Source organism: Propionivibrio dicarboxylicus (assembly GCF_900099695.1).
Classification (GTDB): Bacteria; Pseudomonadota; Gammaproteobacteria; order Burkholderiales; family Rhodocyclaceae; genus Propionivibrio; species Propionivibrio dicarboxylicus.
In genome coordinates, this window is sequence record NZ_FNCY01000027.1 from 1 (window position 1) to 47,083 (window position 47,083).

Here is a 47,083-nt window from a genome sequence, read left to right on the forward strand (position 1 = left end):
CTGGTGGTGTCGGCGGCCGACGGTCCGATGCCGCAAACGCGTGAGCACATTCTGCTGGCGCGTCAGGTGGGTGTTCCGTACATCATCGTGTTCATGAACAAGTGCGACATGGTTGATGATGCTGAGCTGCTCGAGCTGGTTGAAATGGAAGTTCGCGAGCTGCTGTCGAAGTACGAATTCCCTGGCGACGACATTCCTATCGTCAAGGGCTCGGCGCTGAAGGCGCTGGAAGGCGACACGAGCGATCTGGGGGAAGGCGCGATCATGGCGCTGGCGGATGCGCTGGACAGCTACATTCCGACGCCGGAGCGTACGGTTGACAAGCCGTTCCTGCTGCCGATCGAAGACGTGTTCTCGATTTCGGGTCGTGGTACGGTGGTGACGGGTCGTGTTGAGCGCGGCATCGTGAAGGTTGGCGAGGAAATCGAAATCGTTGGTATCAAGCCGACGGTGAAGACGACCTGCACGGGCGTTGAAATGTTCCGCAAGCTGCTCGACCAAGGTCAGGCTGGCGATAACGTTGGCGTTCTGCTGCGCGGCACGAAGCGTGAAGAAGTCGAGCGTGGCCAAGTGTTGGCGAAGCCGGGTTCGATCACGCCGCATACGCACTTCACGGGTGAGGTGTATGTGCTGTCGAAGGACGAAGGTGGTCGTCACACGCCGTTCTTCAACAACTATCGTCCGCAGTTCTACTTCCGTACGACGGACGTGACGGGTGCGATCTCGCTGCCGGAAGGCACGGAGATGGTGATGCCTGGCGACAACATCCAGATGACGGTGAAGCTGATTTGCCCGATCGCGATGGAAGAAGGTCTGCGTTTCGCCATCCGCGAAGGTGGTCGTACCGTCGGTGCCGGCGTCGTCGCCAAAATCATCGAGTAATTCTTGAAACAGGACGAGGCTCGGCCTCGTCCTCTGCTCTTTGGAATAACTATGCAAAACCAAAAAATTCGTATCCGTCTGAAGGCTTTCGACTATCGTCTGATCGATCAGTCGGCGCTGGAAATTGTCGAAACCGCCAAGCGTACCGGCGCTGTCGTTCGTGGCCCGGTTCCTCTGCCCACCCGTATCCAGCGGTTTGACGTTTTGCGTTCGCCGCACGTCAACAAGACGTCGCGCGATCAGTTCGAAATTCGTACGCACCTTCGCCTGATGGATATCATCGATCCGACCGACAAGACGGTTGACGCGTTGATGAAGTTGGACCTGCCGGCGGGTGTTGACGTCGAAATCAAGTTGCAGTAATCGCAGTTTTGCGGCTATAATCGCCGCCTTTCGCCGGATGGTGTCATTGACACCATCCATTTTGTGTTGAAGCGCTCGCCGGCCAATCGTAGCCGGCAAGAGGAGAATAACCATGAGTCTAGGCCTTGTTGGGCGCAAGGTCGGCATGACGCGCATTTTCACCGACGACGGCGTGTCCGTTCCGGTGACCGTGCTCGATGTGTCGAACAACCGCGTCGCCCAGATCAAAACGCCTGAGAACGACGGCTATGCAGCCATTCAAGTGGCATTTGGCAAGCGTCGTCCTTCTCGCGTCAATAAGTCCCTGGCGGGGCACCTGGCTAAAGCCGGTGTTGAAGCGGGTAATCTGCTCAAGGAGTTCACGGTTTCGACCGACGAGCTCTCTTCCCTGAAGCCGGGTGATCAGATCAGCGTCAGTATTTTTGCCGTCGGACAGAAAGTCGATGTGACCGGTCAGTCGATCGGTAAGGGCTTTCAGGGCGGTATCAAGCGGCATAATTTCAAGTCGCAACGTGCCACGCACGGTAACTCGGTGTCGCACAACGCGCCGGGTTCGATCGGTATGAACCAGGATCCGGGCCGTGTTTTCCCCGGCAAGCGGATGGCCGGTCATATGGGTGACGTGCAGCGTACCCAGCAAAACCTTGAGGTCATTCGGGTTGATGTCGAACGTCAGCTGTTGTTGGTCAAGGGCGCCGTGCCCGGCTCGAAAGGGTCGGATCTGGTCGTGCGTCCTGCAGTCAAGGCGGGGGCATAATGGAACTCAAGCTCATTAATGAACAAGGGCAGGAAGCCAGCCGCTTGCAAGCGTCTGATGTCCTGTTCGGCCGCGACTACAACGAGTCGCTGGTTCACCAGGTCGTCGTTGCTTACCAGGCGAATGCGCGTAGCGGTAACCGCGCACAGAAGGACCGGGGTCAAGTGTCGCACACGACGAAGAAGCCCTTCCGTCAAAAGGGAACGGGTAACGCGCGTGCCGGTATGTCGTCTTCGCCGCTGTGGCGCGGGGGCGGTCGGATCTTCCCGAATTCGCCGGAAGAAAACTTCAGCCAGAAGCTGAACAAGAAGATGTATCGCGCCGGTATGGCCTCGATCCTGTCGCAGCTCGTGCGTGAGGACCGCCTTGCGGTTGTCGATACGCTCGAAGTCGACGCGCCGAAGACCAAGCTGTTCGCGCAAAAGATCAAGGGCATGGGTTACGACTCGGTTCTGGTCATCACGGACGCGCTCGATGAGAACGTGTATCTCGCTTCGCGCAACCTGCCGAACGTGCTGGTGCTGGAAGTGAATGAAGCCGATCCCGTGTCGCTGATTCGCTTCCCGAAGGTGCTGATGACCAAGAGCGCCGTCGCCAAGTTTGAGGAGATCCTGGGATGAATCAACAACGTCTGATGCAAGTTCTCCTTGCACCGCAGATCTCCGAGAAGGCGACGTTCGTTGCCGACAAGAACGAGCAGGTGATTTTCCGTGTCGCCTCGGATGCGACTAAGCCGGAAATCAAGGCTGCCGTCGAACTGCTGTTCAAGGTCGAAGTGGAATCGGTCCAGGTCGCCAACGTTAAGGGCAAGCAGAAGCGCTTCGGTCGCGCCATGGGTGCTCGCAAAAATTGGAAGAAAGCGTACGTCAGCTTGAAGCCGGGCCAGGAAATCAATTTTGTTGATGGAGGTGCTGCGTAATGGCTCTCGTCAAAGTCAAACCAACCTCCCCGGGTCGTCGTGCCGTCGTCAAGGTTGTCAACGCGAACCTGCACAAGGGTGCGCCGTTCGCCGGTCTGCTCGAGCCGCAATCGAAAAACGCGGGGCGCAACAACAACGGTCGTATCACCACCCGTCATCAAGGCGGCGGACACAAGCAGCACTATCGTGTGATCGACTTCAAGCGCACCAAGGATGGCATTCCGGCCAAGGTTGAGCGTCTGGAATACGATCCGAACCGTACCGCCAACATCGCCCTCCTGCTCTACGCAGATGGTGAGCGTCGGTATGTGATCGCGCCGAAGGGTATGGTCGTCGGTCAGCAGGTCATCAGCGGTTCCGAAGCGCCGATCAAGGCCGGTAACGCTCTGCCGATCCGTAACATTCCGGTCGGTACGACGATTCACTGCATCGAGATGATCCCCGGAAAGGGCGCACAATTGGCCCGCTCGGCGGGAACGTCGGCCCAGCTTCTCGCGCGCGAAGGCGTGTATGCGCAGCTTCGCTTGCGCTCCGGCGAAGTCCGTCGCGTGCATGTCGAGTGCCGTGCGACGATCGGTGAAGTCGGCAACGAAGAGCACAGCCTCCGCTCGATCGGTAAGGCTGGTGCCAATCGTTGGCGTGGTATCCGTCCGACGGTTCGCGGCGTTGTCATGAACCCGGTCGATCACCCGCACGGTGGTGGCGAAGGTCGTACGTCGGCAGGTATGGATCCGGTCAGCCCGTGGGGTACCAAGACCAAGGGTTATCGCACTCGGTCGAACAAGCGCACGAACTCGATGATCGTGCAGCGCCGTCACAAACGCTAAGGGGTAGAACACTATGGGACGTTCCATTAAAAAGGGCCCGTTTGTCGATGCCCATCTGATCAAGAAGGTCGACGCTGTTCGCGCGACCAGTGACAAGCGCCCGATCAAGACCTGGTCGCGTCGTTCGACGATTCTCCCGGATTTCGTCGGCCTGACCATCGCGGTGCATAACGGCAAGCAGCACATCCCGGTGTATGTCACCGAAAACATGGTTGGCCACAAGCTCGGCGAATTCTCGCTGACCCGGACGTTCAAGGGTCACACCGCCGGCAAGAAGGCGAAGAAGTAAAGGAATGGATATGGAAACTCGTGCTATTTTGCGCGGCGTTCGGCTGTCGGACCAAAAGGGTCGACTGGTGGCCGACCAGATCCGCGGACTGCCGGTTGATAAGGCTCTGAACATCCTGACTTTCAGCCCGAAGAAGGGGGCCGGTATCATCAAGAAAGTGCTTGAATCGGCGATCGCCAATGCCGAGCACAATGATGGTGCCGACGTTGATGAACTGAAGGTGAAGTCGATCTATGTCGAAAAAGGCATGGTGCTCAAGCGTTTCACCGCGCGCGCCAAGGGACGTGGTAACCGGATCATTAAGCCGACCTGCCACATTTTCCTGACCGTCGGGAACTGAGGACAAAAATGGGACAGAAAATTCATCCGACTGGTTTTCGTCTGGCCGTCACCCGTGACTGGTCGTCGCGCTGGTATGCGAACAGCAAGGACTTCGCGGGCATGCTCAATGAGGATGTTCAGGTCCGTGACTATCTCAAGGCGAAGCTCAAGCACGCTTCCGTGGGTCGTGTGCTGATCGAGCGTCCGGCCAAGAATGCTCGCGTGACGGTCTTCTCGGCGCGTCCGGGCGTTGTCATCGGCAAGAAGGGCGAAGAGATTGATCATCTGCGCTCGGCGCTGCAGAAGATCATGGGCGTGCCGGTGCACGTCAGCATCGAAGAGATTCGCAAGCCCGAACTGGATGCGCAGTTGATCGCTGACTCGATTACGCAGCAGCTCGAAAAGCGGATCATGTTCCGTCGCGCGATGAAGCGTGCGATGCAGAATGCGATGCGTCTTGGCGCCCAGGGCATCAAGATCATGAGCTCTGGCCGACTCAACGGTGCGGAAATCGCTCGCCGCGAATGGTATCGCGAAGGCCGTGTGCCCTTGCATACCCTGCGCGCTGACATCGATTACGCGACCTCCGAAGCGCTCACGACCTATGGCATCATCGGTGTCAAGGTGTGGGTGTTCAAGGGCGAAATTCTCGATCGCAACGAGCAACCGGCGGTTGCCAATGATGTGCCGGCAGGTGATGAGCCTTCCCGCAAGCCCCGTCGTCTCGGCAAGCCGGGCAGCGAAGGGGACAAGCCCCGGGCGCGTACCGTGAAGGCCGATGCTCCGGGGTCCGAAGGAAAGGCTCCGGCAAAACGAGTAAGAAAGGCAGGAACGACAGATGCTGCAGCCAACTAGAAGAAAGTACCGCAAGGAACACAAGGGCCGTAACACTGGCCTGGCGACTCGGGGTGCCAAGGTCAGCTTCGGCGATTTCGGCTTGAAGGCCACCGGACGCGGACGGCTGACGGCGCGTCAGATCGAAGCGGCTCGTCGTGCGATGACGCGTCATATCAAGCGCGGCGGTCGGATCTGGATCCGGATTTTCCCGGACAAGCCCATCTCGAAGAAGCCTGCCGAAGTTCGGATGGGTAACGGTAAGGGTAACCCCGAGTACTACGTTGCCGAGATCCAGCCCGGTAAGGTGCTGTATGAAATGGACGGCGTTAACGAAAGCCTTGCCCGTGAAGCGTTCGCGCTTGCGGCTGCCAAGCTTCCGATCCCGACGACGTTCGTCACGCGAATGGTAGGTTGATCATGAAAGCAAGTGAACTCAGAGTAAAGAGCGTCGACGAGCTGAACAAGGAGCTGCTGGATCTCCTGAAGGCCCAATTCGGTTTGCGCATGCAGGCAGCGACCCAGCAGTTGAGCAACTTTAGCCAGATCGGCAAGGTGCGGCGCGATATCGCGCGCGTCCGTACCGTTCTCCGTGAAAAGGCGGTGCAACAATGAGCGAAACGACGAACAAGCGGACGCTGATCGGACGCGTGGTGAGTGACAAGATGGACAAGACCGTCACCGTGCTGGTCGAACGTCGCGTCAAGCATCCGATGTATGACAAAATCATTGTGCGTTCGCAGAAGTACCATGCGCACAACGAGGGTAACGAAGCCAAGGCGGGGGATCTGGTCGAGATCCAGGAAGGCCGCCCGATTTCGAAAACCAAGGCTTGGTCAGTGACCAAGTTGCTGGAAAAAGCTGTCGCGATTTAAAAGCTTGTAATTTTTGCAATTGGGGGTATAATGCCCCCCTTTCGCGCCCGGCTATCACAGCCGGGTGTTTCTCCCGTACGGGTTCCAAGACTGACCGCGAGTTTTGCAAACGGCGCGGGATAAGTTGGAGAGTGTGATGATTCAAATGCAAACGGTTCTGGACGTCGCCGACAATACCGGCGCTCGTTCAGTGATGTGTATCAAGGTGCTGGGCGGCTCCAAGCGTCGCTATGCCAGTGTCGGCGATATCATCAAGGTTAGTATCAAGGATGCCGCGCCGCGCGGTCGTGTCAAAAAAGGTGACGTTTACAACGCCGTTGTCGTGCGTACGGCAAAGGGTGTGCGTCGCCCCGATGGCTCGCTCGTCAGATTTGACGGTAATGCGGCTGTGCTCCTCAACAACAAGCTGGAGCCGCTCGGCACCCGCATCTTTGGGCCGGTCACGCGCGAACTGCGCGGCGAGCGCTTCATGAAGATCGTGTCCCTGGCTCCTGAAGTCCTGTAAGGAGCTGCCATGGAAAAAATTCGCAAGGGCGACGAAGTCGTCGTCATTACCGGAAAAGACAAGGGCAAGCGCGGTACTGTGGCGCGCCGTGTCGACGCGGAGCATGTCGTGGTTGAGGGCGTTAATCGCGTCAAAAAACACGTCAAGCCGAATCCGGTCAAGGGGGTTGTTGGTGGTGTGATCGAGAAAGACATGCCGCTGCACGTATCGAATGTCTCGCTCTATAACCCGGCGACCAAGAAGGCGGATCGGGTTGGCTTCAAGTTGCTTGATGACGGCAAGAAAGTGCGCGTCTTCAAGTCGAACGGCGAAGTGGTGGGGGCGTAAGGAGCGATCATGGCGCGTTTGCTGGATTACTACAAGAACACCGTTGTGCAGGAGCTGACCCAGAAGTTTGGTTACAAGTCTCCGATGGAAGTGCCTCGCATCACGAAAATCACCCTGAATATGGGTGTTGGCGAGGCGGTTGCCGACAAGAAAGTCCTGGAATTTGCCGTTGGTGATATGACCAAGATTGCTGGTCAGAAGCCGGTGGTGACGAAGGCTCGCAAGTCGATCGCCGGCTTCAAGATTCGCGACGGTTACCCGATTGGCTGCATGGTGACGTTGCGCGGACCGCGCATGTTCGAATTCCTGGATCGTCTCGTGACGGTTGCGCTGCCGCGCGTCCGCGACTTCCGCGGAATTTCGGGCAAGGGCTTCGACGGTCGTGGCAACTACAACATGGGCGTTAAAGAGCAGATCATTTTCCCGGAAATCGAGTACGACAAGATTGACGTGCTGCGCGGGATGAATATCAGCGTGACGACCACGGCCAAGACCGACGACGAAGCGCGTGCTCTTCTTGGCGCGTTCAAATTCCCGTTCAAGAACTGAGGCGAAAATGGCGAAACTTGCATTGATTAACCGCGAAGCCAAGCGTCGCAAGATGGTCGAGAAGTTCAAGGCCAAGCGTGAAGCCTTGGAAGCGATCGTGAATGATGAAAGCCGTAGCGAAGAGGATCGTTACGAGGCGCGCCTCAAGATTCAGGCGTTGCCGCGTAATTCGAGTTCCGTTCGTCTGCGCAACCGTTGCCAGCTGACCGGTCGTCCGCGTGGCGTTTTCCGCAAGTTTGGTCTGGGCCGCAGCAAGCTGCGCGACTTCGTCATGCGTGGCGAAGTGCCCGGTATGACCAAGGCCAGCTGGTAAGCAGGAGAAGATACTATGAGTATGAGCGATCCGATCAGCGATATGCTGACCCGTATCCGCAATGCCCAGATGGCAAACAAGGCGTCCGTCGCCATGCCGTCGTCGAAGGTCAAGGTAGCGATCGTCAAGGTGTTGAAGGATGAAGGCTACGTTGAGGATTTTGCCGTTCGCGACGTCGAAGGCAAGGCAACCCTTGAGATTGGCCTGAAGTACTACGCCGGTCGTCCGGTTATCGAGCGCATTGACCGCGTTTCGAAACCTGGCCTGCGGATTTACCGTGGTGCAGGCGATATTCCGCGAGTGATGAATGGCCTTGGCGTGGCGATCGTGTCGACGCCCAAGGGTGTGATGACTGACCGCAAGGCACGCGCCAGCAATGTTGGTGGCGAAGTGCTGTGCATCGTCGCATAAGGGGAAGAAGCGATGTCCCGCGTTGCAAAAAATCCGATTGTTCTGCCGCAGGGCGTTGAAGTCGCCCTGAGCGCAGAAAAGATCTCCGTGAAAGGGCCGTTGGGCTCGATCAGCTTGGCGGCCAATCCCGCCGTTGCGGTCGTGCAAGAGGGGTCGGCCCTGTTGTGCAAGCCGGTCGAGGGCGCGGCAAACGCCAATGCGCTTTCGGGAACCATTCGTGCCATCGTCGCCAACATGGTGACCGGCGTGAGCAAAGGTTTCGAGCGCAAGCTGAATCTGGTGGGCGTTGGTTATCGTGCTCAGGCTCAGGGTGATACGCTGAACCTGACGCTGGGCTTCTCGCATCCGGTCGCGCACAAGATGCCGGCCGGCGTCAAGTGCGAAACCCCGACGCAGACCGAGATCGTGATCAAGGGCGTGGATAAACAGCAAGTCGGCCAGGTGGCGGCAGAGATCCGCGCCTACCGCAAGCCTGAACCCTATAAGGGCAAGGGCGTGCGCTATGCCGGCGAGGTGATTGTCCTCAAGGAAACGAAGAAGAAGTAAGGGTGCATAGATGATTGACAAGAACCAAGCGCGGTTGCGCCGGGCCCGCAAAACCCGGATCAAAATTGCCGAACTGAATGCGTTGCGTCTGTCCGTGCACCGTACCAACCTTCACATTTATGCGCAGGTGTTTTCGCCCTGCGGATCGAAGGTGCTCGCGGCGGCGTCGACGCTCGAGCCCGAGGTTCGCAAAGAGCTTGCCAATGGCGGCAACGTCAAGGCAGCGACGGTGATCGGTAAGTTGATCGCTGAGCGCGCCAAGAAGGCGGGCATCGAACAGGTCGCTTTCGACCGGGGTGGTTTCCAGTATCACGGACGAGTCAAGGCATTGGCTGAAGCCGCGCGCGAAGCCGGCCTCAAGTTCTGATCGCCGCGCGAAACGGAGTAAGTAATGGCAAAACCGCAAAGCAAGAAGACGCAGCAAGCCGAGAAGCCTGATGACGGCATGCGCGAGAAGATGATTTCGATCAACCGCGTCACCAAGGTTGTGAAGGGGGGTCGGATTCTCGGCTTCGCCGCGCTGACCGTGGTGGGCGATGGCGATGGTCGTATCGGCATGGGCAAGGGTAAGTCCCGTGAAGTTCCGGTTGCCGTGCAAAAGGCGATGGAAGAAGCCCGTCGTAAGATGGTCAAGGTGAGCCTGAAGAACGGCACGCTGCACCACACGGTGGTGGGTCGCCACGGCGCATCCACGGTGATGATGCAGCCGGCGCCGGAAGGTACCGGGGTTATCGCCGGCGGCGCGATGCGTGCAGTGTTCGATGTGATGGGCATGACGAACGTGGTTGCGAAGGCCCACGGTTCGACGAACCCCTACAACATCGTGCGTGCGACGATCAACGGACTGATGGCGATGAACACGCCTTCCGAAATTGCTGCCAAGCGTGGCAAGTCGGTAGAGGAAATCCTGGGGTAAGCCATGGCAGAAAAGAAAATCAAAGTGACGCTCGTCAAGAGTGTGATCGGCACCAAGCAATCGCATCGCGCGACGGTGCGCGGTCTGGGGCTGCGTCGACTGAACAGTTCGGCCGAGTTGATCGACACGCCCGCAGTGCGCGGCATGATCAACAAGGTGGCCTACCTTGTGAAGTGTGAGGGGTAACATGAAGCTCAATACCATTCAGCCGGGCGAAGGCTCCAAGCATTCGAAGCGGCGTGTCGGACGCGGTATCGGCTCCGGCTTGGGGAAGACCGCCGGACGAGGCCACAAGGGTCAGAAGTCGCGTGCAGGTGGCTTCCACAAGGTTGGTTTCGAAGGCGGTCAAATGCCTCTGCAACGCCGTTTGCCGAAGCGTGGATTCAAGTCCTTGACAAATGCGCGCAACGTGGAAGTCTGCTTGTCCGAAATCAGCGCGTTGCCGATCGATGAGATCGATCTGCTCACGCTGAAACAGGCCAATCTCGTGTCGCAGCATGCGCTGTCGGCTAAGGTTGTGCTGTCGGGCGAGATTTCCCGCAAGGTCACGCTCAAGGGCGTTGGCGCGACCAAAGGTGCCAAGGCAGCGATCGAAGCTGCCGGTGGTTGTGTGACGGAATAACGACGATAACGGTGACGATCCTTGGCAACAAATCAGACACAGATCAGTAAAGGTGGTAAATACGGCGACCTTAAGCGCCGTCTGTTCTTCCTGATCGGCGCCTTGATCGTCTACCGAATCGGCGCGCACATTCCTGTTCCGGGCATCGACCCGCAAGTACTGGCGGATCTGTTCAGCAAGCAGCAGGGCGGCATTCTGGGTATGTTCAACATGTTCTCGGGTGGCGCCTTGTCGCGATTCACGATCTTCGCGCTCGGAATCATGCCGTACATTTCTTCGTCGATCATCATGCAATTGATGACGCACGCCAGTCCGCAACTCGAGGCCTTGAAGAAGGAAGGTGAAGCCGGTCGTCGGAAGATTACGCAATACACCCGCTATGGCACGGTGTTCCTGGCGCTTTTCCAGGGTATCGGTATCGCGATCGCGGTGGAATCTCAGCCTGGGCTGGTTCCCGATCCGGGGATGTTGTTCCGCTTCGTTACGGTTACTACGCTGTTGACGGGCACCATGTTCCTGATGTGGTTGGGTGAGCAAATCACTGAGCGTGGTCTTGGCAACGGTATCTCGATCATCATTTTCAGCGGTATCGCCGCGGGTTTGCCGAACGCTGTCGGCGGCCTGCTTGAACTGGTTCGTACCGGCGCGATGCATCCGCTGACGGCACTGTTCATTACGTTCCTGGTTGCCGTGGTTACCGCGTTTGTCGTGTTCGTCGAGCGCGGGCAGCGGAAGATTCTCGTGAATTATGCCAAGCGGCAGGTCGGAAACAAGATCTACGGTGGACAGAGTTCGCACTTGCCGCTGAAACTGAATATGTCGGGCGTTATTCCGCCGATCTTCGCGTCGTCGCTGATTCTGTTCCCGGCTACCGTTGCGGGGTGGTTCGGTTCGAGTGACTCGATGCGCTGGCTCAAGGACATTGCGGCTGGTCTGGCACCGGGACAGCCGGTTTATGTGATGCTGTATGCTGCAGCGATCATTTTTTTCTGCTTCTTCTACACCGCCTTGGTCTTCAACTCGAAGGAAACGGCGGACAATCTGAAGAAGAGCGGCGCGTTTGTTCCGGGTATTCGCCCGGGTGACCAGACGGCCCGTTATATCGACAAGATCCTGATGCGGCTTACGCTCGTCGGCGCCGCTTACATCACGATCGTGTGTTTGTTGCCTGAGTTTTTGATCCTTAAGTGGAACGTGCCGTTCTATTTTGGTGGAACGTCGTTGTTGATTATCGTGGTGGTGACCATGGACTTCATGACGCAGGTTCAAGCGTATGCCATGTCGCATCAGTATGAAGGGCTCCTCAAGAAAGCGAATTTCAAGGGCGCCGGATTTCCGACGAAATAGCGATGGCCAAGGAAGATTTGATTGAAATGCAAGGGGAGGTTCTTGAGAACCTTCCGAATGCAACGTTTCGGGTAAAGCTGGAAAACGGCCATATCGTTCTGGGGTTCATCTCGGGAAAGATGCGTATGCACTACATTCGCATTTTGCCGGGTGACAAGGTGACCGTTCAGTTGACGCCTTACGATTTGAGCCGGGCACGTATTGTGTTCCGGGCGAAATAAGAATCTCTACGCAAGTGATGTAATCAGGCTGAAGGCTGGCTGCGCCGAACGCCGAAATATTAGGAGTTAACCATGAAAGTGCTGGCATCTGTTAAACGCATCTGCCGCAAGTGCAAAGTTATTCGGCGCCACGGCATCGTGCGTGTGATCTGTTCGGATCCGCGCCACAAGCAGCGTCAGGGTTGATCGGCAGACCGTTTCTCTGAAACGTACCTGACGATTGAAGATATAATCAACAGTTTCGAATATTTGGGGTAAATCAATGGCCCGCATCGCAGGGGTAAATATTCCCAACCATCAGCACGCCGAAATCGCGTTGACCGCGATTTATGGTATCGGACGTAGCCGCGCGCAAAAGATCTGTGATGCTGTCGGCATCGCTCGGTCGGTCAAGGTCAAGGACCTTACGGAAGCCGAAATGGATCGCTTGCGTGAACAGGTTGGCAAGTTCACCGTTGAAGGTGACCTTCGTCGCGAAGTCACGATGAGCATCAAGCGTCTAATGGATCTGGGTTGTTATCGTGGTCTTCGGCATCGCAAAGGCTTGCCCGTCCGTGGCCAGCGCACGCGTACTAACGCTCGTACCCGCAAGGGTCCGCGCAAGGCGATTGCCGGCAAGAAATAAAAGGATCTGACATGGCCAAGACCGCAACGAAAGTTCGCAAGAAAGTCAAGAAGAACGTCGCCGAGGGCATCGCCCACATTCACGCGTCGTTCAATAACACCATCATTACCATTACCGACCGCCAGGGCAATGCGCTGGCATGGGCGACCTCGGGTGGCGCTGGTTTCAAGGGCTCGCGTAAGAGCACGCCGTTTGCCGCGCAGGTCGCTGCCGAAGCCGCTGGCAAAGTGGCTGTTGAGTGTGGCGTCAAGAATCTCGAAGTTCGCATCAAGGGGCCTGGCCCCGGTCGCGAATCGTCGGTTCGCGCGCTCAATGCGTTGGGAATGAAGATCACGGCGATTACCGACGTGACTCCGATTCCGCACAACGGTTGCCGTCCCCCCAAGAAGCGTCGGATTTAAGGAGAAAGACAAGTGGCTCGTAATCTCGATCCTAAGTGCCGTCAGTGCCGTCGCGAGGGCGAAAAACTGTTCCTCAAGGGTGATAAGTGCTTCACCGACAAGTGCGCCATCGAGCGTCGTTCGTATGCTCCGGGTCAGCATGGGCAAAAATCTGGCGCCCGTCTGTCGGACTACGGCGTGCATTTGCGTGAAAAGCAAAAGATTCGTCGTATCTACGGCGTTCTCGAAGGTCAATTCCGCAAGGTTTATAAGGAAGCCGATCGTCGTAAGGGCGTGACCGGCGAAAACCTGCTGCAGTTGCTCGAATCGCGTCTCGATACGGTTGTTCACCGCATGGGCTTTGCGGCTTCGCGTGCTGAATCCCGTCAGGTTGTTCGCCACAACGGCGTGCTGGTGAACGGTCGTCGCGTGAATGTTCCGTCGTATCAGGTTCGCCCGGGCGATGTGGTCGAAGTGACCGAGCGCGCGAAGAACCAACTGCGCGTGAAGGCAGCGCTGGCTGCGGCTGAGTCGCGTGGTTTCCCGGAATGGGTTGAAGTCAACGTCAAGGAAGCCAAGGGTACGTACAAGGCGCGTCCGGAGCGTAGCGAATTGCCGCAGTCGATCAACGAAGGCCTCGTGATCGAATTGTATTCGAAGTAATAGCGGCTTCGTGCGACTGAACCAGGCAAAGGACAAGACATGCAAAGCAGTGGACTTTTGAAACCGCGAATCATCGACGTACAGAGTTTGTCGCCGGTGCACGCTCGGGTGGTGATGGAACCGTTCGAGCGTGGTTACGGCCATACTCTGGGCAATGCCTTGCGCCGTATCCTTCTTTCTTCGATGCCCGGTTTCGCGGCAACCGAAGTCAGTATCGACGGTGTGTTGCATGAATACTCGACGATCGACGGCGTTCAAGAAGACGTGGTCGACATCCTTCTCAATTTGAAAGGCGTCGTCTTCAAGCTTCACAATCGCGAAGAAGCGATCGTTCAACTTTCGAAGGAAGGCGAGGGCGTGGTTCGCGCTGGCGATATCGTGGTTTCCCATGATGTCGAGATCATCAACCCAGATCATGTGATCGCGCATCTTTCAGCCGGTGGAAAACTTGCCATCGAACTGAAGGTGGAAAAGGGCCGTGGTTACGTCCCCGGAAATGCGCGTCGCCTGAGCGAAGTGAGCAAGAGCATCGGGAATCTGGTTCTCGACGCATCGTTCAGCCCGATTCGCCGGGTGAGCTATTTCGTCGAAAGCGCCCGGGTTGAGCAGCGTACCGATCTCGACAAGCTGATCATGGAGATCGAAACCAACGGCGTGATTGAGCCGGAGGAGGCGATTCGCACGGCCGCGCGTTTGTTGATGGAACAGCTTTCGGTCTTTGCCGACCTCGAGGGGACGGCGCTGCCGATCGAGCACCAAAAGGCTGTTCAGGTGGATCCGCTGCTGCTGCGTCCGGTCGACGATCTCGAACTGACCGTGCGTTCCGCGAACTGCTTGAAGGCCGAGAACATTTACTACATTGGCGATCTCATCCAGCGCACTGAAAACGAGTTGCTGAAGACGCCGAATCTCGGTCGCAAGTCGCTCAATGAAATCAAGGAAGTGTTGGCCGCGCGCGGCCTGACGCTGGGCATGAAGCTTGAGAACTGGCCGCCGGCCGGGCTTGAGAAGTAAGCTGCTCGGCCAAGAATAGGAAGGAATTGATATGCGTCACCGTTTGGGACTTCGTAAGCTGAACCGCACCAGCGCTCACCGCCTGGCCATGCTGCGTAACATGGCGGTTTCCCTGTTGCGGCATGAAACCATCAAGACGACCCTGCCGAAAGCCAAGGAGTTGCGTCGTGTTGTTGAGCCGATGATTACCCTGGGCAAGAAGCCGAGCCTGGCAAATCGTCGTCTGGCATTCGACCGTCTGCGCGATCGTGAAATCGTCGTCAAGCTCTTTGACGAACTGGGACCGCGGTATGCGACCCGCAACGGAGGATATCTCAGTATTCTCAAATGCGGATTCCGTGATGGCGATAACGCACCGATGGCATTGGTGATGTTGCTCGACCAGCCGGAAGTTGTCGAAGCTGATACCGCCGAAGCCGCGTAAGTAGCTGTCGGCCTAAGAAAAAGCCAGGCGTTGCCTGGCTTTTTTTCGTTCAAATGGCGCCCAGTGGCGCCGGTCTTATCGGAGGTGATCCATGTCCGAGAATGAATCAATTGCCATTTCGCTGCCTTCAGCGCAGCCAACGCTGCGGGTGGTGCCGATGCCCTATGACGCTAACCATAACGGCGATATTTTCGGTGGGTGGATCATGTCGCACGTCGATGTGGCCGGTGGCGTGGAAGCCTATCGCCGTGCTCAGGGGAGGGTGACGACGGTTGCCGTGAACTCGTTCGTTTTCAAGCAGGCAGTCCGTATTGGGGATGTTGTCAGCTTCTATGCATCGGTCGTCGAGACGGGGCGTACCTCGATCAAGGTCGATGTCGCTGTCTATGCTGAACGGAATACCCAGGAATCCCGTGTTGTTAAGGTCACCGAGGCAGTGCTGACGTATGTTGCAATTAACCAACAAGGCGAAAAGCGCGCATTGCCGACCGCTGTATAGTCAGTTGGAATTTACGCAAATAAACATAAAATACGACAGTTTGCGGCCGTGTGCGGTGGCCGCGTGTGCGGGTTTTTATCAGGAGGGTGTATGGCCAAGAGTATTTCCATGAAGGTAGCGATGGTGCTGCTCCCCGGAGTGATTTCCGGAACAGCGGTAGCATCCGGCTTCCAACTGCTGGAGCAAAGCGCGAGCGGCATTGGGAATGCTTTTGCCGGATCGGCGGCGGTCGCCGAAAATGCCAGCACCGTGTATTTCAATCCCGCCGGAATGACGCAGCTGCAAGGTGTTCAATTGTCCGGTGGCGTTGCCGCGGTAAACCCGAGCTTCACTTTTAGCGACAAGAACTCAAGCGTGGGTTCTTTAGCGGGAACCGGTAATGGAGGCAATGCCGGAGGTTGGGTTGGCATCCCGAATGGCTATGCATCGTGGGGGGTGAGCAAGGATTTATTTGTTGGCCTTGGCATAAGCGCGCCTTTCGGGCTCAAGACCGAATACACAAACAGATGGTTGGGGGCTGCACAATCGATTAAATTTGATATCAAGACGCTGAATATCAATCCTTCGGTCGCGTATAAGGTCTCCGACAACCTGTCGATTGGTGGCGGTTTGAATTGGCAGAAGATCGAGGCTGAATATGTTCGAGCAGCCGCAACAACCAGTGCCGGTGCCGCTGCAGTTAACTCGACGATGAACCTTTCTGACAGCGCATGGGGATGGAATGCGGGGGCGCTCTTCACTGTTTCCCCGTCAACAAAGGTCGGGTTGTCCTATCGTTCTCAAGTTAAATATCACACCACCGGCGATGTAAAGCTCGCAAGCGATGGCTCAGCAGCGGGAAACGCGACGCTTGCGGCTTTGGTGGCAGCGGGGCGCCAGAGCGATTTGAAGGCAGATTTAACCGTTCCTGATACTCTTATCATGAGCGTCACCCAGAAATTAAGCGACAAATGGGAGATGCTTGGGGATGTGTCAAGAACGGGGTGGTCGTCAATTCCCAAGGTTGACATCATGCGCACGTCGGGAACCTTGAATGGTCTGTTGGCCCAATCCCTTGGGACGGAATTCAGAAATACCTGGCGCGTGGCTTTAGGGGCGAATTATCAATATAGCCAAGAGTGGAAACTGAAATTTGGGATTGCCTATGATCAGTCGCCTGTTAAAGGCGCAACCACTCGTTTGACTTCGCTTCCCGACAATGACCGGATTTGGCTCTCGACGGGCGCGCAGTGGACATTGAGTAAAGCAGCGAAAGTCGATCTCGGCTTAACTTATATTCATGTCAAGAAGAGTGAAATTAATAACAATCAGACCGCGGATGGTCGAGGTCTTGTGAGCGGTGACTATACGGGAAGTATCTGGATCGTTGGCGCGCAGTACTCGCATGCCTTCTGACCCGTTTGTTTCTTGCCGCGAAATGCCCCGCCGGTCGGGGCATTTTTGTTCTTTGAGCGGCAATTTCCTCGTTTGTGGCCGATGCAGTCGAGTCTGGGATAATATTCGGCATTCATTCTGACGATTCGGCCAATGGAACTTGATTTTCTGACCAATTCTGGCTGGCGTGAGGCCTTGGTGGTCGCAATCGGCCTCCTGACGGTCTATATCGTCTTCATTTGCCTGCGCATGCATCGTCTCAAACAGGATGCACTGCGTGTTGAGACTGCGGCCGCCGCATTCGTGTCGTCCTCAGCAGTCGCGGCCTATCATGCTGAACAGCAGGGAAAGCCTGCCGAGCAGTATGAGGAAGGACCGAGCGAGTTGGGGGCGTCAGACTTTCAATTTCCCTGGAATGAGCCGCCAGCGCCGAATGTCGAAGCGCAGCGTGTCGCCACGCTCGAAATGGATGTCGATTTGCTGCGCAAGGAGGTGGGCGGTCTGCGCGCGGAGATTCTCGTCTTGCGCGAAGCTATTCAGCGCTTGAACGAGGTCGCTGCGGCGCCACCGCCACCGCCACCTCCGGCCGTCGTTCGAGAAGAGCGCCGCGTGGCAGTGACCGAGTTGATTGCGCCGCAATATAGCGAGGCTTTGCAGTTGGCACGGAAGGACGCCAGTCCGGCTGAAATCTCCGAGCAATGCGGCATCACGCGCGCTGAGGCGGAATTGGTGGCGGCCCTGGTCCGAAATCGCGATAATTGAAAACGGCATATTCCACTGCGGAAGCTCACATGGCGGCAAGCGCGAATCCTGACACTCCCTCCCAAAGCCTTTCCAATCTCAGGCGCAAGCTGATTCTGCGAATGGGGGTCGCCGGGTTGATGATTGTTGGCTTGCTAGGTGGCTTGGCTTTGTTCGACTATATGGGGGCGCGCGTCGAGTCCGAGCCGGAAGCGACCCGCTACACCGAACCCGTACCGGTCGCCAGGAAGTCGATCACGCAACCTGTGAAGCCGATCGAACCCTTGCCCGAGGTCAAAGAGGACAAGAAAGAAACTCCGGCGCCGGAAACCACCAGTCCGCCGGTCGATAAATCAGCGCCGAAACTAGATGTTCCGCCTCGGCCAGAGGTCGCTGCTCGACCGGCGTTGCCGAAGTCAGGGAGTGGTTCGACGATGCGTGCCGCGTCGGGGCCAGTGTCGGCACCGATGCATAGCAGCGGGGCCTCTGGCCCGTCATCTGCGCCTGTCAAAGTTTTTGAGCCGCTGCCGGCGCGAGCGGGGGCAGCCATGCCGACCGCGCGCAACGAAACAGGGGCGGCGATGCCGCTCCCGGCCTCGCCCTCGCGGCTGTTTTCAGGTTTTGCTCTTCAGGCAGGTGTGTTCACCGAGCCGCGGCGCGCCGAGGAACTGCATGCGCGCCTGACGCTGGAGGGGATCCCGTCGACGATCGAGGCGCGCGTCCAGGTGGGGCCCTTCAATTCCAAGGAAGAGGCGGAAGCGGCTCGGATCAAGATGAAGTCGATGGGAATCGACGCCGTCATGCTCATGCCGAGCCGACTGCGGCGTTAAGCCGACGGGGAGCCGCGATGCAAGCGGCGCAGGAATACGGTCATTTCCTTGACTGCCTGAATGTCGCCATGCGATGTGGCCGCAGTAATGCCCTGCGTAAATGCTTCGATCGCCGCCGGGATCTCGCCGTTGGCTGAGAGCGCCTTGCCCAGCAATTTCCAGGCTGCCGACGCGCTTGGGTCGAGCGCCAGGGACTGGCGCAGATACTCGGCCGCTTGGCTGGGGTGGCCTGCTTTCAGCCATTCGTTGCCGAGCGCATAACGGAGCAAGGCACCATCGTGCGCCCCGCCGAGAAGCTTTTCCAATCGCGTAATGCTGGGTGGGAGCGTCGGTTCGGTATCCATGGTCAGTGACTCGTCTTGACGGTTTCAAATTTCGGCTTTGCCCCGCTTCGTGGTTCAATACGCTTTTCACCATAGTAGACAACGCCATGGCCAAAACGATCATTTCCACCTCGAAGGCGCCTGCTGCCATCGGGACCTATTCGCAAGCCGTCAAGGTCGGAGACACTGTGTATCTCTCCGGCCAGATCGGCCTGGATCCTTCCAGCATGCAGTTGGTCGAGGGGATCGATGCCCAGATCGAGCGTGTCTTCGAAAATCTCAAGGCGGTTGCCGAGGCGGCGGGCGGATCCTTGTCCGACGTCGTCAAGCTCAACGTCTTTCTGATCGATCTTGGCAATTTTGCCAAGGTGAATGAGGCGATGGCGCGCTATTTCAGCGAGCCGTTCCCGGCCCGGGCAGCCATCGGCGTGGCTGCCCTGCCGCGCGGTGCGCTGGTCGAGGCCGACGGAGTAATGGCGCTTTAAATCCTGCATGGCATCCGACGTGCTGCCGGTGCCGCCGGCGCTGAAGACCAAGCTCGAGAAGCTGGGTCTGGTGCGTCATGACGATTTCATCCTGCATCTGCCGATTCGGTACGAGGACGAGACGTCGATCGTGACAGTGGCGGACGCGTTGGAGGGCGTCCCCGTGCAGGTTGAAGCGCGTGTCCTCGACGTGTCGGTGCAATTTCGCCCACGCCGTCAGTTGGTTGCGCGGGTCGCGGACAGCACGGGCGAACTCGTGCTGCGCTTCCTCAATTTTTACGGAAGCCAAGTCAAGCAGCTTGAACAGGCCCGCGACGGCGACAAATTGCTCCGCCTCTTCGGCGAGATTCGCCGCGGATTTCTTGGCGCCGAGATGGTGCACCCGCGCTATCGGGTAGTGACTGCAGAAACACCGCTACCGACGTCGCTGACACCGGTTTATCCGACCACGGCCGGCGTCTCCCAAGCCGCCCTGCGCAAGCTGATCGGCGTGGCGCTGGCGAGCAGCGCGCTCGATGATTCGCTTGACGAGGGATGGTGTCGCCGCCACGCCTTGATGCCATTCTCCGCTGCCGTTCGTTTGCTGCATGCCCCGCCGCCAGACGTCGAAGAGGCCGCTCTGCAGGGGCGTTCCCACCCGGCCTGGCGGCGCGTCAAGTTTGACGAAGTGTTGGCGCAGCAGTTGTCGCTGCGGCGTGCGTACCTTGCGCGGCGCCAGAAGGGCGCGCCGGTGCTGAAAGCCGACGGTTCCTTGCGCCGGCGTTTGCTGGCGAATTTGCCGTTTGCGCTGACAACGGCGCAGCAGCGCGTTCTTGCCGAAATTGCCGACGACCTGGCGCAGCCGTATCCGATGCAGCGCTTGCTGCAGGGGGATGTCGGTAGCGGGAAAACCATCGTTGCGGCCCTGGCGGCCTGCCAGGCCATCGAGGCGGGCTATCAGGCGGCGTTCATGGCGCCAACCGAAATTCTGGCGGAGCAGCATTACCTCAAACTGCGTACCTGGCTTGAGCCTTTCGGCGTCGAGGTCGCCTGGCTGACCGGCAGCCTGCGCAAAGCGGCCAAGACGGCATCGCAGAGCCAGGCCGCAGGGAGCGCGCATCTCGTTGTCGGGACGCACGCCTTGATTCAGGCGGGGGTCGATTTCGCCCGATTGGGTCTAGCGATTGTCGACGAGCAACATCGCTTTGGTGTCGCCCAGCGCTTGGAGTTGCGCAAGAAGGGCGGAAACCCGCACCAGTTGATGATGTCGGCGACGCCGATTCCGCGGACGCTGGCGATGAGTTATTACGCCGATCTCGACGTGTCGGTGCTCGATGAGTTGCCACCAGGACGCACGCCGATCCGCACCAAACTGATTTCCGACGCGCGCCGTGACCAGGTGATCGCCGGCGTGCGGGCTACGGTTGGGGAAGGGCGGCAGGTGTATTGGGTCTGCCCGCTGATCGAGGAGTCCGAAAAACTGCAGTTACAGACGGCGATCGATACGCATGCGGTGCTGTCCGCTGAGTTGGCGGAATTGCGCATCGGTCTGGTGCACGGACGCCTCAAACCGGCCGAGAAAGCGGCGTTGATGGCCGAGTTTGTCGCCGGAGAGATTGACGTGCTGGTGGCGACGACGGTCATCGAGGTCGGCGTCGATGTGCCCAATGCCAGTTTGATGGTGATCGAACACGCCGAGCGCTTCGGCCTTTCGCAGTTGCATCAACTGCGGGGACGGGTGGGGCGCGGCGCGCATGACTCGACATGCGTGCTGCTCTACCAGTCGCCTCTGTCGCAGACGGCACGGTCGCGCTTGAGGATTATCTTCGAGCACACCGACGGTTTCGAGATTGCGCGGCAGGATCTGCACTTGCGCGGCCCCGGTGAGTTCGTCGGCAGTCGTCAGTCGGGTGTGCCGCTGCTGCGCTATGCTGACCTGGAGATGGACATCGACTTGGTCGAACTGGCGCGCGACTTGGCCGAAAGGATGCTGCGTGACTCGCCAGCGCGAGCAGAAGCGCATCTCGCGCGTTGGTTGGGCAGTCGCGAGGAACTGCTGAAAGCCTGACAAGCTCGCGCCCGTGCATCGGGCGCGCCTTGCCAGGAGGGATAGGTGCCAGGCTCCGAGGCGCCTGCAGATGTCCTGCTACGGAAGGCGGGCTTTGTATCCCAGTGCTTCGATCTTGCAGAATACGCCCTCGCAGCTTGGGACGTGCAGCGGTGAAATCGTCGCCGAGCATCCGTCGATGCCGGTGCTGACGTTCAGCACGCCTTCAAGTTCACTCAGGCTGCCCACGCTTCTCTTTCCAAGAAAACCTTTGGGTGCGTAATATTTCACGGTACTCATGGGGGTCTCCTTTCAATGCCCATACGAACCGTTTCCGGGCATGCGTTAGGCCATTCGTAAATGAGAAAGTTTCGCAGAATTCAGTGCGACCCCTTATTGCCCGAGCTGTCCTTCGTGCCGAACGATCCGACGCGATAGAATGCAGTCCCGCGACGATTCGATGGAATGACCGAAATATGAATACCGGCGAGAAAAGCGAGCAAGGAGGTCTGCTTCATCTGTTGTCGGTGCGCCGTTTTGCGCCTTTTTTCGTAACCCAGTTTCTCGGAGCGTTCAACGATAACGTCTTCAAGAATGCGCTCGTCGTCTTGCTGACATTCCAGGCGGCGCAATGGACTTCTCTGCCCCCGGAAATCCTGACCAATCTGGCCGCAGGCGTTTTCATCCTGCCGTTTTTCCTTTTCTCCGCCACCGCCGGTCAGATTGCCGACAAGTTCGACAAGGCGGGCCTCGCGCGGCTCGTCAAACTGCTGGAGATGGCGATCATGGGATTCGCCGCCGCCGGCTTCCATTTTCATGATTTGAGCATTCTGCTCGTGGCGCTTTTCCTGCTCGGTCTGCATTCGACCTTGTTCGGGCCAGTGAAATACGCGATCTTGCCGCAACATTTGCACGCCCACGAACTGGTTGCCGGCAATGCCCTGGTCGAGTCCGGCACCTTTGTCGCGATCCTGCTGGGGACGCTGGTGGGTGGGCTGCTCGCCGGTGCCGGCGGGCATCCCGTCTGGGTGGCGCTGGCCGGCCTGGGGATCGCGGCGGCCGGCTATGGTGCGAGTCGTTTCATCCCTGCGGCGCCGCCACCGGTCCCCGATCTGAGGATCAATTTCAATCCTTTGTCCGAGACCTGGCGCAATATCGCATTCGCCCGTCGCGAACGCGCGGTGTTTCTCGCTATCCTCGCCATTTCCTGGTTCTGGCTGTATGGGGCCTTGTTCCTGGCGCAGTTCCCCGCCTATGCCAAGAATATTCTCGGTGGTGACGAATCTTCGGTGACTTTGTTGCTGGCGGTGTTTACGGTCGGCATCGGTGTCGGTTCGGCGCTCTGCGAGCGTTTATCCGGGAAACAGGTGGAGTTGGGCCTGGTGCCGCTTGGCGCGATCGGGCTGACCGCGTTTGGCATCGATGTGTGGCTGGCGTCGCCGCAGATCGTGCCGGGTGGGATTCCGCTCGATGTCGCTGCGTTGCTGTCCCGCGTGTCGACGCTGCGCGTGCTTTTCGATTTTCTGATGATCGGTATTGCCGGCGGATTTTTCATCGTGCCGCTGTATGTGCTGATCCAGGTACGCGGCGATCCCCGCCATCGCGCACGACTCATCGCCACCAACAACATTCTCAACGCCCTGTTCATGGTCGTCGGCGCCCTGGGTGCCGCGGCGCTGCTGGGCGGCGGCCTGTCGATCCCCGCCCTGTTCGGGCTTGCGGCCATCGTCAACGTCGTGATGGCGAGCTTTCTCTTTGTCTGTGATCGGGAGTACCTGCAACGCTGTCGTCATTGGCTCGGCCACGCTCGGGGCGGCTAAAATAACGCCATGACCGCCATTCATTTTTCCTTGAAAGAACGCCTTCCTCTGTATCTGCGCCTCATGCGGCTGGATAAGCCGATCGGCATTCTGCTGTTGTTGTGGCCGACCCTGTGGGCGCTCTGGTTTTCCTCGCAGGGCCGGCCGGATTGGGGCGTCGTCTTCGTCTTTGTCTGCGGCACCGTCCTTATGCGCTCGGCGGGATGTGTCATCAACGATTTGGCCGATCGCGATTTCGATCCGCACGTCGCCCGCACGAAGGCGCGTCCGCTGGCGGCCGGATTGGTGTCGTCCCGGGAGGCGCTGATTCTCTTCGTGGTGCTGTCGTTGGTCTCCTTCCTGCTGATCCTGCCCTTGCGCTCCCTGTATTTGCTGGCTTTGTCGGTTCCCGCGCTTTTTCTTGCAGCCAGCTATCCGCTCACCAAACGTTTCCTCGCTATTCCACAGGCGTATCTTGGTGTGGCCTTTGGTTTTGGTATTCCAATGGCATTCGCCGTCCAGCTCGATGCGATCCCTTCGACGGCCTGGCTCTTGCTACTTGCCAACGTGTTCTGGGCGATTGCCTACGATACCGAGTATGCGATGGTCGATCGTGCCGACGATCTGAAGATCGGCATCCGCACGTCGGCGATCACCTTCGGTCGCTACGATGTCGCTGCCGTGATGGTCTGCTATGCCGTGACGTTCGGCCTGATTGCGTGGGTCGGGGCGCAGTACCGTATGGGGCTCGGGTTTTATCTTGGATTGGGCGTTGCCGTAGCCTTGGCCGTATACCATTTCACCTTGATCCGGGAGCGCGATACGGTGCGATGTTTCCGCGCATTCCTGCATAACAACTGGGTGGGTGCCAGTATCTTTGCCGGTATCGCGCTGGACTATCTGCGCATGAACGCGGTACTGTTCTGAGCACTGCCCGATGACGACCGTCTTTTCATCGCTCACTTTCCTTTGGCGCGACGCGCTCACACGATCATGAAATATCACGATTTGCGCGATTTTGTCGCGCAGTTGGAACAACTCGGCGAACTCAAACGGATAGACGTTGAGGTCGATCCGCACCTCGAGATGACGGAAATCTGCGACCGCGTATTGCGCTCCGGCGGTCCGGCAATTTTGTTCGAGAAGCCCAAGGGCCACAGCGTGCCGGTGTTGGGCAATCTTTTCGGAACACCCCGGCGAGTGGCATTGGGGATGGGGGAGACCTCGGTCGAGGCGCTGCGCGAGGTGGGCAAGTTGCTTGCCTATCTGAAGGAGCCGGAGCCGCCCAAAGGGCTCAAGGATGCCTGGGAAAAACTGCCGGTTTTGCGGCAGGTGCTCAACATGGCGCCCAAGGTCGTTTCCTCGGCGGCGTGCCAGGAAATCGTCTGGGAAGGCGCCGATGTCGATTTGTCGCGCTTGCCGGTTCAGCATTGCTGGCCGGGCGATGTGGCGCCGCTGATTACCTGGGGCCTGACCGTCACGCGCGGCCCGAGCAAGGCGCGCCAGAATCTGGGGATTTACCGGCAGCAGGTGATCGGACCGAACAAGGTGATCATGCGCTGGCTTGCGCACCGCGGCGGTGCGCTCGATTTTCGCGATCATTGCTTGCAATACCCGGGCAAGCCTTTCCCCGTCGCGGTCGTCCTCGGCTGCGATCCCGCGACCATTCTCGCGGCGGTGACCCCCGTGCCGGATAACGTTTCCGAGTATCAATTCGCCGGTTTGCTGCGTGGGGCGAAGACCGAGTTGGTGAAATGTCTGGGCTCGGATCTGCAGGTGCCGGCCTTTGCCGAAATCGTTCTCGAGGGCTTTATCGACCCGACCGAAACCGCGCTCGAGGGGCCGTATGGCGATCACACCGGGTATTACAACGAGCAATCGACTTTCCCGGTGCTGACGATCGAACGCATCACGATGCGCAAGAATCCGATCTACCACAGCACCTATACCGGAAAGCCGCCGGATGAGCCGGCGATGCTGGCAGTGGCGCTCAACGAGGTGTTTGTGCCGCTCTTGCAAAAACAATATCCCGAAGTCGTCGATTTCTATCTGCCGCCCGAGGGATGTTCGTATCGCCTCGCGACGGTGAGCATCCGGAAACAATATCCGGGCCATGCTAAACGCGTAATGTTCGGCATCTGGAGTTTCCTGCGGCAGTTCATGTACACCAAGTTCATCATCGTTGTGGACGACGACGTGAATATCCGCGACTGGAAAGAGGTCATCTGGGCAATGACGACGCGGGTCGATGCGGCGCGCGATACCCTGATCGCCGAAAATACGCCGATCGATTATCTCGACTTTGCCAGTCCGGTGGCCGGTCTTGGCAGCAAGATGGGTATCGATGCGACGAACAAGTGGCCGGGCGAAACCACGCGCGAGTGGGGTCGCCCGATTGTCATGGACGAGGCAGTGAAAAAGCGTGTCGATGCCTTGTGGTGCAAATTAGGTTTGTAAATTTCGGCTTCTCCCCTATCATGCTGGCTGGCCTGAAGTGGACACTTCCTAAAACAACAGTCAGCCTTCATGGACAGTCGTCAGCCTTTATCGACAATTGATGTTGCAGAGCGCCCGGCTCCCCGTTCGGCCGGCGCTTTCGCGCGTCTGTCGATCATGCTGCTGCTGGTCTGTCTTGTGCCGCTTGCGGCCTATCTGGCGGTTCGTGTTCACGGTCCGCAGCTTGAGCAGAAAACCTTTGATCATCTCGCGTCGATCGCGACGCTGAAAGCGGCACACCTGGAAAGTCTGCTCCGCGAACGCCAGCGGCGAGGACGGGCGCTGGCGTCGTCGCCGGCCTTCGCCGATCTGTTGCAGTCGTTGCGGCAAGGTGACGGTGAGCGCGCCGCGCAGGCGTTCGATGCACTGTTCGCAGCGGCGCAGGAGGAGGGGCGGTACGATTCGCTGCAACTGGTCGGCGTGAAAGGCGATCTGCTGCTCAGTTCAGGGCGTCGTCGCAGCATTGCACCGGAGACCTTGTCGGCGCTTTCGGGCGGGCTGGCCGACAGCGGCGAGCGCGCTTTTTCCAGACTGATTGTCGATACCGGTGGCGTACGCTATGTCGATGTCGTCACTGCTCTTCCGCTTATGGATGAGGCGGGTCGTGATGCTCCGCGCTTCCTGATCCTGAGCGTGGCAGCAGACGATTTTCTGTTGCCGCTCTTGCGAGGATGGCCGACGGCCAGTCGTAGTGGCGAGACCTTCCTGATCCGTCGCGATGGCGCCAATGTCGACTATCTGAGCGAAACCGTTCGCGCTTCGGTTTCGCTCGTGCCGCGGCGTTCACTCTCGTCCGATGAAGCGGCTGTTGCGGCCCTTGCGCTCGAGGCGTCTCGTCCGGGGACGGCGAGAGCGATGGGGCATCGCGGCGAGTCGGTGTATGCGGCGTTTCGGCCAATTACCGGAACCGATTGGGTCCTCGTCGCCCAGCAAGCGTGCGACGAAGCGCGGGCGCCGCTGCGTAATCTGGGCTACAGCGTTGGGGCGGTGACCTTGCTTGCCGTGCTCGTCGTCGGCGCCGTCATTGGCCGGCTGCGGCGCTTGCGCGACCAGACCCGTCAGCTGGTTTCGGTCGCGCGTTCGGATGCGATGCTGCGTCGCTTCTACGATATGCCCTTTGTCGGCATTTCAATGCGACCGCTGTCTTCGGATAGTTGGAGCATGGTGAACGATTACCTGTGCCAGCTCTTCGGGTACACGCGCGATGAAATGCTGAATCTGCGCTGGCAGGATGTTTGTCACCCCGACGATATTGCCGTTACCGCCGACGCCTTCGGACAGCTTGAGCGGGGCGAGAGCGACAGCGAATTGATCGACAAGCGTTTTGTCCGCAAAGACGGGAGCGTGCTTTATGCCGAGGTCGCTATCCGTTCCGTGCGTGATGCCGATGGCAAACCCGAGTTTTTCTTCGCGGCCGTTCGCGATGTGAGCGCGCAAAAAGCGGCAGAGGCCCGCATCCGGCGACTGACCAGCATCTATTCGGCCCTGAGCGAAACGAATCAGGCGATTGTGCGCTGTACGAGCGAGGACGAACTGTTTCCGCAGATCTGCCGTTTCGCCGTCGATTACGGTGGAATGCAGATGGCATGGGTCGGAGTGCTCGATCCGGTCAGCAAGTGGGTTCGTCCCGTCGCGAGTTATGGTGCCGGCGCAGATTTCCTGGCGCTCTCGCAGGTTTCGGCCGATCCGCACACGCCGCATGGGCATGGGGTGACCGGCATCGCAATTCGCAACGAGGCGCCGTGCTGGATGCAGGATTACCTCAACGAGGCGTCGGCGATGCCATGGCGCGAGTTCGCCGAAGCGCATCACTGGCGATCTGCCGCCGCGTTACCGCTGTATCGTGGCGGTACGGTGGTGGGTGCGCTGGTGTTGTTTTCGATCGAGGTGGCTGCGTTTGACGAACAGATCCGCGCCTTGCTCACCGAAATGGCGCAGGACGTCAGCTTTGCCATGACGCAGTTCGTCAAGGAACAGGCACGGGCCAAGGCCGAGGCGGAGCTGCGTTTGGCCGCCCAAGTGTTCGAACAGAGCGCTGAAGCGGTGGTGATATCCGATCCGGATCATACGATCCTCAAGGTCAACCGGGCATTCACCGAAATCACCGGCTATGAGGATGACGAGGTGCGCGGGTTGTCGTCCCTCGTCCTGGCGGCGAGTCCGGAGGATGTCGAGCGCTATCCTGTCATGCTTGAAGAGATTCGTCGCATGGGGGCGTGGCAGGGCGAAATGTTCGCCCGGCGCAAGAACGGCGAGGTGTTTCCGCAGTTGCTGTCGATCAGCCGGGTGCTCGATGCCGACGGCCAGGTCAGTCACAACGTGGCCATGTTCCGCGACATCTCCGAGCAGCGGCAAAGCCAACAGCATATCCAGCGGCTGGCGCATTTCGATGCATTGACCGGGTTGCCGAATCGTCGTCTGCTCGAAGACCGCGTCAGCCAGGTACTCAATCGTGTCAGCCGTAACAGCGAGCGCATGTCGCTCGTTTTCATCGACCTCGATCGTTTCAAGAATGTGAACGATTCCCTCGGGCATCGGGTCGGCGACGAGTTGTTGATCCAGGTCGCCGGGCGTTTGCGCGAGACTTTGCGCGAGGATGACACCGTCGCACGCCTCGGAGGGGACGAGTTCATCCTCGTCTTGCCCGATACCGGCGTCAAAGGTTCTTCGCGCGTGGCGGAAAAGGTCATGGCGGCCTTGTCGCAGCCGTATCGGATCGATCAGCACGAATTGATCGTGACGCCGTCGATGGGGATCGCGATCTATCCCGATGACGGGGCCAACTACGAGGTCCTGTCACGCTGCGCCGACGCGGCGATGTATCGCGCCAAGGATGCCGGGCGTAACACCTTCCGCTTTTTTACGCGGGAAATGCAGGAGCATTCCGATCGCGTCCTGAGTCTCGAAAATGCCTTGCGGCGAGCGCTGGAGTTGGGGCAACTACAACTGCATTACCAGCCGCAGATTTCACTCGAAACGAATCGCGTGGTGGGGGTCGAAGCCCTGTTGCGCTGGACGCATCCGGAGTTCGGCGCGATCTCGCCGAGCGAATTCATCCCGATTGCCGAGGACAGTGGCCTGATTCTGGCAGTCGGCGAATGGGTGCTGCGCACCGCGATCCGGCAGTTGAAAGAATGGCAGTCCTCGGGCGCCGATTTCTTCAATCCGCTTGTCATGGCGGTGAATATTTCTGCCGTCCAGTTCCTGCGTGGCGGCTTGCCCGATCTGATCACGCAGATCCTTGCCGAATACGGGTTGCCGCACGATTGCCTGGAGCTTGAACTGACCGAAGGCGTGGCGCTGGGGAATCCCAACGAGGCAATCCAGTTGATGGAGGATCTGCACGCGCGAGGTGTGCGGCTGTCGATCGACGACTTCGGCACCGGCTATTCGTCGCTCAGTTATCTCAAGCGCTTCAAGGCGTACAAGCTCAAGATCGATCAATCCTTCGTGCGCGACATCTCCAGCGACCCTGATGACAAAGCCATCGTCGAGGCGATCATCAGCATGGCGCGCAGCCTCGGTATGCGCACCATCGCCGAGGGGGTCGAGACCGCCGAACAGATGGCCTATCTTTACGATCGCGATTGCGACGAGGCGCAGGGGTATTTCATCGCGCAACCGATGCCGGCCGATGCCTTCGAGGATTTTGTCCGCAATTTTCGTCTGCTCGGCTAGGACGCGATCATGATTCAGCGCGAGCCACGCTGGGTCGTGATTATCGCTCCGCGGTAAAGGCAAAAAAAACGGCGCCGAAGCGCCGTCGTGTTGTCTACCTCTGCGGTATTCTCAGTCGCCGATGACGACGCTGGTATAGACTTCCTGCACGTCGTCCAGGCTTTCGAGCGCATCGAGGAGGCGCTGCATTTTGGCAGCGTCTTCGCCGGTCAGTTCGGTTTCGTTCTCGGCCTTCATCGTCACCTGCCCGAATTCGGCGGTGAATCCGGCGGCTTCCAGCGCGTCCTTGACGGCCATGTAGTCGGCCGGTGGGGTGATGACTTCGATCGAACCGTCGTCGTTGGTGATGACGTCTTCGGCGCCGGCTTCGATCGCTGCGTCCATCAGGGTCGCTTCATCGGTGCCCGGTGCGAACAGCAGTTGGCCGCAGTGCTTGAACTGGAAGGCGACGCAGCCGTCGGTCCCCATGTTGCCGCCGTGCTTGTTGAACGCGTGACGCACGTCGGCGACGGTGCGGGTCCGGTTGTCCGTCAAACAATCGACCATGACAGCGGCGCCGCCGATGCCATAACCTTCGTAACGAATCTCGATGTAATCGACGCCTTCGAGTTCTCCCGTGCCCTTCTTGATCGCGTTTTCAATCTTGTCCTTGGGCATATTGACCGCCTTGCCCTTGTCGACCGCCATGCGCAGGCGTGGGTTGAAGCTCGGGTCGCCGCCGCCCATCTTGGCCGCTACCGTGATTTCCTTGGCGATCTTGGAAAAGGCAGCTCCCCGCTTTTCGTCCTGACGGCCTTTGCGGTGCTGGATGTTGGCCCATTTGGAATGTCCGGCCATGCTTACCTCGTCTGTTCGATACGTGCCGTGCGGTGCTGGTGAGCGTGACGGCAAATGGTTGATAATAAAACGTGCAATTTTACCACTGATCGTTACGTCGCTTGAATTTCCGGAGATGCGATGCGAGCTCGCGAGGTTATGAAAATGCTTCGGTCGTCGTTCGGGTGGCGGAGCCGGGCGTCTCACGCAAGGTTGCGCGGATGACTCGAATCTACCGTTGCCCGAAGTGCGGCGCGCGCTTCGATCCTCCGCGCGATCTGGCGTCGGAATGTCCGAGTTGCGGGGTCTGGTTCCACAAATTCGAGAGCCCCGCCGACGCTGTGCCCGCGCCCGAGCCGGCCATGCCCGAGGCGGTGGTTCGTGTTGAACCGAGCATTTTCTGGGGGCGTGCGTTTCTTCTCGTTTTCCTGGTGCTGTGGGGCTTGCAGTTGGCGGCGCTGGATTATCGCCAGGCCGAGATCAATGCGTCTTTCATGCACGCGATCCTGTTGCCGATCCACGAGGCCGGGCATGTGTTCGGCATGCCGTTTGGCGAGTTCATCTGCATCCTCGGCGGGAGCGCCTTCCAGATTCTTCTGCCCTTGGGTATCGGCGCCGCTTTCCTGTGGCGCCAACGCGATGTCTATGGGGCAGCCGTCTGCTTGTGGTGGGCGGGGGCGAGCGCCGTCGATCTCGCGCCTTACGTCTGGGATGCCTTGGCGCCGCAGTTGATCCTGCTCGGCGGTCATACCGGCGAGGACGGACCGCACGACTGGATCTACCTGCTCTCGCATCTGGGGGTGTTGCCGCATGCGCATCGCTTGGGCGTCGCCGTCCATCATCTCGGTGTCCTGGTGATGGCCGTAGCAATTGGCGTCGGCGCGTCGTGGTTGTGGCATCGGCGACCCGGCTGAAGTGCTTCACCGGATGAGACACGCCTTTGCCGTCCGATTGTGGTTAACCACATTGTCAGTGGGAATATTTCTCATTAAACTTTCTTTCAGTTTTAGGTGCCCCTGCTCCGCAGCCGCGGATCGGGGTGAAACGGGAAGCCGGTGCCGCTGTCGATTGCCTCGATAGCCATTCCGGCGCAGCCCCCCGCTGCTGTAGGCCTGACGAATCCGGCAGGAAGCCACTGTGCAGAAGATCGCATGGGAAGGCGTCGGACGAGGATGAAGGCGAGCCAGAAGACCGGCCTGGAACGAATGTGGTGCCAATCCTCGGGGTGAGGGGTGAGGTTCTGACGATTCGCTGCCGGTCATGTCTGCCTGTTTTCTGGCATTCCTGCGACTTCCGGTGGCTCATCTTCTGGCCGGATCCCCCTTTCGCGAGATTTTTAACGAAAGAGGTGAGTCATGCATATCATGGAGGGCTTTCTGCCCGTCGAACACGCTATCGGCTGGACTGCGGCTTCGTTGCCGTTCCTTGCCTGGGGCGTGGCTTCCATCAAGAAACAGATCGTCGAAGCGCCCGAGCGGCGCATGTTGCTGGGTGTCGGCGCGGCCTTTGCGTTCGTGCTGTCGGCGCTCAAGTTGCCGTCGGTGACCGGGAGTTGTTCGCACCCGACCGGGACCGGTCTCGGCGCCCTGTTGTTCGGTCCGGCGGCGATGGCGCCGCTTGGTTTAGTCGTTCTCTTGTTTCAGGCCGTGCTGCTCGCGCATGGCGGACTTACGACCCTGGGCGCCAATGTGTTTTCGATGGCCGTAGTCGGGCCGTTCGTCGCCTGGGCGGTGTATCGCGCAGTGTCGGCGCTGCGTGGGTCGTCGGGGCTCGCGGTTTTCCTTGCGGCGACGCTGGGCGACCTGGCGACCTATGTGGTGACGTCAGTCCAGTTGGCATGGGCATTCCCTGACCCTATCACCGGTTTCCTCGGCTCTTTTGCCAAGTTCGCCGGCATTTTCGCCTTGACGCAGGTTCCCCTGGCGATCAGCGAAGGCCTGCTGACGGTGCTGATCTTCAATGCGTTGGCCCGTTTCAATCCGCAGGAGTTGCGCGGTCTGGGTCTAAATATCGGGGCGGGAGTGCAGGCATGAGCTCAACGAAAAATCTTGCCATGTGGCTTGCCGTGGTGGCCTTGGCCGTGGTGCCCTTGTGGGTGGTCGAACGTCCCGAAGCGGCGCCGGGCGCCGAAGCGGTCAAACTGTTTGGCGGTGCCGACGACAAGGCGCGTGACATGATCGGCACGATCGCGCCGGAGTATGAGCCCTGGTTCGAGCCGCTGATGGAACCGGCCAGCGATGAAATCGCCTCGCTGTTGTTCGCCCTGCAGGCGGCGCTCGGTGCCGGCTTCATCGGCTATTTCCTCGGTGGCGCGGTGATGCGCGAGCGCTTGCGCCGTGAGCGTTCGCCATCCGATACGACGCCCTGAAACGCGGTCTGGAATGCCGCGTCTGCGGTCGTTCCGGGCGCAACAATCAATGTCGCCGTCACTTTCGGAGCCCTTTCACTCGACATGACAGCCGACGGGGTGACGGCGACGCCCCCTTTCTTGAATCATCGATTGTTTCCTTAACCCTTTGAGAGCATCTCCATATCATGACTTTCGCATCTTCTTCGATTTTTCGATTGGCCGCGTTGGCCGCAGTGTCGGCGTCGTTGGTCTCCTCGGCCGCCTGTTTCGCCGGTGAGGACGAAACCGATTACCACTTCCGTCCGTTCTGGGTGGAACCGGCCGATCGCGTCGAGTTCGGCAGCGGCCACCTGGTCGGCGGTGTCGACCACGAAACGCATCCGGAGCGCGGCAGCCGCCGCAGCACAACCATGCCACTCGAAGCTACTCTCGGCCTGGGCTACGGCTTCAGCACGGTGATCGCTTTCGACGGCGGCGCGCGCAGTGTCTTCGATGACAATTCCACGAGTTCGTCGGCCAATCGCGAGATGAAACTGCGTTATTCCTTTCCCGAGTGGAACGGCATCAATGTTCTCGTTATGACCGGCGTCGACCGTCCGACCAGCGGGCAGAATTCGCGTCTTTCCAACGGTATTTCTGCCGCCATCGATACCGCGTTCGGGACGGTCGGCATCGGGCAGTTGTGGGAGCGGAAGCGTCCGGAAGATTTTCGCGCCGGGCAGGAGTCGGCAGTTAATCTGTTCCGTACTGGTCTCGGGAACGACGGGAAATGGGCGCTCGGCGGCGAATTGCGTTACGCCAGAACCGCCGAGAACGAAAATCTGCGGCGCTGGTTGCTCGGCGTCGGCCGCGTCGTCGGCAAAGGCGTCATGGCGGACTTTGCCGTCGGCGGAACTTTCCAGCACGCCGATGCGCATCGGTTTACAGCCGGTCTCAGCTGGTTTTTCTGAGCGTCTGGCCGGGTGAAAATTCGGCAGTGCCTGTTTTTTGAGCAGGGGGGCCGATGACTCTCGCATTGGCTTTGTAACGATTTGTGTCCACAGGGTTGTCCACAGTTATTGTGGACAACCCGTCAGACCAATCGGGAGCGATTCGGGTGCGCAACGCTTGGCGTTGTCGCGCCCAGTACAGCCGCATACGGCATGAAAACGGCGTATGCCGGGGTTGGCGGCACAAACGCTGTAATCCAGCGGTATCAAGGCCTGCAGCGGCTGTCCAGCCGCGTGTCATGATGGGCGCGTCGCTTCGGAGTGGGGGCGTCAGCGGGCGGCGGCCGAGTGGCTTGTGCCGCGCCTTCCGGGCAACGCCGGGCGTGTACCCGAACGACGTTATCCACGGCGATTGCGTCAGGCGGACAGGGCGGCGGGGCCGCCGCGTGTCCGTCTTTTCTGGGGATAACTTGCCTACAGAACTGCCGCCATCGCCTGGGCGACGTAATCGATGTTGCCTTCGTTCAGTCCGGCGATGCACATGCGTCCCGAGCGCACGAGGTAGACGCCGAATTCGTCGCGCAGACGATCGACTTGTTCCGGCGATAGCCCTGAGTAACTGAACATGCCGCGCTGCGTGATCAGGTAGCTGAAGTCGCGCGACGGGGCTGCGGCGCAGAGGACGTCATGGAGTTTGCGCCGCATCGTCTTGATGCGGGTGCGCATGTCGGCCACTTCCAGCATCCATTCGGCTTTCAGCGCCGGGTCGTTGAGCACGGTGGAGACGACCGAGGCGCCGTGCATCGGCGGGCTCGAGTAGTTGCGGCGCACGGTGAACTTGAGCTGGCCGAGCACATGCTCGGCTTGCTTGGCATCCGGGCAGATGATCGACAGGCCGCCGCAACGCTCGGCGTAGATCGAGAAATTCTTGGCGAAGGAATTGGCGACCACGAAGCTGATATCGGCGTCGGCCAGTGCGCGCACGGCGAAGACGTCTTCCTCGAAGCCGTCGCCGAAGCCCTGATAGGCGAGGTCGAGGAAGGGGATCAGTTCGCCCGCCTTGAGCACGTCGATGATCTGCGTCCATTGCGCCGGCGAGAGATCGACACCGGTCGGGTTGTGGCAGCAGGGATGCAGGAGCACCACGCTTTGCTTGGGCAAGCCCTTGAGGGTCGCCAGCATGCCGTCGAAATTGACGTTGCCGGTCGCTTCGTCATAGTAGGGATAGTCGTTCACAACGAAGCCGGCGCCGTCGAACATCGAGCGGTGGTTGTCCCAGGTCGGGTCGCTGACCCAGACCTGCGAATTCGGGAAGAAGCGCTTGAGGAAATCGGCTCCGACCTTGAGTGCGCCCGAGCCGCCGACCGTCTGGATGGTGGCGATGCGACCGGCTTGCAGCAGCGGATGGTCGGCGCCGAAGATCAGCTTCTGCACCGCTTCGCGATAGCTCGCCATGCCTTCCATCGGCAGATAGGGCTTCGGCGTGACCTGGGCGGCAAGCAGGGCCTCGGCCTTGCGTACCGTCGGCAGGACGGGGATCTTGCCTTCGGCGTCGTAGTAGATGCCGACGCCGAGATTGGCCTTGCGTTCGCGCGGGTCGGACAGGAAGGCGCCGATCAGGCTGAGGATCGGATCGCCGGCATAGGGGGGGATGTGCTGGAACATGGTGGTCTCTGGCCTCGTGTGTGTCGCCGGGCGCTGCCGATGGTCGGCGGCGCCAGTACGACGGAATACGCCAGTTTAAAGCAAACCGGGGCCGGGTCGCTAGGCGGGGCGGGCGCGAGACGGGCTCACCGCGTCTCGGTCTTGCGCTTGTCGCGGGCGAAGAGTGCGTCCAGACGCTGTTCGTAGGCGTGGTAGCCGATGGCGTCGTAGAGCGCTGCGCGCGTCTGCATGGTATCGAGTACCGCTTTCTGGGTGCCGTCGCGCCGCAGGGCGTCATAGACGGTGAGTGCGGCCTGGTTGGCGGCGCGGAAGGCCGAGAGCGGATAGAGCGCGATGGCAACGCCGACCGAGCGCAACTCGTCGACGGTGAACAGCGGCGTCGCGCCGAATTCGGTGATGTTGGCGAGGACCGGCACGCCGACGGCCTTGACGAAGCGGGCGTACATCGACAGCTCGGTCATCGCTTCCGGGAAGATCATGTCGGCGCCGGCTTCGACGCAGGCGACGGCGCGTTCTATGGCGGCGTCCAGTCCTTCGACGGCCAGCGCATCGGTGCGCGCCATGATGACGAATTGGTCGTCGTCGCGGGCGTCGGCGGCGGCCTTGATGCGATCGACCATTTCCGCCTGGCTGACGATTTCCTTGTTGGGCCGGTGGCCGCAGCGTTTGGCGCCGACCTGGTCTTCGATGTGCATGCCGGCGGCCCCCATCTTGATCATCGTGCGCGTCGTGCGGGCGACGTTGAAGGCCGAAGGGCCGAAGCCGGTATCGACGTCGACGAGCAGCGGCAGGTCGCAGACGTCGGTGATGCGGCGTACGTCGGTGGCGACGTCGTCGAGCGTCGAGATGCCGAGATCGGGCAGACCGAGCGAGCCGGCCGCGACACCGCCACCGGAGAGGTAGAGGGCGCGGAATCCGGCGCGTTGGGCGAGCAGCGCGTGATTGGCGTTGATGGCGCCAGGGATCTGCAGCGGCGATTCTTCGGCGACGGCTTGGCGCAGTGCGGCGCCGGGCGAACGATGGGACATGGACGAATTCCTTTCGGGGCGAAGGGGTCAGGGCATTTCGGTGAACACGTTGCGTGTCAGGACCTTGTCGCGCAGGGCGTCTTCGAGGTGCCGTCGCAACAGGTTTGCCGCCTTGACGCGATCGCCGGCGGCAATCGCGTCAAGGATGACGATGTGCTCAAGCGCCTGGTCGTGGCGGAAATCGCGGTCGCGCGTGAAGTGACGGTATTCGACGAGTCGCCGCAACTGGTCAGTGCGGCGCACGCCCTGCAGGATGAAGCGGTTGTTCGACCACTTGGCGATGGTTTCGTGGAAACGACAGCTCGCTTCGAACAGTTCGATCGGCGTGATGCTGCGGTAGCCCTGTTCGGCGATGAAGCGCTGGTGCTGGCGCAGGTTTTCCAGTTCTTCCGGGTCGGCATGGAAGCTCGGGCTGAGCAGGCCGGTCGGTTCGATCGCAGCGCGGAAAACATAGCTTTCCTCGTAGGCCTGGTTGGAGTCGATGATCGGCAGGAAAGTCCAACCATGTCCCGCCGATTTCTCGATCCACTCTTCCTGCTGGATGCGGGCCAGGACGCGCCGGACGGTGCCGCGCGGGGCGTCGTATCGGCGCATCAGGTCGATTTCGTTGACCGCATCGGGCAGCGTGCCAGTCAAGCGGTCTTCGGCGATGCGGAGATACAGCGGTTCGTCCGGCGTGGCGAGGAATTCGTGCGCCAGCGACCCGAGTTCGCTCGCGTCCCGGCTGAGGAAATGGCCGCGGTTGGGGTCGTGGGTCAGTACGCCGAGCGCGGCGAGATGCTGTAGCGCCACGTTGACCGGTGTGCGCGAGGTGCCGATCTGGCGGGCGATGGACAACTCGGCCAGGCGATCGCCGGCCTTGAGGTTGTCGTGCCGCATCAGGCTGACGATGTCGCGCACGATGCGTCGCTGCAAGGCGGTGAGATCTGTGGCTGCGGGAGCGGAGGCGGGTGGAGTGGTGGACGGCATCGCGTGATTCTCGCTGGAGGCAATCGGTGAAGCAAGTTCTGGGCGGGGTGGCCACTGTCAGTATTGTCGTTGACATTGCGTTTTATTGCAATAAAATGCACACGAGTTCGTGATAACGGAGTGTGAAAATGGAAACCCAATGGTGTGAGGGACCGGTCAGCCGGTCTGGAGAGCTTTCTCAAAACGGCGTCCGCTCGGTGGCGCTGCGGGCGCAGATCGAGTCCTTGTATCCGGGGGCTTTCGCCCGTTTGCCGCTGACGTGCCGGATCTTTGCCGAGAACGTGTTGCGCCGTTGCGCGCCGGAAGCGCGGGCGGCCGCGCTGGCACAGATCGTCGGGCAGCGTGACGACGCCGATTTCCCCTTCTATCCGGCACGGGTCGTGCTGCAGGATATTCTCGGGGGAACGGCGCTCGTCGATATGGCCGGCTTGCGCGATGCCGTCGCCGAAGCGGGGGGCGATCCGCGCCGCGTTAACCCGGTGGTGCCGGCGCAACTGGTGATCGATCACTCGCTGAACGTCGAGTTTTCGGGGGCCGAGCCCGACGCATTGGAGAAAAACATGGCGGTCGAGGCGCGGCGTAATGCCGAGCGCTTCGAATTCATGGCCTGGGCGCAGAAAGCCTTCGACAACGTCAATGTCGTCATGCAGGGCAACGGTATCCTGCACCAGATCAACCTCGAATATTTCTCTCCGGTCGTGCAGTGCGAAGACGGCGTGCTTTTCCCGGATACGCTGGTCGGCACCGACAGCCATACGCCGATGGTCAATGCTCTTGGCGTACTCGGCTGGGGCGTCGGTGGCATCGAGGCGGAGTCGGTGATGCTGGGACGCCCGATCTGGATGCGCGTGCCGGCGATCGTCGGCGTCGAACTGTCCGGGCAGCGGCAGCCGGGCATCCAGGCGACCGATCTGGTGCTGGCGCTGACCGAGTTCCTGCGCGCGCAGGGCGTCGTCGGTGCGATTCTCGAATTTTACGGTCCTGGCGTCGCCAGCCTCTCGGTGCCCGATCGCGCCACCATCGCCAATATGTCGCCGGAATTCGGTGCGACGGCTTCGCTGTTCGCCATTGACGCGCAGACGATCGACTATCTGCGCCTCACCGGCCGTAGCGACGAGGTCATCGAGCGAACCGAAGCCTACGCCCGTGCGCAGGGCCTGTGGGCGGACGCGCTGACGCAGGCTGAATACAAGCGCACGCTGCGTTTCGATCTCGCCACGGTCGGTCGGGCGATTGCCGGGCCGGCGAATCCGCACCAGCGCATTCCGTTGGCATCGCTGGCCTCGGCCGGCATCGCCCGGCCGGCCGCCGAGCGCGACGCGATTGCCGATGGCGGACCCTTGCCGGAAGGCGCCGTGGTGATCGCCGCGATCACGAGTTGCACCAACACCTCGAATCCGCGCAATCTGGTGACGGCTGCATTGCTGGCGCGCAACGCTGCCGCTCGCGGTCTGTCGCCGAAATCCTGGGTCAAGACCTCGTTCGCACCGGGTTCGCGCGCGGTCGCCGGCTACCTCGGCGCGGCCGGTCTGCTCGAACCGCTGCGGCAACTCGGTTTTGGCATCGTCGGTTTCGCCTGTACCTCGTGCAACGGCATGTCCGGCCCGCTGGCGCCGGCGATCGAAGCGGAAATCCTCAAGCGCGCCCTGCCGACGGCGGCGGTGCTGTCCGGCAACCGCAACTTCAACGGACGCATCCATCCGCGCGTCAGCGAGGCCTTTATCGCCTCGCCGGCGCTGGTGGTGGCCTACGCGCTGGCCGGTAGCATCCGCGTCGATGTCGAGCACGAGGCGCTTGGCGTCGATGCTAAGGGCCTGCCGGTGCTGCTCTCCGAGCTGTGGCCGGAAGATGCCGAGGTCGAAGCGATCATGGCTGCGCATGTTTCGGGCGAGCATTTCCGTTCGGCCTATGCGGCAGTCTGCGGTGCCGACACTTCGGCCGATGCGCCGGTGTCGCCGCAGTTTGCCTGGCGCGAGGAGTCGACCTATATCCGTCGTCCGCCCTACTGGAAAACGGTGCTGACACAGTTGCCGCGTGCGACCTCGATGCGGCCGATCGTCATTCTTGGCGACAACGTTACGACCGACGACCTGTCGCCCTCGGGAACGATCCTGCCGGAGAGCGCTGCCGGCCAGTACCTGCTGGCGCAGGGCACGACCAAGGAAGAGTTCAACACCTATACGACGCGACGCGGCGACCACATCGTCGCAGTCCGCGCGACCTTCGCCAACAATCGCCTGCGCAATGAGATGTGTCCGGGAATCGAGGGGCCGGTGACGCGCGTCGAACCGGAAGGCACGATCATGCCGATCTTCGATGCGGCGCAGCAGTACATCGAGCGCGAGCAGGAACTGATTGTCATCGCCGGGCGCAACTACGGCTGCGGTTCGTCGCGCGACTGGGCGGCCAAGGGGGTGCGGCTGATCGGCGTACGCGCGGTCGTCGCCGAGAGCTTCGAGCGTATCCACCGCACCAATCTCGTCGGCATGGGCGTCCTACCACTCGAATTCACCGACGGGGCGACGCGCAAGACGCTGGCGCTCGACGGCTCCGAAACCTATGCGCTGCGCGGCTTTGACGGTGCGCCTGCACCGGGCGCGCTGCTGACGCTGGCGATTACGCGGCGTGATGGCAGCGTCATCGAGATGACGGTGCGTTCGCGCATCGACACCGACGACGAGTGCCGCCTGTTCGCCGCCGGCGGTTTGTTGCCGTGCATCGCCAACGAATTGCTCGGCCGGTCCTGAGCCAAGGGAGACTTTCATGACGCAACTTCGCATTCCCGCCGTCTATATGCGCGGCGGTACCAGTAAAGGGGTTTTCTTTCTCGCCAGCGATCTGCCTGCCGATCCGGGGAAACGCGACCGCATCCTGCTGCGCGTGATCGGCAGTCCCGACCCGTATGGCAAGCACATCGACGGCATGGGCGGTGCGACATCGAGCACGAGCAAGGTGGTGCTGATCGGAAAATCGCAACGGCCCGATTGCGATGTCGACTATCTCTACGGCGGACTGGCCGTCGATAAGGATGCCGTCGACTGGAGCGGCAATTGCGGCAATCTCACCGCCGCCGTCGGTCCCTACGCCATCAGCATGGGCCTGGTTGCCGCGCCGGCCGACGGCTGGGCGACGGTGCGCATCTGGCAGGCGAATATCGGCAAGAAGATCATCGCGCAGGTGCCGATGCGCGGTGGCGAGGTTCAGGAAGAGGGCGACTTCGAGCTCGATGGCGTCACCTTCCCGGCGGCCGAAATCAAGCTGGCGTTCCTCGATCCCGGCGCTGATGAAGGCGAGGGTGCCGGCGGCGCGATGCTGCCGACCGGACGGGTCTGCGATTGGCTCGACGTGCCGGGGATCGGCCGCATCGAGGCGACGCTGATCAATGCCGGGCTGCCGACGATCTTCGTTGCTGCCGAGAGTATCGGTTTCAAGGGCACGGAATTGCAGCCCGACATCAATCCGCATCCGGAGGTGCTGGCGCGCATCGAGACGATCCGCCGCGCCGGCGCCGTCGCCATGGGGCTTGCAGCGACGCCGGAGGAGGCCGGGAAAACGGCGCATACGCCGAAGCTCTCGTTCGTTGCGCCGCCTCAGACCTACACCGCGTCGGACGGGCGGCGTGTCCGGGCGGAAGATATCGATCTTCTGGCGCGGGTGTTCTCGATGGGACCATTGCATCACGCGATGACCGGCACCGGCGCGGTCGCGATTGCTTCGGCAGTGGCCGTGGCGGGAACGATTCCGAACCGGTTGGCGCGGCGTTCGGCCGATGGGCGCGTGCGCTTCGGGCATCCGTCGGGCACGCTGTCGGTGGGCGCCGAGGCGCGCGAGGAGGGCGGCGCCTGGGTGGTTACCAAGGCGATGATGAGCCGCTCGGCGCGTCGCCTGATGGAAGGCTGGGTCCGGGTCCCGAATCCGGATCGGTAATGGAAAACGGGCGGCTATCGCCGCCCGTTGTGTCGACCGACGCGGTCAGCCAGTGCTTAATACGCGGTCAAACCGCCATCGACCGGCAGGGCGACGCCGTTGAGGAAGGCCGCTTCGTCCGAAGCGAGATAGAGCGCGGCGTTGGCGACGTCGCGCTCGGTGGCCAGGCGGCCGAGCGGGACTTCACCGAGACGCTCCTCTTTCTTGCTCGGGTCCTGGAACAGGATCTGGACGAGCGGCGTATCGACGGTGCTCGGATGGATCGAGTTGCAGCGGATATTGTCCTTGGCATAGCGCACGCCAACCGTCTTGGTCAGCAGCGTGACGGCGCCCTTGGTCACCGTGTAGGCCTCGGTCGTGTACTTGTGACCGACCAGCCCGCAGATCGACGACATGTTGATGATCGATCCGCCGCCGCCTTTTCGCATCAGCGGAATCGCATGCTTGATGCCGAGGAACGGCCCCTTGACGTTGATCGCCAGCATCTTGTCGAAATTGCCTTCGGCCATCTCTTCGATCGGTTCGCGGATGTTGATGCCGGCGTTGTTGACGAGGATGTCGAGTCGACCGAAACGTTCGGCCACCGCCGCCATCGCTGCCTTCCAGTCGGCTTCGCAAGCGACGTCGAGGCGCTGGAAAAACGCTCCGCCGCCGAGCGTCGCCGCCGTCGCTTCGCCAATCTCGGCGTTGAGGTCGCAGATGACGACACGCGCGCCTTCTTCGGCAAAGCGCCGGGCGATGGCAGCGCCCAATCCCTGGGCGCCACCGGTGATCAGCGCGGTCTTGTGCTGGAGTCTCATGGTGTGCGATCCCTTATTTGCGGACCTCGACCTTCGCCAGCTTCTCGTAGAAGCGGACGATGGCGCTGTGGTCGCAGGCGCCCATGTCGTCGCACTTGAGGGCCTGCAGCGTCTCCATGACGTTGGCCGTCAGTGGCGTCGCGACGTTGAGCGCGTGCGCCGTGTCGAGGGCGTTCTGCAGATCCTTGATGTGCAATTCGATGCGGAAGCCGGGCTTGAAGTTGCCGTCGAGCATCATCGGCACCTTGGCATTCATGACCGTCGAACCGGCGAGGCCACCCTTGATGGCATTGAAGACGGCTTCCGGATTGACGCCGGCCTTGGTCGCCAGCACGAAGGCTTCGGAGACGGCGGCGATGTTGAGGGCGACGACGATCTGGTTGGCGAGCTTGGTGACATTGCCGGCGCCGATGTCGCCGACGCGCACGACCGACGCGCCCATCTTGTCGAGCAGAGGCTTGACCGTTTCGAACGCTGCCGCGTCGCCGCCGACCATGATCGCCAGCGTGCCGTCGATCGCCTTCGGTTCGCCGCCGGAGACCGGTGCGTCGATCATTACGACCCCCTTGGCCTGGCAGGCCGCACAGATTTCCTGCGAGGCGGCCGGGGCGATCGAGCTCATGTCGACGAGGATCGTGCCGGGCTTGGCGCCGTCGAGCACGCCGTCGGCGCCCATAACGGCGTCTTTGACGTGCGGCGAGTTCGGCAGCATCGTGACAATCACGTCGCTCTGCGCGGCGACCGCCTTGTTCGACGGTGCAGCGGTGGCGCCGAGCGCGACGAGGTCGTCGGTGGGGGCGAATTTGTCATAGACGGTGAGCGTGTAGCCGGCCTTGATCAGGTTCTTCGCCATTGGGCGTCCCATGATGCCCAGGCCGATAAATCCGATTTTCATATGCTGTTCCCCTTAACGTCCGAGTGCGTTGCGCGCGGCTTGCGCGATATGTTTTTCAGTGAGGCCGAAGTGTTCGAGCAATTCGCCGTAGCTGTGGGCCGAGGTGCCGAAGACGTCGTCGATGCCGACGTGGGCGAAAGGCAGATTCACTTCGCCGAAGATCTTGGCAGCGATGGTGCTGCCGAGACCACCGATCTTGGTCGCCTCTTCGGCGACGACGATCGCTTTCTTGCCGGCGACATACTTGAGGATCTCTTTCTTGCACAGCGGCTTGAGCGTGCTGACGTTGATGACTTCGACCGAGATGCCTTCCGCCTTCAGCAGTTCAGCAGCCTCGACCGATTTCCACACCATCGCTCCGGTGGCGAAGATGACGACGTCACTGCCTTCGACAATGCGCTGCATCTTGCCGATTTCATAGGGGATACCGTCGTCGGCGGTGAACACCGGCAGGTCGTTGCGGTTGATGCGGATGTAGACCGGTCCCTGATGCGTCAGCATCGCCTTGACCATCTTGCGCGTCTCGACCGCGTCGCAGGGATTCAAGACTGTCAGGTTCGGGATCGTGCTCATTACATTGGCATCTTCGATCGACTGGTGCGTCTTGCCGTCGCCGAAGTCGGAGAGGCCGCAGCTCGAACCGCAGATGCGTACATTCGCCTGAGGAATGGCGATGCCGCAGCGGATCTGGTCGTAGGCACGGCCGAAGGCGAAGACGGCGAAGGTGCTGTAGAACGGGATCTTGCCGGCAAGCGCGAGGCCGGCCGCGGTCGAGGCCATGTTCTGCTCGGCGATGCCCATCTCGAAATAGCGCTCGGGGAAGGCGTCCTTGAACAGGCAGGACATCGTCGATTTTCCGAGGTCGGCTTCGAGCACGACAATGTCGGGATTCTGCCGGCCCTCTTCGACGAGAGCCTCACCGTAGGCGATGCGCAGGCTTTTCTTTTCCATGGTCAGATGTTCTCCAGTTGGGCCGCAAGTTCCTGCTTCGCCGCGTCGAACTTGGCCGCATCGAAAATTCCGTTGTGATAGGTCGCGACATTCTCGGCAAACGAGACGCCCTTGCCCTTGATGGTGTCGAGGATGATCAACGTCGGCTTGCCCTTGACCGTTTGCGCCTGATCGATGGCGGCGATGATCTTGCCGATGTCGTGGCCGTCGGTGACGATGACTTCCCAGCCGAAGGCCCGCCATTTCTGGTCGAGATCGGGAATGTTGAAGATGTCCTCGGTGCGCCCGGTGGCCTGGATCTTGTTCCAGTCGAGGAAGGCCGTCAGGTTGTCGACCTTGAAGTTGGCGGCGGCCATCGCGGCTTCCCAGAGCTGTCCCTCGGACTGCTCGCCGTCGCCCATGATGACGTAGACGCGGTTGGCCTTGCGGTCGAGGCGGAAGGCGAGCGCCATGCCGACACCGATCGACAGGCCCTGACCGAGCGAGCCGGTGACCGCTTCGATGCCGGGGATGCTGAGGTCGGGGTGCCCTTGCAGCAGCCCGTTGAGTTCCTTGACGCGCTTGAGTTCTTCGCGCGGGACGTAACCGACTTCGCAGAGCGCGGCGTACTGGATCAACGCCGCGTGGCCCTTCGACAGCAACAGGCGGTCGCGGTCGGGATGGCGCGGATTGGTCGGGTCGAGCTTCATTGAATGGAAATAGAGGACGGCCATCGCCTCGGCCAGCGAGCTCGATCCGCCCCAGTGCCCGGCAACGCCGACACCGATCATATCCAGCACGTTGTAGCGGAGTTGCTGCGCCTTGCGCTTTAGCTCCTTGACTGTGGTTTCGTCTGCCACGGGCTTCTCCTTGGTTGTCATGAGTGAATGCATTGGAGGGCGCCGGCGCTTGCTTCTTCTGCCTGGATTCGGCCGGCGCGCCTTACTTGTAACTTGTGATACATGTTATTAGGGCATAAAGGGTTCGGGCTGTCAAGCGAATCACCGGTGTGTGGGATCGGGACTTTTTTGCGAGAACGGTGGCAAAACCTGGGTGACTGCGCGGCCCGGAATCAGGGGCGGGCGGTACCGAGCGTTTTTTCCAGCGGTCGTTTGGTCTTGTGGAGAATGCCCTGAATCGTCTCTTCGATGTGGTCTTCCATCAGTTTCTCGCACAGTGCCTTGTCGCCGGTCTTGAGCGCATCGATCAGTTGACGGTGATAGCGCAGGCCCATTTCGGTGCCGAGCAGGCCGACGATGTCGACCATGGCCGACGAGAGAATCACGTTGATGAGTTCGTAGACTTTGACGATCAGCGGATTCTGCGAGATTTGTGCGAGGCGGTAATGGAACTGGTGATCGGCCGCCGCTTGCTGGACGCAGTCCTGTGTCGTCGAGAGTTCGATCATGCGGGTGTAGGTATCTTCGAGACACGCGAGGTCGTGATCCGTGATCTTGGAAACGACGAGGCCGATGGTGCCCTTTTCGATGATCTTCCGATATTCGAGGACGGTGATGATATCCTGGTTTTCGCTGATCTGGATCAGCGGGTGCAGGGTGTCCATGGCGTTGATCGTCGAGAAGTCGCGGACGAAGTTGCCGCCGCCGTGCTGCGTTTCGACGAGGCCAAGGATCTCGAGTTGCTGGATGGCAGCCCGGACCGTGACGCGACTGACGCCGAAGGTTTCGCAGAGATCGCTCTCCGACGGGAGTTTTTCCCCTGCTTTCCAGACGCCGGCCATCAGTTGCGATTTCAACTGCATGTAGACCTGCGAGCGGAGCGACTCGGTCTTGATCTTCTTCAGTTTTGGCACGATACAGACCTGTTCGTTAATTCGGCGGACGTCACGGTGAAAGTGGAAGCGTGGCGCTGGAGGCCGTATTTTATACGATTGGGACGATCGTCGCCGGCAGGACGGTCCGTTCGGCGGCCGCTGGGAAAACACGCACCTGGCACGAGGAGGCGCCAGGCGCGTGTTTGCATCGCCCGGATGCTTACTTCGCGTCGCGAATCGCGTCGATCGCCTTGATGTATTCCTCACCGCCGTACTTCGACGTGAACATCTGGCGTACCGGCTTCGAAGCCTCGAAGAAGGGCTGCGGATCGACCTTCTCGATGACCTGCAGACCGGCCTTCTTGACCTCGGCGATGATCTTGGCGACGTTGTCGTTATTCAGCTTGCGCTGATAGTTTCCGGCTTCCTGCGCCGCTTCGATGACCGCTTTCTGTTGCGCCGGGGTGAGCGACTCGAACTTCTGCTTGTTCATCGCCACCAGCAATGCGCTGTAGGCGTGATTGGTCAGCGACAGATACTTCTGCACTTCGTAGAACTTGCCCGAGTAGAGCAGGCCGAGCGACTGTTCCTGCGCGTCGACGGTCTTCATCTCCAGCGCCGTGTAGAGTTCGCCGATGGGCATCGGAACGGGGTTGGCGCCGAGCAGCTTCCAGGTTTCATTGTGCGCCGGGCTGCCGTTGGTGCGGACCTTGAGACCCTTGACGTCGGCCGGCGAATTGACCGGGCCGCGCGAATTGGTCAGCTCACGCCAGCCGGTATCCCAATAGGCGAGGCCCTTGAGATTGAACTCGGCGAGCTTGTCCATGATGTCCTGGCCGACCTTGCCGTCGAGCGTTCGGTAGGCGTGTGCCGTGTCCTTGAAGATGAACGGGATATCGAAGACGCCGAGCAACGGGACGATTCCGGTGTAATTGGAAGAACCGGAAATGACGATGTCAATGGATCCGCCGCGGGCGCTGGAAATGGCGGCCTGGGCGTGGCCGAGTGCGCTGTCGGAAAAGACTTTGACTTCCATCGCGCCGCCGGTCTTGGCCTTGAGCAGTTCGTTCATCTTTTCGCCGCCGGCGGTTTGCGGGTCGCTGCGAGCGGCTTCCGAGGCGAAACGCAAGACCATCTGGGCTTGGGCGCTGCCGATCGTCGTGACGAGCAGACCGACCGCGGCAAGCGATGCGAGTAAGGCATTTTTAAGCTTCATGGGGCTCCTCCTGTAACGTGTAATGATTGGTGTGCGACAACTTCTATTTGGCTGTGCGTCTTTTACTGCGAGGTACTTGAACTACTGAAAACTGCTGCATGACAACGGCCTTGTTGGGCGCAATGACATTGCGCTGAGGCTTCTTTTAGTAGAACCACCGTGCCGGTACCGTCACCAGTTGTGGGAACGCCACCAGCAGGAACATCACCAGCGTCTCCGCTACCAGGAACGGGAACATCCCCTTGATCACCGTATCCAGATTCACCCGCGCAACGCTCGAGACCACGTTCAGCACCGTTCCCACCGGCGGCGTGATCAGCCCGATCGCGTTGTTCATCATGAACATGATCCCGAAGTAGTACGGGTCGATCCCCGCCGCCTTCACCAACGGCATCAGCACCGGCGTCAGAATCAGCACCGTCGGCGCCAGGTCCAGCGCCGTCCCCACCGCAAAGACCAGAATCATCAGAATGATCATCAGCAGCAGACGGTTGTCCATGAACGGCGCCATCATCTCCGTCACTTGCGCCGGAATGTCCGCGATCGTGATCAGCCACGCCGACACCATCGACGCCGCCACGATCAGCATGATCGAACTCGCCG

Annotated in this window: 59 protein-coding genes and 1 riboswitch; of the genes, 46 read left to right on the forward strand and 13 right to left on the reverse strand. The window is 60.3% G+C overall.

The genetic code is table 11. From position 1 onward, the window contains the following. From tuf to BLR25_RS19815, 34 genes are all read left to right on the forward strand, one after another. Nucleotides 1-882 (forward strand): elongation factor Tu (gene tuf, locus BLR25_RS19650; RefSeq protein ID WP_091940317.1); only part of this gene is annotated, 882 nt, incomplete at its 5' end. 51 nt (nucleotides 883-933) lie between these two features. Next, nucleotides 934-1,245 carry a 30S ribosomal protein S10 gene (gene rpsJ, locus BLR25_RS19655; RefSeq protein ID WP_091940319.1) on the forward strand — a complete coding sequence of 104 codons (312 nt, stop codon included), beginning with the start codon at nucleotides 934-936 and terminating at the stop codon, nucleotides 1,243-1,245. A 112-nt stretch (nucleotides 1,246-1,357) separates the two neighbouring features. Then, nucleotides 1,358-2,002 (forward strand): 50S ribosomal protein L3, encoded by a 645-nt coding sequence (rplC, locus tag BLR25_RS19660; protein ID WP_091940321.1) that lies wholly within the window; start codon nucleotides 1,358-1,360, stop codon nucleotides 2,000-2,002. Then, on the forward strand, nucleotides 2,002-2,622 hold the full coding sequence (rplD, locus tag BLR25_RS19665) for a 50S ribosomal protein L4 (protein ID WP_091940323.1): 621 nt from the start codon (nucleotides 2,002-2,004) through the stop codon (nucleotides 2,620-2,622). Before rplC ends, rplD begins: the two co-directional genes overlap by 1 nt. Beyond that, complete coding sequence (gene rplW, locus BLR25_RS19670) at nucleotides 2,619-2,921, forward strand: 50S ribosomal protein L23 (protein WP_091940325.1); 303 nt, start codon at nucleotides 2,619-2,621, stop codon at nucleotides 2,919-2,921. Before rplD ends, rplW begins: the two co-directional genes overlap by 4 nt. After that, entirely contained in the window at nucleotides 2,921-3,748 is an 828-nt protein-coding gene (rplB, locus tag BLR25_RS19675) for a 50S ribosomal protein L2 (protein ID WP_091940327.1), read from the forward strand. The genes rplW and rplB overlap by 1 nt, the downstream gene beginning before the upstream one ends. A 13-nt stretch (nucleotides 3,749-3,761) precedes the next feature. Beyond that, a complete protein-coding gene (rpsS, locus tag BLR25_RS19680) occupies nucleotides 3,762-4,037 on the forward strand; it encodes a 30S ribosomal protein S19 (RefSeq protein WP_091940329.1) in 276 nt (91 codons plus the stop codon). Between the two features lie 10 nt (nucleotides 4,038-4,047). Beyond that, nucleotides 4,048-4,377, forward strand: coding sequence for a 50S ribosomal protein L22 (rplV, locus tag BLR25_RS19685; RefSeq protein WP_091940331.1), 330 nt, complete (start codon nucleotides 4,048-4,050; stop codon nucleotides 4,375-4,377). 8 nt (nucleotides 4,378-4,385) lie between these two features. Further along, nucleotides 4,386-5,213: a 30S ribosomal protein S3 gene (rpsC, locus tag BLR25_RS19690; protein WP_091940333.1), complete on the forward strand. Its 828-nt coding sequence runs from the start codon at nucleotides 4,386-4,388 to the stop codon at nucleotides 5,211-5,213. Next, complete coding sequence (gene rplP, locus BLR25_RS19695) at nucleotides 5,197-5,610, forward strand: 50S ribosomal protein L16 (RefSeq protein WP_091940334.1); 414 nt, start codon at nucleotides 5,197-5,199, stop codon at nucleotides 5,608-5,610. Before rpsC ends, rplP begins: the two co-directional genes overlap by 17 nt. A 2-nt stretch (nucleotides 5,611-5,612) precedes the next feature. After that, nucleotides 5,613-5,807, forward strand: a complete 195-nt coding sequence (gene rpmC, locus BLR25_RS19700; RefSeq protein ID WP_091940422.1) for a 50S ribosomal protein L29 — start codon at nucleotides 5,613-5,615, stop codon at nucleotides 5,805-5,807. Then, on the forward strand, nucleotides 5,804-6,067 hold the full coding sequence (gene rpsQ, locus BLR25_RS19705) for a 30S ribosomal protein S17 (RefSeq protein ID WP_091940336.1): 264 nt from the start codon (nucleotides 5,804-5,806) through the stop codon (nucleotides 6,065-6,067). The genes rpmC and rpsQ overlap by 4 nt, the downstream gene beginning before the upstream one ends. Nucleotides 6,068-6,203: 136 nt before the next feature. Continuing rightward, nucleotides 6,204-6,572: a 50S ribosomal protein L14 gene (gene rplN / locus BLR25_RS19710; RefSeq protein ID WP_091940338.1), complete on the forward strand. Its 369-nt coding sequence runs from the start codon at nucleotides 6,204-6,206 to the stop codon at nucleotides 6,570-6,572. A 9-nt stretch (nucleotides 6,573-6,581) separates the two neighbouring features. Continuing rightward, complete coding sequence (rplX, locus tag BLR25_RS19715) at nucleotides 6,582-6,899, forward strand: 50S ribosomal protein L24 (protein ID WP_091940339.1); 318 nt, start codon at nucleotides 6,582-6,584, stop codon at nucleotides 6,897-6,899. 9 nt (nucleotides 6,900-6,908) lie between these two features. Then, the gene (gene rplE / locus BLR25_RS19720; RefSeq protein ID WP_091940341.1) at nucleotides 6,909-7,448 is read left to right on the forward strand and encodes a 50S ribosomal protein L5; all 540 of its coding nucleotides are present in this window, start codon (nucleotides 6,909-6,911) and stop codon (nucleotides 7,446-7,448) included. Nucleotides 7,449-7,455: 7 nt separating this feature from the next. Continuing rightward, nucleotides 7,456-7,761: a 30S ribosomal protein S14 gene (gene rpsN / locus BLR25_RS19725; RefSeq protein ID WP_091940343.1), complete on the forward strand. Its 306-nt coding sequence runs from the start codon at nucleotides 7,456-7,458 to the stop codon at nucleotides 7,759-7,761. A gap of 15 nt (nucleotides 7,762-7,776) precedes the next feature. Then, the gene (rpsH, locus tag BLR25_RS19730; protein WP_091940345.1) at nucleotides 7,777-8,172 is read left to right on the forward strand and encodes a 30S ribosomal protein S8; all 396 of its coding nucleotides are present in this window, start codon (nucleotides 7,777-7,779) and stop codon (nucleotides 8,170-8,172) included. 12 nt (nucleotides 8,173-8,184) lie between these two features. After that, complete coding sequence (rplF, locus tag BLR25_RS19735) at nucleotides 8,185-8,718, forward strand: 50S ribosomal protein L6 (protein ID WP_091940347.1); 534 nt, start codon at nucleotides 8,185-8,187, stop codon at nucleotides 8,716-8,718. Between the two features lie 10 nt (nucleotides 8,719-8,728). Further along, nucleotides 8,729-9,085, forward strand: coding sequence for a 50S ribosomal protein L18 (gene rplR, locus BLR25_RS19740; RefSeq protein ID WP_425438701.1), 357 nt, complete (start codon nucleotides 8,729-8,731; stop codon nucleotides 9,083-9,085). A gap of 24 nt (nucleotides 9,086-9,109) precedes the next feature. After that, complete coding sequence (gene rpsE, locus BLR25_RS19745) at nucleotides 9,110-9,634, forward strand: 30S ribosomal protein S5 (RefSeq protein WP_091940349.1); 525 nt, start codon at nucleotides 9,110-9,112, stop codon at nucleotides 9,632-9,634. A 3-nt stretch (nucleotides 9,635-9,637) separates the two neighbouring features. Continuing rightward, a complete protein-coding gene (gene rpmD, locus BLR25_RS19750; protein WP_091940351.1) occupies nucleotides 9,638-9,820 on the forward strand; it encodes a 50S ribosomal protein L30 in 183 nt (60 codons plus the stop codon). Between the two features lies 1 nt (nucleotide 9,821). Continuing rightward, complete coding sequence (gene rplO, locus BLR25_RS19755) at nucleotides 9,822-10,256, forward strand: 50S ribosomal protein L15 (RefSeq protein WP_091940353.1); 435 nt, start codon at nucleotides 9,822-9,824, stop codon at nucleotides 10,254-10,256. Between the two features lie 21 nt (nucleotides 10,257-10,277). Then, nucleotides 10,278-11,603, forward strand: coding sequence for a preprotein translocase subunit SecY (gene secY, locus BLR25_RS19760; RefSeq protein WP_091940355.1), 1,326 nt, complete (start codon nucleotides 10,278-10,280; stop codon nucleotides 11,601-11,603). 2 nt (nucleotides 11,604-11,605) lie between these two features. Further along, nucleotides 11,606-11,824: a translation initiation factor IF-1 gene (infA, locus tag BLR25_RS19765; protein ID WP_091940357.1), complete on the forward strand. Its 219-nt coding sequence runs from the start codon at nucleotides 11,606-11,608 to the stop codon at nucleotides 11,822-11,824. A 72-nt stretch (nucleotides 11,825-11,896) separates the two neighbouring features. Then, nucleotides 11,897-12,010, forward strand: coding sequence for a 50S ribosomal protein L36 (gene rpmJ, locus BLR25_RS19770; RefSeq protein WP_091940358.1), 114 nt, complete (start codon nucleotides 11,897-11,899; stop codon nucleotides 12,008-12,010). Between the two features lie 76 nt (nucleotides 12,011-12,086). After that, entirely contained in the window at nucleotides 12,087-12,449 is a 363-nt protein-coding gene (rpsM, locus tag BLR25_RS19775; protein ID WP_091940360.1) for a 30S ribosomal protein S13, read from the forward strand. Between the two features lie 11 nt (nucleotides 12,450-12,460). Next, on the forward strand, nucleotides 12,461-12,850 hold the full coding sequence (rpsK, locus tag BLR25_RS19780; RefSeq protein ID WP_091940362.1) for a 30S ribosomal protein S11: 390 nt from the start codon (nucleotides 12,461-12,463) through the stop codon (nucleotides 12,848-12,850). A 12-nt stretch (nucleotides 12,851-12,862) separates the two neighbouring features. Then, entirely contained in the window at nucleotides 12,863-13,492 is a 630-nt protein-coding gene (gene rpsD, locus BLR25_RS19785; protein WP_091940365.1) for a 30S ribosomal protein S4, read from the forward strand. A gap of 39 nt (nucleotides 13,493-13,531) precedes the next feature. After that, nucleotides 13,532-14,506: a DNA-directed RNA polymerase subunit alpha gene (locus BLR25_RS19790; protein WP_091940367.1), complete on the forward strand. Its 975-nt coding sequence runs from the start codon at nucleotides 13,532-13,534 to the stop codon at nucleotides 14,504-14,506. 31 nt (nucleotides 14,507-14,537) lie between these two features. Then, on the forward strand, nucleotides 14,538-14,930 hold the full coding sequence (gene rplQ / locus BLR25_RS19795; RefSeq protein WP_091940369.1) for a 50S ribosomal protein L17: 393 nt from the start codon (nucleotides 14,538-14,540) through the stop codon (nucleotides 14,928-14,930). A gap of 91 nt (nucleotides 14,931-15,021) precedes the next feature. Next, complete coding sequence (locus tag BLR25_RS19800; protein ID WP_091940370.1) at nucleotides 15,022-15,429, forward strand: acyl-CoA thioesterase; 408 nt, start codon at nucleotides 15,022-15,024, stop codon at nucleotides 15,427-15,429. A 90-nt stretch (nucleotides 15,430-15,519) separates the two neighbouring features. Continuing rightward, the gene (locus tag BLR25_RS19805) at nucleotides 15,520-16,824 is read left to right on the forward strand and encodes an OmpP1/FadL family transporter (protein WP_091940372.1); all 1,305 of its coding nucleotides are present in this window, start codon (nucleotides 15,520-15,522) and stop codon (nucleotides 16,822-16,824) included. 132 nt (nucleotides 16,825-16,956) lie between these two features. Next, the gene (locus tag BLR25_RS19810; protein ID WP_091940375.1) at nucleotides 16,957-17,565 is read left to right on the forward strand and encodes a DUF2802 domain-containing protein; all 609 of its coding nucleotides are present in this window, start codon (nucleotides 16,957-16,959) and stop codon (nucleotides 17,563-17,565) included. A gap of 29 nt (nucleotides 17,566-17,594) precedes the next feature. Further along, the gene (locus BLR25_RS19815) at nucleotides 17,595-18,374 is read left to right on the forward strand and encodes an SPOR domain-containing protein (RefSeq protein WP_091940377.1); all 780 of its coding nucleotides are present in this window, start codon (nucleotides 17,595-17,597) and stop codon (nucleotides 18,372-18,374) included. Here BLR25_RS19815 and BLR25_RS19820 read toward each other — a convergent pair. Beyond that, the gene (locus BLR25_RS19820) at nucleotides 18,371-18,718 is read right to left on the reverse strand and encodes a tetratricopeptide repeat protein (protein ID WP_091940379.1); all 348 of its coding nucleotides are present in this window, start codon (nucleotides 18,716-18,718) and stop codon (nucleotides 18,371-18,373) included. The genes BLR25_RS19815 and BLR25_RS19820 overlap by 4 nt on opposite strands. Before the next feature lie 86 nt (nucleotides 18,719-18,804). Between BLR25_RS19820 and BLR25_RS19825 the strand changes: the two genes are divergently transcribed. Together BLR25_RS19825 and recG are read left to right on the forward strand one after the other, a co-directional pair. Continuing rightward, nucleotides 18,805-19,182: a RidA family protein gene (locus BLR25_RS19825; RefSeq protein WP_091940381.1), complete on the forward strand. Its 378-nt coding sequence runs from the start codon at nucleotides 18,805-18,807 to the stop codon at nucleotides 19,180-19,182. A gap of 7 nt (nucleotides 19,183-19,189) precedes the next feature. Further along, the gene (gene recG / locus BLR25_RS19830; protein ID WP_091940383.1) at nucleotides 19,190-21,229 is read left to right on the forward strand and encodes an ATP-dependent DNA helicase RecG; all 2,040 of its coding nucleotides are present in this window, start codon (nucleotides 19,190-19,192) and stop codon (nucleotides 21,227-21,229) included. A gap of 78 nt (nucleotides 21,230-21,307) precedes the next feature. On the opposite strand, the gene BLR25_RS21110 is transcribed toward recG, so the two are convergent. Then, the gene (locus tag BLR25_RS21110) at nucleotides 21,308-21,508 is read right to left on the reverse strand and encodes a hypothetical protein (protein ID WP_143009937.1); all 201 of its coding nucleotides are present in this window, start codon (nucleotides 21,506-21,508) and stop codon (nucleotides 21,308-21,310) included. Between the two features lie 176 nt (nucleotides 21,509-21,684). Between BLR25_RS21110 and BLR25_RS19835 the strand changes: the two genes are divergently transcribed. From BLR25_RS19835 to BLR25_RS19850, 4 genes are all read left to right on the forward strand, one after another. Continuing rightward, complete coding sequence (locus BLR25_RS19835; protein WP_091940385.1) at nucleotides 21,685-23,028, forward strand: MFS transporter; 1,344 nt, start codon at nucleotides 21,685-21,687, stop codon at nucleotides 23,026-23,028. A 9-nt stretch (nucleotides 23,029-23,037) separates the two neighbouring features. Continuing rightward, entirely contained in the window at nucleotides 23,038-23,934 is an 897-nt protein-coding gene (gene ubiA / locus BLR25_RS19840; protein WP_091940386.1) for a 4-hydroxybenzoate octaprenyltransferase, read from the forward strand. Between the two features lie 66 nt (nucleotides 23,935-24,000). Further along, nucleotides 24,001-25,464, forward strand: coding sequence for a 4-hydroxy-3-polyprenylbenzoate decarboxylase (ubiD, locus tag BLR25_RS19845; protein ID WP_091940388.1), 1,464 nt, complete (start codon nucleotides 24,001-24,003; stop codon nucleotides 25,462-25,464). Between the two features lie 69 nt (nucleotides 25,465-25,533). Next, a complete protein-coding gene (locus BLR25_RS19850) occupies nucleotides 25,534-29,181 on the forward strand; it encodes a bifunctional diguanylate cyclase/phosphodiesterase (RefSeq protein WP_091940390.1) in 3,648 nt (1,215 codons plus the stop codon). Between the two features lie 111 nt (nucleotides 29,182-29,292). On the opposite strand, the gene BLR25_RS19855 is transcribed toward BLR25_RS19850, so the two are convergent. Then, nucleotides 29,293-30,018: a YebC/PmpR family DNA-binding transcriptional regulator gene (locus BLR25_RS19855; RefSeq protein ID WP_091940392.1), complete on the reverse strand. Its 726-nt coding sequence runs from the start codon at nucleotides 30,016-30,018 to the stop codon at nucleotides 29,293-29,295. A gap of 200 nt (nucleotides 30,019-30,218) precedes the next feature. Here BLR25_RS19855 and BLR25_RS19860 point away from each other — a divergent pair, with 200 nt between their 5' ends. The 4 genes from BLR25_RS19860 to BLR25_RS19875 all read left to right on the forward strand — a co-directional run bounded on the left by BLR25_RS19860 (nucleotide 30,219) and on the right by BLR25_RS19875 (nucleotide 33,297). Then, on the forward strand, nucleotides 30,219-30,911 hold the full coding sequence (locus BLR25_RS19860) for a TFIIB-type zinc ribbon-containing protein (RefSeq protein WP_143009938.1): 693 nt from the start codon (nucleotides 30,219-30,221) through the stop codon (nucleotides 30,909-30,911). A 77-nt stretch (nucleotides 30,912-30,988) separates the two neighbouring features. After that, nucleotides 30,989-31,211, forward strand: a riboswitch (cobalamin riboswitch). Between the two features lie 141 nt (nucleotides 31,212-31,352). Continuing rightward, complete coding sequence (locus tag BLR25_RS19865) at nucleotides 31,353-32,030, forward strand: energy-coupling factor ABC transporter permease (RefSeq protein ID WP_091940396.1); 678 nt, start codon at nucleotides 31,353-31,355, stop codon at nucleotides 32,028-32,030. Then, nucleotides 32,027-32,365, forward strand: coding sequence for an energy-coupling factor ABC transporter substrate-binding protein (locus BLR25_RS19870; RefSeq protein ID WP_091940398.1), 339 nt, complete (start codon nucleotides 32,027-32,029; stop codon nucleotides 32,363-32,365). Before BLR25_RS19865 ends, BLR25_RS19870 begins: the two co-directional genes overlap by 4 nt. A 167-nt stretch (nucleotides 32,366-32,532) precedes the next feature. Beyond that, on the forward strand, nucleotides 32,533-33,297 hold the full coding sequence (locus tag BLR25_RS19875) for a hypothetical protein (RefSeq protein WP_143009939.1): 765 nt from the start codon (nucleotides 32,533-32,535) through the stop codon (nucleotides 33,295-33,297). 453 nt (nucleotides 33,298-33,750) lie between these two features. Here BLR25_RS19875 and BLR25_RS19880 read toward each other — a convergent pair whose 3' ends face one another. The 3 genes from BLR25_RS19880 to BLR25_RS19890 all read right to left on the reverse strand — a co-directional run bounded on the left by BLR25_RS19880 (nucleotide 33,751) and on the right by BLR25_RS19890 (nucleotide 36,938). Continuing rightward, entirely contained in the window at nucleotides 33,751-34,941 is a 1,191-nt protein-coding gene (locus BLR25_RS19880; RefSeq protein WP_091940402.1) for an amino acid aminotransferase, read from the reverse strand. Nucleotides 34,942-35,066: 125 nt separating this feature from the next. Next, on the reverse strand, nucleotides 35,067-35,969 hold the full coding sequence (gene prpB, locus BLR25_RS19885; protein WP_091940404.1) for a methylisocitrate lyase: 903 nt from the start codon (nucleotides 35,967-35,969) through the stop codon (nucleotides 35,067-35,069). 27 nt (nucleotides 35,970-35,996) lie between these two features. Beyond that, a complete protein-coding gene (locus BLR25_RS19890; protein ID WP_091940406.1) occupies nucleotides 35,997-36,938 on the reverse strand; it encodes a GntR family transcriptional regulator in 942 nt (313 codons plus the stop codon). 128 nt (nucleotides 36,939-37,066) lie between these two features. On the opposite strand from BLR25_RS19890, the gene acnA reads away from it, so the two are divergent. Both acnA and prpF read left to right on the forward strand, forming a co-directional pair. Continuing rightward, the gene (acnA, locus tag BLR25_RS19895; RefSeq protein WP_091940408.1) at nucleotides 37,067-39,685 is read left to right on the forward strand and encodes an aconitate hydratase AcnA; all 2,619 of its coding nucleotides are present in this window, start codon (nucleotides 37,067-37,069) and stop codon (nucleotides 39,683-39,685) included. A gap of 16 nt (nucleotides 39,686-39,701) precedes the next feature. Then, nucleotides 39,702-40,865, forward strand: a complete 1,164-nt coding sequence (prpF, locus tag BLR25_RS19900; RefSeq protein WP_091940410.1) for a 2-methylaconitate cis-trans isomerase PrpF — start codon at nucleotides 39,702-39,704, stop codon at nucleotides 40,863-40,865. Between the two features lie 56 nt (nucleotides 40,866-40,921). On the opposite strand, the gene BLR25_RS19905 is transcribed toward prpF, so the two are convergent. The 7 genes from BLR25_RS19905 to BLR25_RS19935 all read right to left on the reverse strand — a co-directional run. Then, nucleotides 40,922-41,665, reverse strand: a complete 744-nt coding sequence (locus BLR25_RS19905; RefSeq protein ID WP_091940412.1) for an SDR family NAD(P)-dependent oxidoreductase — start codon at nucleotides 41,663-41,665, stop codon at nucleotides 40,922-40,924. A 13-nt stretch (nucleotides 41,666-41,678) separates the two neighbouring features. Continuing rightward, entirely contained in the window at nucleotides 41,679-42,560 is an 882-nt protein-coding gene (garR, locus tag BLR25_RS19910) for a 2-hydroxy-3-oxopropionate reductase (protein ID WP_091940414.1), read from the reverse strand. Between the two features lie 12 nt (nucleotides 42,561-42,572). Next, nucleotides 42,573-43,511, reverse strand: a complete 939-nt coding sequence (locus BLR25_RS19915; protein WP_091940416.1) for a transketolase family protein — start codon at nucleotides 43,509-43,511, stop codon at nucleotides 42,573-42,575. Nucleotides 43,512-43,513: 2 nt separating this feature from the next. Beyond that, a complete protein-coding gene (locus tag BLR25_RS19920; RefSeq protein WP_218122828.1) occupies nucleotides 43,514-44,350 on the reverse strand; it encodes a transketolase in 837 nt (278 codons plus the stop codon). A 212-nt stretch (nucleotides 44,351-44,562) separates the two neighbouring features. Further along, nucleotides 44,563-45,303 (reverse strand): FadR/GntR family transcriptional regulator, encoded by a 741-nt coding sequence (locus BLR25_RS19925; protein WP_091940418.1) that lies wholly within the window; start codon nucleotides 45,301-45,303, stop codon nucleotides 44,563-44,565. A gap of 181 nt (nucleotides 45,304-45,484) precedes the next feature. After that, nucleotides 45,485-46,480 carry a TRAP transporter substrate-binding protein gene (locus tag BLR25_RS19930; protein WP_091940420.1) on the reverse strand — a complete coding sequence of 332 codons (996 nt, stop codon included), beginning with the start codon at nucleotides 46,478-46,480 and terminating at the stop codon, nucleotides 45,485-45,487. A 145-nt stretch (nucleotides 46,481-46,625) separates the two neighbouring features. Beyond that, nucleotides 46,626-47,083, reverse strand: a 458-nt coding sequence (locus tag BLR25_RS19935; protein WP_143009940.1) for a TRAP transporter large permease subunit, incomplete at its 5' end; no start/stop codon positions are given.

Bases quoted from the DNA above. Each gene is read 5' to 3' on its own strand.
- rplQ (WP_091940369.1), top strand. From the start codon at position 14,538: ATGCGTCACCGTTTGGGACTTCGTAAGCTGAACCGCACCAGCGCTCAC.
- BLR25_RS19905 (WP_091940412.1), bottom strand. From the start codon at position 41,665: ATGAGACTCCAGCACAAGACCGCGCTGATCACCGGTGGCGCCCAGGGA.
- BLR25_RS19890 (WP_091940406.1), bottom strand. From the start codon at position 36,938: ATGCCGTCCACCACTCCACCCGCCTCCGCTCCCGCAGCCACAGATCTC.
- BLR25_RS19870 (WP_091940398.1), top strand. From the start codon at position 32,027: ATGAGCTCAACGAAAAATCTTGCCATGTGGCTTGCCGTGGTGGCCTTG.
- BLR25_RS19860 (WP_143009938.1), top strand. From the start codon at position 30,219: ATGACTCGAATCTACCGTTGCCCGAAGTGCGGCGCGCGCTTCGATCCT.
- acnA (WP_091940408.1), top strand. From the start codon at position 37,067: ATGGAAACCCAATGGTGTGAGGGACCGGTCAGCCGGTCTGGAGAGCTT.
- rplX (WP_091940339.1), top strand. From the start codon at position 6,582: ATGGAAAAAATTCGCAAGGGCGACGAAGTCGTCGTCATTACCGGAAAA.
- BLR25_RS19800 (WP_091940370.1), top strand. From the start codon at position 15,022: ATGTCCGAGAATGAATCAATTGCCATTTCGCTGCCTTCAGCGCAGCCA.
- BLR25_RS19810 (WP_091940375.1), top strand. From the start codon at position 16,957: ATGGAACTTGATTTTCTGACCAATTCTGGCTGGCGTGAGGCCTTGGTG.
- BLR25_RS19815 (WP_091940377.1), top strand. From the start codon at position 17,595: ATGGCGGCAAGCGCGAATCCTGACACTCCCTCCCAAAGCCTTTCCAAT.
- rplB (WP_091940327.1), top strand. From the start codon at position 2,921: ATGGCTCTCGTCAAAGTCAAACCAACCTCCCCGGGTCGTCGTGCCGTC.
- ubiA (WP_091940386.1), top strand. From the start codon at position 23,038: ATGACCGCCATTCATTTTTCCTTGAAAGAACGCCTTCCTCTGTATCTG.
- rpmC (WP_091940422.1), top strand. From the start codon at position 5,613: ATGAAAGCAAGTGAACTCAGAGTAAAGAGCGTCGACGAGCTGAACAAG.
- rplE (WP_091940341.1), top strand. From the start codon at position 6,909: ATGGCGCGTTTGCTGGATTACTACAAGAACACCGTTGTGCAGGAGCTG.
- rpsS (WP_091940329.1), top strand. From the start codon at position 3,762: ATGGGACGTTCCATTAAAAAGGGCCCGTTTGTCGATGCCCATCTGATC.
- BLR25_RS19835 (WP_091940385.1), top strand. From the start codon at position 21,685: ATGAATACCGGCGAGAAAAGCGAGCAAGGAGGTCTGCTTCATCTGTTG.
- BLR25_RS19805 (WP_091940372.1), top strand. From the start codon at position 15,520: ATGGCCAAGAGTATTTCCATGAAGGTAGCGATGGTGCTGCTCCCCGGA.
- rpsJ (WP_091940319.1), top strand. From the start codon at position 934: ATGCAAAACCAAAAAATTCGTATCCGTCTGAAGGCTTTCGACTATCGT.
- rplC (WP_091940321.1), top strand. From the start codon at position 1,358: ATGAGTCTAGGCCTTGTTGGGCGCAAGGTCGGCATGACGCGCATTTTC.
- ubiD (WP_091940388.1), top strand. From the start codon at position 24,001: ATGAAATATCACGATTTGCGCGATTTTGTCGCGCAGTTGGAACAACTC.
- rpsC (WP_091940333.1), top strand. From the start codon at position 4,386: ATGGGACAGAAAATTCATCCGACTGGTTTTCGTCTGGCCGTCACCCGT.
- rpsN (WP_091940343.1), top strand. From the start codon at position 7,456: ATGGCGAAACTTGCATTGATTAACCGCGAAGCCAAGCGTCGCAAGATG.
- rplR (WP_425438701.1), top strand. From the start codon at position 8,729: ATGATTGACAAGAACCAAGCGCGGTTGCGCCGGGCCCGCAAAACCCGG.
- rpmJ (WP_091940358.1), top strand. From the start codon at position 11,897: ATGAAAGTGCTGGCATCTGTTAAACGCATCTGCCGCAAGTGCAAAGTT.
- BLR25_RS19880 (WP_091940402.1), bottom strand. From the start codon at position 34,941: ATGTTCCAGCACATCCCCCCCTATGCCGGCGATCCGATCCTCAGCCTG.
- rplO (WP_091940353.1), top strand. From the start codon at position 9,822: ATGAAGCTCAATACCATTCAGCCGGGCGAAGGCTCCAAGCATTCGAAG.
- recG (WP_091940383.1), top strand. From the start codon at position 19,190: ATGGCATCCGACGTGCTGCCGGTGCCGCCGGCGCTGAAGACCAAGCTC.
- rpsM (WP_091940360.1), top strand. From the start codon at position 12,087: ATGGCCCGCATCGCAGGGGTAAATATTCCCAACCATCAGCACGCCGAA.
- rpsK (WP_091940362.1), top strand. From the start codon at position 12,461: ATGGCCAAGACCGCAACGAAAGTTCGCAAGAAAGTCAAGAAGAACGTC.
- rplP (WP_091940334.1), top strand. From the start codon at position 5,197: ATGCTGCAGCCAACTAGAAGAAAGTACCGCAAGGAACACAAGGGCCGT.
- BLR25_RS19915 (WP_091940416.1), bottom strand. From the start codon at position 43,511: ATGGAAAAGAAAAGCCTGCGCATCGCCTACGGTGAGGCTCTCGTCGAA.
- BLR25_RS19790 (WP_091940367.1), top strand. From the start codon at position 13,532: ATGCAAAGCAGTGGACTTTTGAAACCGCGAATCATCGACGTACAGAGT.
- rplN (WP_091940338.1), top strand. From the start codon at position 6,204: ATGATTCAAATGCAAACGGTTCTGGACGTCGCCGACAATACCGGCGCT.
- rplV (WP_091940331.1), top strand. From the start codon at position 4,048: ATGGAAACTCGTGCTATTTTGCGCGGCGTTCGGCTGTCGGACCAAAAG.
- prpB (WP_091940404.1), bottom strand. From the start codon at position 35,969: ATGTCCCATCGTTCGCCCGGCGCCGCACTGCGCCAAGCCGTCGCCGAA.
- BLR25_RS19825 (WP_091940381.1), top strand. From the start codon at position 18,805: ATGGCCAAAACGATCATTTCCACCTCGAAGGCGCCTGCTGCCATCGGG.
- rpsE (WP_091940349.1), top strand. From the start codon at position 9,110: ATGGCAAAACCGCAAAGCAAGAAGACGCAGCAAGCCGAGAAGCCTGAT.
- BLR25_RS19930 (WP_091940420.1), bottom strand. From the start codon at position 46,480: ATGAAGCTTAAAAATGCCTTACTCGCATCGCTTGCCGCGGTCGGTCTG.
- rpsH (WP_091940345.1), top strand. From the start codon at position 7,777: ATGAGTATGAGCGATCCGATCAGCGATATGCTGACCCGTATCCGCAAT.
- BLR25_RS19865 (WP_091940396.1), top strand. From the start codon at position 31,353: ATGCATATCATGGAGGGCTTTCTGCCCGTCGAACACGCTATCGGCTGG.
- BLR25_RS19820 (WP_091940379.1), bottom strand. From the start codon at position 18,718: ATGGATACCGAACCGACGCTCCCACCCAGCATTACGCGATTGGAAAAG.
- BLR25_RS19850 (WP_091940390.1), top strand. From the start codon at position 25,534: ATGGACAGTCGTCAGCCTTTATCGACAATTGATGTTGCAGAGCGCCCG.
- rpmD (WP_091940351.1), top strand. From the start codon at position 9,638: ATGGCAGAAAAGAAAATCAAAGTGACGCTCGTCAAGAGTGTGATCGGC.
- BLR25_RS21110 (WP_143009937.1), bottom strand. From the start codon at position 21,508: ATGAGTACCGTGAAATATTACGCACCCAAAGGTTTTCTTGGAAAGAGA.
- BLR25_RS19855 (WP_091940392.1), bottom strand. From the start codon at position 30,018: ATGGCCGGACATTCCAAATGGGCCAACATCCAGCACCGCAAAGGCCGT.
- rplF (WP_091940347.1), top strand. From the start codon at position 8,185: ATGTCCCGCGTTGCAAAAAATCCGATTGTTCTGCCGCAGGGCGTTGAA.
- BLR25_RS19875 (WP_143009939.1), top strand. From the start codon at position 32,533: ATGACTTTCGCATCTTCTTCGATTTTTCGATTGGCCGCGTTGGCCGCA.
- prpF (WP_091940410.1), top strand. From the start codon at position 39,702: ATGACGCAACTTCGCATTCCCGCCGTCTATATGCGCGGCGGTACCAGT.
- rpsQ (WP_091940336.1), top strand. From the start codon at position 5,804: ATGAGCGAAACGACGAACAAGCGGACGCTGATCGGACGCGTGGTGAGT.
- garR (WP_091940414.1), bottom strand. From the start codon at position 42,560: ATGAAAATCGGATTTATCGGCCTGGGCATCATGGGACGCCCAATGGCG.
- rplW (WP_091940325.1), top strand. From the start codon at position 2,619: ATGAATCAACAACGTCTGATGCAAGTTCTCCTTGCACCGCAGATCTCC.
- infA (WP_091940357.1), top strand. From the start codon at position 11,606: ATGGCCAAGGAAGATTTGATTGAAATGCAAGGGGAGGTTCTTGAGAAC.
- rplD (WP_091940323.1), top strand. From the start codon at position 2,002: ATGGAACTCAAGCTCATTAATGAACAAGGGCAGGAAGCCAGCCGCTTG.